Genomic DNA, 57,671 nt, shown 5'->3' with positions numbered 1-57,671 from the left:
GGTTCATAATACCACCCTACACCAGAGCCTCCAAGTGTCCATCCATTTGCATTACCTGTAAAAGTTGAATTAGTAACCACATTACACGTCTGACCATAACTCATTTGAAACATTAAAAAAGCAAAAAAAAGCCATTTAACATTATTGCTAAAGACGTTAACTGCTATAAATTTTCGAGTATTCTGATTTTGTTTCGAAAAAAACAAATCAATAAGAGTACGTAATTTTTTAATCATGTTTGGGGTCGGATTAAATTTAAAAATAAACTTATTTCTATTAAAATTGATGTTCTTTTGACGAATCTTATCAAATAACAATTTTATAGTAACCCAAACTTAATTAGTATTAAATCTGCAAACAGAATGATGTTCTGATAATCAAAACATAAGAATTAAAAAACAAAATACTAAATTATTTGGGGCTAATTTATAGAACAAAAATAACAGTTCTGAATGGTTTTTTTAATCAAATTTTAAATTATTCGATAAAAATCAGAAAAAATCGACAAAAAGAACATTTTATTAAACAAATCAAATATTTAAACCTAAAATATTACTAATAACGAAATTTACTTAGTCGCCTATTTATTTTACACATAAAGTCTCAGATCTTTGATTAAGATAAATTATGTCTATAATCCCCAAAATTATTCCATAAAAAAATCCGACAGAATCAGTATCGGATTTTTATCAAAAAAATTACCATTAAATATAATTTCTCTTGTTTGTTATCTATCGTTTTCCAAAAAAAATTTATAAAAAACCCTATTTTATTGTATTTAACGGGGTAATTAAAATTGATTGCAGATCATTTATACAATTAGGTCAGTCTGTACTCAAGATATATTGGATGAGCAGATAAGACTCCGCCTGTATGATGTGTTCCTTTAGTAAAATTACCGGCAATTTTTAGTTTATGCCCAGCAGTACAATATCGGTATTTTCAAAAAACAATGTCCTACCCTGAATAACAAGCTTTTTATCATTAGGATGCTATAAAAATCAACATCCGGATGTTCGTATTTTCTAAGTCCGTCAAACTGATTTTCATGATGATTAGTTGCTCACTAACTGTAGTCTTTCAAGGTTTGTGACAGCGTCTTTTAAAGAGTCGTACCGTTTCTTTCATTTAAACAATACTTTTTTAGTAATCGAGTTTCCATTTTCTAATAACACTTTCACTAATAAAATTTCCCTTGAAGCAGGTAAACTATCGATTATTGACTTTGTATCCTGGATATTCTCCCGATTTAATAATTGCTGTCCCGAAATGTTAAAAACCGAAATTTTATCTATATATTGAAAATTTGAGTTTATCGAAATTATCTTATTCTTAACTACAATTGAAACCACATCATTTACAGCTTCGAAATCATCTGTTCCTAATGATTTATTTGCATATCTTAATACAAATCTGTCGTTAAAAACCCCTACATCTGTACAAAAGGTATAGCCACTAAGCCTTAAATTATGAAGGACATTAGTGAGTTTATCCTGAATGTAAACGGACTGATTCGTAAGCATTCCATCAACCTGGTCTATTGAAATAGTAAATTCACCTCTTATAATAGTACGATATCCTAAAGGCACAATATCAGAATCAGTAAAAGGCAGCGCACGACCCTGAATCACCAGATTGCGATTTGAATTGATGCTGTAAAAATCTATGTATAAATTTTTATCCAAGGTTATTCCGTCAAAATCACTATCATATCCATTAGTAGCTCCTTCGATGTAACCAATTAACAATTGTTTAAAAGCTCCTCCTGTATTTGTCATATTTAACCAAATACGATGTTTTTCAAGCACACTGGGTTTTGATATTTGAGATGGCTTTAAAACTTGAATATTTTTTTCTGAGATTGTAGCATCAAATACATTTGTTGTTGATTGTCCAAACGAGCATACATTTACTAGTATACCTACCGCAATAAAAATCCTTCTCATCTCAATAAATTTTTAAATAAATAATTCAGTTTCTACAAAAAGAGAGCTCAAAATGTTCCTTTTTTCGCATTATCCAATAACCCATTCAAGGTAATAATTTTTCATCTAATTATCGTTAAAGTGCATAAAAAATCGATTAAATACACACACCTAATTTATTTAACAAAATACAGTCAAATAGTTAATTGAAAATCAACGCTATAAAATTCACAATTGAAATGACAAAAATTGAGTATTTTATTCACTTTAAAACAAATTCTAATATCAAGTATAAACTTTTGTCAGTTTTCCTTTCTTTTAGAAAAGTTCAAAAAGTCTTTTCAACTGCTATTTGAAAAACAATCAAAGAATTTAACCTATCCATTAGCCATTAGCTATTCCGAAGTATTTATCCCTTTTTTATGTAAGTATGTATGTAGCTACCTTACTATAAAATCCACGGCCACCATCAGCAAAAAGAAAAAGTCCCGTAGTGACTCCTCCTCCTCCACTTCCAATACCCCAACATTCTTCACTCAGTAAAGTACCCCTTGCAGGTACTTTAAAAGTGCCGGCAGTTGTCGTTGGTCGCGAAAAAGTGATTTGAGACCACGTAAAAGAGTAAACAAAAAATAATAAAAAAAGTAGTTTTAGTCTCATAACAATAGAGTTTAAAGATTAAAATTCTTCGAAATATTTAGGAGTGGTATTGAAAAAGCTTATACTTTCAGAACTTTGGGGTTTTGTCTGGTACAGCTACTTTTCCTCCAAAAAACATATTTAATAAACAACTGAATTTAAGTTACTTATAATGGGGCATTTCAAATGTATAAAAAAATAACTCAATATATTGAATTTTCCTATTTTATATTATCAAACAAAAGGTTTACCAAGATTCTATTAAATAACTTACTTTTGTTTTTAGTTAAATTATCTTCATCTTTTAGTATGACCATTAAAGAAGCATTACAAAAACTAGAACATTTTTGTGCCTATCAGGAACGTTGCCATGATGAAGTTGTAACTAAACTCTATTCATTAAAAATGTCTTCGGAGGAAATTGACATTATTATTGTCAAACTAATTGAAGATAATTTTTTAAACGAAACACGCTTCGCCTCCAGTTTTGCTCGTGGTAAACACCGTATTAAAAACTGGGGAAAAATGAGAATAGTAAATGAACTTAAACTCAGACATATTTCTACAGCAAACATTAATATTGCTTTAAAAGAAATTTCAGCTGAGGAATACGCAACAACTTTTGAACAGCTTTCTAAAAGATGTTGGGAAAGTCTGACTGAACGAAATGCCTTGAAAAAACGAAAGAAATTTTGTGATTATTTACTTCGAAGGGGTTATGAAAGCAATTTAATTTATGATAAGGTAAAAGAACTTGAACTCCTAAGTTGAATGAATTGTTTAATAATGAGAAAAAAAAATCCGATAACTTGCGCTATCGGATTTTTTTATTTGTGGTTTGTCGTTTTATTTAAAAATCACTTTTTTAGTGGTCTGGTAACCATTCTCCAACACTACTTTGACCAGTAAAATCTGCTGGGTAAAGGGCTGGTTCTGAAGAATTAACTGAAGATTGCTCACCTTATCTTTTCTATACAATTCTTTTCCGGAAACATCATAAATAAATACCTTTTCAATGTTTTCTGTTGTCGAATTTACTGTTATTGTTTTGTTTTGAACCATAACCCAAACTGCAGCATCTGTCGTTTCAAAATCTCCCGTTCCTAATGTTGTGTTTTTGTAACGAAGCACAAATCGATTGTTGAATGTACCTGCAGTGGTCGTAAAGGTATAGTTTTTCGACGTCAATTCGTTGATTGTTCCAGTCTGCTTATCTTCAAGATAAACTCTCTGAGTGGCAAGATTACCATCTGCCTCGTCTATTGCAATGGTAAAATCGCCCGCAATCGTCGAACGATAACCCAAAGGCACAACATCTGAATCACTGAAAGGCAAAGCACGGCCCTGGATAGTCAGCCTCGAAGTTTCATTGACACTGTAAAAATCAATATAACTGTTCCCATCATAAGTTATTCCGTCAAAGCTTGTATCATAGCTGTTGGTAGCACCATCAATGTATCCAATCAGGGTTTGTTTGAATGCACCTGACGTATTGGTCAGATTAAGCCAAAGGCGGTGTTTCTCTATCGATGCGGATTTGGTTGTTTTTCCAGGTTTGAAAAATTGGGAATTATTCGTGCCTCCATAACGCATGGAGTTGTTAAATTCAACATAACCTGAACCATCCTCTGCCTTGGTAAAAAATGACTGACCTGCTGCTATATAACCTGTTGGTTTTCTGCCTGTATCCAATGAAGGATTATCATTATATCCCGGATCACTTACCGCAGAAGTAGCAACACCGCCTGTCAAGTTATAACTCGCATAATCATCTGAAACATAAGCAAGCTTAGAATTGACCACCTTAATAGCTGTATTATGAGTCCAGAAATATATCGTGCCGCCTAAAATGTTTTTATTATTTACATTGCTGAACAAGAAATCATCTGCATGGATCGCAGAAGGATAAGGATTTCCAATCAGGTAGTATTTGCCTTTTTCCATATACTGGCTGCTGGTAATAGTACCGTTGTTTGGCTTTCCTATAAATTCTACTGGCTGCACATAACTGGACGCGTTTGGATCAGGCCACGCAAAAGGCTTTGGAACCCTAATGATATAACCAATTCCTGGCTGCATAACATTAGATGATGACTCGATTTTCCAGCCACTTCCTGTATAAGACTGATATTTGTCCCAAAGCGTATTAGGAGATAAATTGTATAAAGTCTGACCCTCTACTGGTGATGACCAATAGGTATAGTCAAAATTCTTCATCGGCTCTGAATTACGCTTGTAGATGATAGAACCAACGTTATTATTTACAGTCGTATTAACATCTTGCAGCAAGCTGGCATTATTTTCAAATGTTAAAGTACCTCCATTAACCGTTACTGCGTTCTTAATATATAATGTTTTACCGGCACTTATAATAATATTTCCCGAATTCACAGTACAGCTACAACCTGATAAATCATTTAATAACGTATAGTTACCTTCAAAAACGATTTTATCATCTGCTGTTGGCAATGTTGTATCTCCGGTTTTGGACCATTTTGTACCATCCCATGTATTGGCAACCTGACTCATAATTAGTGTTACAGAAGCATCAGAAGTACAGTTTCCCGCTGTAACAGTAAAATTATAATTCCCTGCTGGTAATCCGGTAACTGTATAACTAGTTGTGTTAGCAACAGTATTCGTATAAGTTGCCGATACAATCCCTGTTTGATTGATTGTCCAGTTTCCTGATGGCAAACCAGTCAAAACAATACTACCCGTTGCAAATGAACAAGTTGGATAAGTTGCTGTACCCAAAGTTGGAGCTGTTGGTTTTTGGTTTACTGTTATCGCTACAACATTACTATTGGTTCTGCCACAACTATTAGTGGCATAGTATCTAATGTTTTTACCATTATCAGCATAAGCTACTGTATAAGGAAGCGATAAAGCGGTATAAGTGCTACCGCCTGAAGTTGTCGAAATCTCCCAACCTGAAGCCGTAACTGCCGAACCATTGTTTGTAACCGTTGGTACAGAAGGATTCAATGAATCTCCCGGACATAATGCTGATGGTGAAGAAATTGCAGTTATTGCCGGAGCAGTAGTTGGAGTGATATTTCCTGTAGTTGAAGCAGAACTGGTACCACACGCATTTGTAGCCGTTACAGAAACTGTTCCTATCCCTGAACCGATTGTAATAGTTGCAGAAGTAGTTGTTCCGCCTGAAGTTACAGACCACCCTGTACCGGTTACTGACCAGGTATATGATGTAGCTCCGGTTACAGAAGCTATACTAAATACATTTCCGGTAGAACCTGCACATTTGTTGGTTGGCTGAGTAATTGTTCCTGGTGTAGCTGGTACTGCTGTCACTGTTATAGTCCCCGTAGCATTTTTTGTACCTACACAACTACCACCAGTTAATGGAATAGTATAAGTAAAAGTTCCAGAAACTGTAGGAGTTCCACTAATAGTTAATGTATTACCTGACAAAGATGGAGTTACCCCGGATGGCAAACCAGTAAAAGCTCCAATACCAGTAAAGCCAATCACAGTATGAGTTATTGGGGTTAATGTCGTATTAATACAAACTGTTGGAGTAGATGAAGCAGCTGAAATAGAATTATTAATAGTTATTAACACTGGTGTCGAATTAGACATACACCAAGAACCAAATTGATTTTGAACAACTGCTCTGAAATAAGTACTTGTGTTTAAAACACCTATTTTAGCAATAGACAAAACATTTGTTGTTTCAGAAATATCAGATACATTAGAAGTAAATCCTATATCACTTGCTTTTTGCCATTTTACTATTGCCGTGTTTGTGGTTGTATATCCACTTAATGTAAGATTGGATGTTGCAGAATTTCCTGCACAAATAGTTTGCGCCGGAGAAACCGAACCTCCAACAGGAGCTGTTGTCTGAAAACTTACAGTGTTAGAATTTGCTGTTGTTGTACAGCTGTTGTATGCTCTAACTCTATAATATAAAACACCTGCTGGAAGATTATATGCTGGACTACTACCATTATTTCCCGAAACAAAATAATTATTATATCCTGTAACAAAATTTGTAAATCCACTATCTGTAGCAATGTCTAAATAATATCCAGTTGCATTAGATACCGTATTCCATCTAGGCTCTGCATAATCACATTGTAAGTTACCACTTATTGAAGTTGCAACAGGAACAGAAGTAATTATTGGATTAATCGTAATCCAGGCTTCATTTCCTCCACCTGCACTACCACAGCCATTTGTTGTAGTGACTTTAAGATTACCTGAAGTTGCAGTCGAACTAAAAGAGATACTGGCAGAAAGCCCATTAGCAGCTGGAGTAATAGTTGCGCCAGATCCTCCATAAGACCATGTATAAGAAGATGCTCCGGAAACTGCAGTTGCAGTATAATTAGCTGTTGAAGATTGACATAAGGTTGTTGGGCCTGAGATAGCTGCATTAGCAGATGGACCATTAGCAACATACACATTTCTGGTAGCTACTGCACCTAATCGGGTATAATTTATTGTTGCAGTTCCTGCCCCTCTAGCTGTTACTTGACCTGAAGAATTTACTGTCGCAATTGAAGTGTTGCTGCTAGACCATGTACCACCTGAATATGTAGAACTAAAAGTTGTTGTTGTGGTTCCATAAGTACATATATACTGATTCCCTGACAAAATACCAGCCTGATTTATACCTCCATTTGCAATAACATCTGCAAAAGATGGTATACTCCCACTACCATTACAATTTGCTACAACAGCACCCCCAATATAAATTCTGTCAGAAGCACTACAACTGCCGCCACTATTAATATTTGAGCCACTTTGAAATATAACAGAAGAACCTGAAGCCAATTTTAAATCATAGTTACCTCCTGAAAAATCAAGAGTAGCATTATTTCTAACGACAAACTGAATTGCCCCTAAACATGTAAGATCTAAGTTGGCATTCATGTTCAAACTCATAGCGTTTGTACCGTTTCCAATATACAAAATCCCCCCGCATGCAGATAACGGTGCAGTGCCACAAGTAAGAGTAGATGTGTTGGTAGTTGTGGTGATGGAACATTGCGCATTTACACCAGTGTAAAAAACAGCAATAAGCAGAATAAGTAAAATTCTCTTCATAAAAAAAATTTTTAAATTCTTACAAGACAATAGTTTGACAACTAAATTTTATTGATTATTTCTTCTAACATTACTACCTGATTTCAGGTGCATTAAATATCGAATTCTATCAAATTTTATATTTTGTTATACTTACGTAAAAACCCGTAAGAATATTTGATTTTTGTAATCTATTTCAACTTAGATTATGAAACAAAATTAGCTTGTAAAATGACGATTTTTATGGATTTTTCAGTCTTTTAGATGAAAGACCTTATTAGTCGATGATTGACCTGTTTCGAATAAAAAAAAGTAATAATAACAAGTATTTACTTACTGTAAAATTGAGGCTATTCAGTGTTTTTTGTAAGTTTTTTACTAATTAAAAAAAATAAAAACATCTGATTTCCAATAATTCATCATTTTAACAAAAAAAAGCATATAAAAAAATTAATACTTGAAAGCATTTGAAACTGAGAAAAACTTTAAATCCGTTTTTAACTCTTAGGTACATTCATTTAAAAATACGTTTGTATCTTTGAGAAATTATACAATACTACCAATATGAAATACTCTATTCTCCCTAATTCAGATATATCAGTGAGCAAAATCTGTCTGGGTACAATGACATTTGGAGAACAAAACACTGAAAATGAAGGTCATCAGCAAATGGATTATGCATTCGAAAATGGCGTCAATTTTTTTGATACAGCCGAAATGTATTCAGTTCCGGCACGTGAAGAAACTTATGGAAGTACGGAGAAAATAGTGGGTACATGGTTTAAAAAAACCGGTAATCGCGATAAAGTAGTTCTGGCTTCAAAAATCGCTGGTCCAAATCCAAATTTTGGCTATATGCGTGAAAAATTGGATTTCTCCCCTGTAAGTATCAGATATGCTTTGGAAAACAGCTTAAAACGCCTGCAGACAGATTATATTGACTTGTACCAACTGCACTGGCCTGAACGCAAAACCAATTGTTTTGGACAACGGGGATTTAAAGTTCAGGATGAAGCGTGGGAAGATAATTTCAGGGAAGTTCTTGAAACTTTTGATGGTTTGATTAAAGAAGGTAAAATAAAACATATTGGTGTTTCAAACGAAAATGCCTGGGGAATGATGCGTTTTCTGGAGGAAAGCAAATACCAGAATTTACCAAGAATCAAAACGATTCAAAATCCGTATAACTTATTAAACCGCCTTTTTGAGGTTGGTTCAGCAGAAGTTTCCATTCATGAAAATGTAGGATTGTTAGCCTATTCACCATTAGCTTTTGGCGTTTTATCGGGTAAGTTTTTAACTGGAGAATCTCATCCAAATGCCAGAATCAATCTTTTTCCGCAATACAAACGTTACAACAGCGAAGAAAGCACAAAAGCGACACGCTTATATCAGGAAATAGCTCATAAACACGGATTGACTTTGACTGAACTGGCTTTAGGTTTTGTATTGCAGCAGCCTTTTTTAACGAGTGCTATTATTGGTGCGACAACATTGAATCAGTTAAAACAAAATATTGCAACTATTGATGTAACGCTTTCAAAAGAAATCTTAGACGAAATTGAAGAAGTTCAGACTATTATTCCGGATCCGGCTCCTTAAATACGAATCATTAAATACAAAATCCCGACAACCTTGCAGTTATCGGGATTTATTTTTAGGATTCATTTAATAATACATAACCAAAATGATTTTCTTTTTTGAATTATCAATGAGTTTTTCGATAATTCTAAAAAACTTTTCATTTACCATCGGGCATCCAAGACTGTTGCAGATAGGATAAGGCTGTTCTTCAAAAGGGACATCGTAATATTTATGAAGAACTATATTCCGGTCAAAAGCATTACTATTTGTTTCGTCTAAACCATATAATTTATAAGATTTACCAAATCTTCCAGTGTAAGAACCGCCAATTGCATATTTACCTAAGGAACTGGAGTTGGAATTTTTTACGTTGCTAAACTTTAGTTTTCCGGTAATACCCGTTTCTGACCCGGAACCATGCCCTACTAATCCTTTGCCGAGTAATTTGTCATGTTTTAAATCATAAATAAAAAACCGGTTTTTCCCTGATTCTATCTTCATGTCTAAAAAGAAGGCTACATCTGAATTATATTTCGGAGATTCCCCCAAAAATCTCCTTATAACAGCTACCTCTTTTTTTAGATTCTCTTCATAGGAATAAACCGGCTTTGCATTTATAGTTTTTAAATCCTTTTCCTTGTTATTTCTGCATGCAAAACTCACGCCAAAAATTACGATTAAAAGCAAGATTAAAATATTCTTTCTCATATTTACAAATTGGCTTTGTAAACTTTGCTATTTTTCAACTGTATACCCTTTCACCTTTGCAAAACCCAGTATTGATGTATTAATAGCATTCCCTAAATCATCCTGTTTTTTACTTTTCTTAGATTCGGCATCAATATATTCCTGACGCTTTTTAGCCAATACACTAATTTCTTTTTGAATTATTTCTCTTTCTTTTGATTTTTGAGCTACAAAAGTTTTGATCTCTTCTGCTGATTTATTTTGAAGCTCTGCCGGCAATTCTTCTTTCTTGATTTTAGAGATAGCTGCGGCATCATCTTTTACTTTATCAACCAGATCCCAGCTTTCGTTTTTATAAACCGCTTTTGATTTGCTCACAGCACGTTCTGTATAATTAGCTGCCGAAACTTTTTTTGCATTTTGATCCTGCATAGCCTGATTCACTTTTTTTTCATATCCTTTTGAACCATAATTGATATACGTTTTATTTATTTTTTCATCGCATTTTGAAATTTCATCATCATAAGGAGTAGCTATGTATTGCAAAGCCTGATTTGAATCAATATTAAAATACTTCCCTTTGCCATGATCGGCACCATCTTTCCAGAGAACACTTATACCTTCAGCTTTATCTCCGCAAAAAATAGTGTTCACGTAAATATCATTCTTCAAAGCATCACTGATTGCTTCCTTATAATTGATCCCGCCCTGATTAAAATCTTCATTTCCGGCAATATAAATGAGTTTCATATTGCTCTTTTCTCTAGCCCACTTTAATTGTTTTGTTGCATCCTGAATAACGGCTCCGCAATATTCGTTTCCTCCATTGGTTCTTAAAGTAAACAGCTTTTCCGAAATCAAATCCAAATCTGTCGAAAGCGGTGTTACTTGTCGGATATAATTGGATTGCTTCGATAATCCGTCATTTCCGTATTCATATAAAGCAATTTCGATATCAGGAGTTTTCCCATCATATTTCAAAGTTGTCAAAGTATTGACAATATTCCAGAGCCTAGATTTCGCCTGATCGATTAATCCGTCCATACTACTGGAGGTATCTAATAAAAGCGCTACCTGAATTTTTGCATTTTCTGTTGGTGCCTGTCTTTCAATTTCAATATTTTTTTTTGGATTTGCATTTGATGAATTGCAGCTTACAAAACTGATTACAGTTGCCAAAATTGCGGAGATAAATAAGTTTGATTTCATGGTTTTCTGACTTTAAAGGTTCGATTACAGATCAAACTTAGAAACTAAAAAGCCTCGTTTTTTGAAGAAATGGTGAAACCGTGTTTTGACTTGGTGAAACAAGTTGTAAAAGGAGTTTAAAATACTTTACTTTACAATATTAACTGAAACCTCTTTCCGGGTTTGTTGAAAAGCAAACAATGCGACGAATAATTAGTATCATCTTATACACATTACTGCTGATTCCTATTGGAGTAACCGCACAAGATTCCCTTGCTAAAAAGAAAGCGGTGCCCTCTAGCAAAATGAGCAAAATTACGAAGAGTCTGGAAAAATCGCTGGATGAAAATGATGAATCAAAAATTGCTCAGAATTATGAAAGACTGGCCAATGAATTTTTAAATAATGGTGATAATGCCAAAGCCGAGGAATATTTTAAAAAAGCTTTAAACAGTTATACCAAACTAAAACTAACAGAAGATAAAACCCGTGTAATGCGAAGTTTAGCCAAAACACAGGAAAACCAGAAGAACTTTAATTCGGCAATTAAAAATTATGAAGTCGCAGGTTCATTAGCAAAAGATGTTTCTGAAGAAAAAATCAATCTAAATGATGCCAATCGTTTACGTAATAGTGCAAATCCGGCCAGTCAGACCAATTATGTAGATTCGAATATTGAATTGCTGAAAAAGGAAAAGAAAAGCAAGGAAGTTACAGAAGCCTATGTTCAGAAAGCGCAGAATTCATTAGAGCTAAAAAATAAAAAGGTGGCCATAGAAAGCTATAAAAAGGCTCTTGTGTATGCCAAAGATAAACCTGAATCTGTAATTAAAATCAAAAACGAAATGGCAAAAGTGTACGCCTCAGACAATCAGTTTGAAAAAGCAATCGGCATCAACGAAAAGCTTTTGGCGGAAGCTGTAACCAAACAGGATTTTAATACGCAGATAAAACAATTACAATCGCTGGCTTCCCTTTATTTTAAGAAAGAAGAACCCCAAAAAGCTCTTACTTCGCTGAAAGAAGCTTATGATTTAGCCTCTAGTAAAGGAAATTCGGCGGAAGCAAAAAAAACGTTATCCGAATTAGTACAATATTATAAAGCTGAAGGAAATGAAAAAGAAAGTCTGACATTGTATGACCAATTTCTTAAAAACTTCGATCAGTTAATTCAGTCTGACACGACCTTAATTAATACTAAAAAGTTCCAGATTACGGAAGGTAAAATTCGTCAGCTCGAAAAAGAAAAATCACTTAAAGATGAATTGATTACGAAGAAAAACACCTTCAATTATTTTCTGATAGGATCTGTTATTTTGCTTTTGGTTCTTTTTCTTTTTATTGTAAAATCCCTCTATTCTATCAAAACAAAAAACAAAGAAATCGCTTTGCAGTCATTACGTCGTGAAATGAATCCGCATTTTATTTTCAACAGCTTAAACAGTGTCAATCAGTTTATTTCTGAAAATAAGGAACTGGAGGCCAATAAATACCTGACTTCCTACTCAACCCTGATGCGTGATATCATGGAAAACTCCAATAAGGATTTCATTATACTGGATAAGGAAGTCGAGCAGTTAAAAAAATATTTAGATTTAGAACATTTGCGTTTTCAGGATAAATTTGATTTTGAGATTACGGTGGATAAAAAGCTGGATACTGAAACTCTTTTTATACCCAATATGATTATTCAGCCACATCTGGAAAATGCAATTTGGCATGGCTTGCGTTACTTAGATAAAAAAGGATTTTTACATCTTCAATTTCAGTATTACAACGAAAAAGTAATTGTAGTTATTGAAGATAACGGAATTGGTTTAACCAAAAGCAAGGAACTCAAAACAAGCAATCAGAAAGTACATGAATCACGAGGGCTCAACAATACCAAAGAACGAATTGGTTTGCTGAATGAATTGTATAAAAAGAATATTTCTTTTGCAATCAAAGAAAAAGAATTGCCGGAATCCGGAACTATAGTTGAAATCATTTTTCCATTAATTGATACGATATGATGTCTTTTCAAAAGATAAAAAGTGTAATTGTCGAAGATGAACTGGCAGCACGGGAAGTGCTCAAAAATTATCTAAGCAAATATTGTCCGCAGGTAGAAGTGGTCGGAGAAGCACAGAATATAAAAGAAGCTGTACCCCTTTTACACGAAATACAGCCACAATTGGTTTTTCTGGATGTCGAAATGCCTTTTGGGAATGCTTTTGATGTTCTGGAAGCCTGTAAAGATTTACAATTCGAAACCATATTTGTAACCGCTTTTTCTGAATATTCCTTAAAAGCCTTAAACCAAAGTGCTGCTTATTATTTGCTAAAGCCCATTTCTATCGAAGAATTGATTATAGCGGTAAACAAGGTGCACCATCAAATCATGAATCATGAAATCTTTAATCGAAATAAAATTATTGTTGCCAATTTTCATGAATCAAAACCTGAAAAGCAACAGGTCATTCTGCCAACATTAGAAGGATTCGAAGTCGTTAAAATGGAAGAAATCGTTCGCCTTCGCGGAAACGGGAATTTCACCGATCTGTATTTGAACAACGGAAACAAAAAAATGGTCTGCCGGTTTTTAAAACATTTTTCAGAAATTTTGCCCTTGCCTTTTATGCGGGTTCACAAATCGCATATCATCAACATGAATTGTGTGAAATCGTATAACAAAGGTGGCATTATAACCCTTAATGACGGATCTGAAATTGAAATTTCTCCGACTTATAAAGAAGAATTTTTGAAAAATTTTAAGTGATTTTTAAAGCAAAACACAAAGTTATAAACCCAATATTGTCATTTCGAGCGGAGGGAGAAATCACACTAGAAACTCCATAAAGTGTGGTTCCAATCTTTGTCGAATCCCGAGTGTGATTTACTTCGTCTGTCGCTATCGCTCGAGTCTCCCAAAAAGGTCGAAATGACAAACTATATCATTGTCTCATTAAACTCTATAAATCAAACTCATCACTTATAGATAAAGAATCAACAGGAACTACAGTCGAATCAGGAGCTTTAATTCGCAATAACGAACGTGCATTCCCTGAAATGTACACCGGCAATTGCCCAAGCGTATCTTCCGGAATTAAAAGACCGCGGCGAAACATTAAGTTCTTTAAGAATTTTTGATTTTGCAATGCGTAGTCTTTCAAATTTCCCTGATCATTAAACTGATACATAAATTTTCGGGGCTTCGGAATAATCGTTGCCAAATACAAACATTCATCAACACTTAAATCAGAAGGGCTTTTCTGGAAATAAAACTGGCTTGCTTCTCCAATTCCGTAAACATTTGGCCCCCATTCGATAATGTTGAAATATACTTCCAGCATTCTTTCCTTGCTTACAATTCGGTTATTTTCTAAAATATAAACCAATAAAATTTCTTCCAGCTTTCGCGAAAGTGTCTTTTCACGCGTCAGGAATACATTTTTGATCAATTGCATGCTAATCGTACTGGCACCACGAGAGAATTTTTTGGTACGAATGTTTTTTAGAATTGACTGTTTAAATGCTTCATTGATGAATCCGCGATGCGAAAAGAAAGACGGATCTTCCGTAGTCAGCACACATTTTTGCAAATAAGGCGAAATCTGATCCAAAGGCGTGTAATTCGGATTTGCAGTCCCTACTAAAACAGGACGCTGCAAAACATTTTGAATAATAGCACGATAAACAAACTCTCCATTTAGTTTGTTCAGGTTTGCTTCTCCGTACTTAGTAATCCTCAGGTTTTCTTTATTGAGTTTACTATCAAAAACTAAAGTATTGGGTTTGTTTTTATTGAATTTAAAATCAAGCTTGTAATAGAAATTACCGGTTGCTTCCATTCCCTGAAAATGAGTGAACAATCCGTCAGGCAAGGATACTATAAAGTCCTGTGCTTTCATTTTGGGAATATCCACTTTTAAAGTATAAACCGTATCCGATTCCGTATTATACGAAACATACGGTTTTACTTTTATTTTATTCAGTTGCATGGTTGAAGTGCTGTCAATCGAAATAAAATCGGAACCTAATAAAAAACGATAATCGAATCTTGCATTTTTTATTACAACATCTTTGCTGGCAATTTTGGGATGGTTAATTTTTAAATTGGCAATAGAAGTATATCCGTCAATATGCAATTCGCTTCCGTCTTTATCAATATTGGCAACGTTTAAACGGATCGAATCAAAGCTTGCCTTCAAATTATAGCGTTCGTCTAAATAAGGAACTCTGATAGCTCCGGTATCCAGATTAAAAAACCGAATATCAGCCTTTTTATTTCTTGGATCAGCAAATCCTTTAATATTCCATCGCTGGTCAAAATTTTTGCTTTGAACATGTAGATTTGTGGTAAGTTGTTTGTTCTGCAAAACCAGTTTATTAATAGCAATACTTGCTTTTTTACCATTGTCATCAATTTTGAAATCCAGGTTTTCCAGTTTCATATCGGTTGGAACCAGATTCAGTAATTTTGTAATAATGCGATAAGCAACGTCAGCATATTTACGTTTTTCATCTGATGTTTCTTCTGTTTCATTTTTTTTCAAAAAGGCATCAAAATTTCTGATTTTCCCTTTTTTAACCAATTGAATGTAACCGTCATTAATTTTTAAAGTTCCAAGCTGCACATCACCAATCAGCAAATTGCTAAGGCTGATGGTAGTTTCTACTTTTTTAATATTGAAAAGAGTGTCAGCATTTTTTGGAACTAAAACAATATCAGTAAATTTAACTCCTGACAAACCATCAAAAGAAGCTTCCTTTATTGAAAAATCACTATTGTAATCAACCACCATTTTGTGCGTTACCTTTGCTATAACTTGTTTTAAAAGCGAATTACGAAAAGAGTATAATCCGATACAAAGCAAAATAAACACTACCAGAAGTATTTTAAGAGCTTTGACTATTTTTTGTTTTGGAAATCGCATAAAGAAATTTATAAAAATTTAACCAAACAGAATACTTGCCACATCTTCAATTTTAGCCACGAGTTCAATTTTAATACCCGTATTTTTCAGGGCAATTTTATTATATCTGGATACAAAGATAGTATTGAAACCTAATTTTTCAGCTTCCTGAATACGCTGATCTACACGATTTACAGGGCGAATTTCTCCTGAAAGACCAACTTCTCCTGCAAAACAAAAACCTTTTGTAACCGGAATATCCTCATTAGAGGATAAAATAGCGGCTACAACAGCCAGATCAATTGCAGGATCATCTACAGAAATTCCACCAGTGACGTTAAGAAAAACGTCTTTTGCACCAAGCCGGAATCCCGCTCTTTTTTCTAATACGGCCAGAATCATGTTGAGTCTCTTAGCATTGTAACCTGTTGTGCTTCGCTGTGGTGTTCCGTAAACGGCGGTACTTACGAGGGATTGAATCTCAATCATCAACGGACGCATACCCTCCATAGTTGTGGCAATTGCAGTTCCCGACATTTCTTCGTCTTTATGAGAAATCAGTATTTCAGACGGATTGCTTACTTCACGTAAACCGTTTCCTAACATTTCGTAAATTCCTAATTCGGCAGTTGATCCAAAACGGTTTTTTAGGGAACGTAAAATTCGGTAAACATGATTCCTGTCTCCTTCAAACTGCAGAACGGTATCTACCATATGCTCAAGAATTTTTGGCCCGGCAATATTTCCATCCTTGGTAATATGCCCTATCAAAATAACCGGAATACTGGTTTCTTTTGCAAATTTTATAAGTTCCGCCGTAGTTTCCCTAATTTGAGAAATACTTCCCGCAGTAGATTCGATATAATCAGTATGTAGTGTCTGAATTGAATCAATAATGACAATTTCAGGCTGAATCGCTTCAATCTGTTTGAAAATATTTTGTGTTTTGGTTTCCGTCAGAATATAACAATTATCACTGTCTGGTGTAATTCTTTCGGCACGCATTTTTATTTGTTTCTGGCTTTCTTCTCCGGAAACATACAAGGTTTTATAAGGCAATTTCAGTGAAATCTGCAGCAAAAGGGTACTTTTACCAATTCCTGGCTCCCCACCTAAAAGTGTTAAAGAACCTGGAACGATTCCACCTCCAAGCACACGGTTCAATTCACCGTCAGTAGTATCCATTCGGATTTCCTGAGCCGAATCGATCTCATTAATCTTTAATGGACGTGGTGCTTTACCTGTTGGAGTTGGTTCACTTTTCCAGGCTACTTTTTCCTGCTTCTGAATAATTTCTTCGGCAATAGTATTCCATTCTTTACAGGCATTGCACTGCCCCTGCCATTTGGCATATTGTGTACCACAGTTTTGGCAAAAGAAGGAAGTTTTAACTTTAGACATTATTTTGATTTTTTGGCAAGTGTATTCATTTCATCGATTTTCTCGTACATCATATCTCTAGTAAGCTCACCGATGGGCTGCATTTGTGAAGCATTTTGATATCTTTTTGAAGCTCTTTTAGGATCACCCCTTTTTTCATACATCAAGCCTAATTCATATTCCCCCAGCATTGCTAATGGGTAATCAACATTGGCAATTTCAGCCATTTTCTCTAGCTCTTCGTAGGCATTTTTTTTCAAAATAAGGTTTTCGATAACTTTAAAATCGTTTATCCTGACAGGAATATCGACTCCCAAAACTTCTGACATTGTATTGTATTTATTTTCTAAATAATTAGCATAGCCTGATTGGAGTACAGCGATCTTATCTTTAAACTCAACCGAATTAATAGGTTTGTAAACCTCAAAAATATGATACAAAGCATTGGGAATCGAATATAAAACCTCTGAATAGTGTGTTGCATTTTTAAACACATCGTATTTGAAGTTTACTAATGGATTATTAGCAATTTTAATATTGCCGGCTAACTTTTCTATAGGTTCTTTTATTTTAGTAATATCCCCATCACCTGCAGACAAATAATAAAAAAATGGTTCTTTTACTTTAGCGAATTTTTCCGGGATACGTATTTCCATTTTGGGTGCAAGCTCAGGACTTAAACATATGTAGCCATTAAAAAGTGGAATTTCTTTATACAAAAAGAAGTTAGTAAAACTGGCTGTTATATCATGTCCTGCAATAATCTTGAAAGGAGCCGTACGATATTGTTTTTCAATGTAAGGAACTAATTCAGCTCCGATAAATTCGAAAAACTCTGCCCCTTTTTCAAACGGCACACCCTGATTTTGATCGATTGTAGAATCATCATATCTTTCTCCGTCGTGATTCTGATGAATTCCGATAATAATCATTTCAGGTAAATCATCCCAGTAAACACCATAGCTTAGAGCTCCTGAAAAAGCATCAAACAGATAATCTCCATCCAGCAAATACAAAACAGGATATTTTTTAGACGGATTAGTTTCATATGAGGCAGGCAGCCCTATAGTTATTCTTCTGTCAGTACCCAGTTTTTCAGATTTAACGGTATCAAATTTCTTTTGTGAAAAAACTAACGCAGAGATCAATAAAACAAAAAACAAATAAACTTTTTTCATGATTGGGGAAAATTAAAAAGTATTAGAATATGGTGGCAATATAATACTTTATTTGCTTTTTTGTTAAAGAGGCCTTTTAAAAAGAAAAGAAATTTAAGACAAAAGAAATCTGCTCTGTGCAAAATACTTTTGACAAATAAAAAAAGACTGAAAAGAAAGAGTAATTAAGTTAGGGAATTATCATTTTCATTAGGAAAAACAATCCATGGCTTGAAGGTCTTAGCTTCTTCAAAGTCGAGGGTTGCATAAGATATAATAATGATAATATCGTCTTTTTGAACTTTTCTGGCTGCAGGTCCATTCAGCGTAATTTCACCTGAGTTTCTCTCACCTTTTATAGCGTAAGTTTCAAAACGTTCTCCATTATTGATATTTACAATAGATACTTTTTCTCCTTCAATAATATTTGAGGCATCCAGTAAAGTTTCATCGATAGTGATACTGCCGATATAATTTAAATCAGCTCCGGTTACTTTAACACGATGAATTTTTGATTTTATAACTTGAATTTGCATGTTGCAAAGGTAAATTAATTTAATGAAATGGTATCAATCAGCCTTATAGAATTAACAAATACCGCTATAAATGCACGGTATTTTTTGTCATTAATTTTGTGCTCTATTGGTAATAATGTAGATTCGTCAGCAATTACAAAATATTCGAGGTCAAATCTTCGATTGTCCTTAAAGGAGTTTTCTACAAATTCTATAGTTTCTTGCGGGCTTTTAGTGCTGAATACTTCTTTAGCCTCAGTCAGTGTTTTATAAATAATGGCGGCTTCTTTTCGTTCCTCAGGCGTTAAACGTTCGTTTCGCGAACTCATTGCCAATTGATTTTCTTCCCTAAAAATAGGACAACCTATTATTTTAACCGGTAAATTGTTTTTTTCAACCAGTTTTTTCACAATCTGCAATTGCTGAAAATCTTTCTCTCCAAAATACGCATTTGTAGGTGAAACTATTTCAAACAAACGCTTCACAATAGTTCCGACACCGTTAAAATGGCCTGGCCTGAACTTCCCCTCCATCTGATTTTCTAAACCATCAAAATCAAACGATTGTGACATAGTATTTCCTTCATAAATATCATCCACAGATGGAGCATAGAGAATAATTTTATCACTTAACCCCCTCATTTTCCTAACATCTTCTTCAAGTGTACGTGGATACTTTTCGAGATCTTCAGCATTATTGAATTGTGTGGGATTTACAAAAATACTCACAACAGTATCATCATTTTCTTTAAGTGATCGCTGCATTAAAGCCAGATGTCCCTGGTGTAAAGCGCCCATTGTTGGGACAAATCCTATAGTTGAATTTGCTGTTTTGATAGTTTTCAAATAAGCTATCAGGGCTACTTTGCCGTAGAAAATATGCATGGCGGTATCATTAAAATTTAGTGCAAACATAATATATTAGTTATAAACTGCATAAATTTTTGTAATTTTGCAACGTTTTTATTACCAAAATTTAAGTAAAATACTATTATGAAAGAGAAGAGGATATTATATGTATCATCTGAAGTCGTGCCTTATTTGGCGGAAAATGAGGTTTCATTAATGTCTTATGATGTGCCTAAAATGATAAATGATCAGGGCGGCCAGATAAGAATTTTCATGCCTAGATATGGAAACATTAATGAAAGAAGACATCAATTACACGAAGTAATCAGACTTTCAGGGATGAATTTGGTAGTGAACGACTTAGATATGCCATTGATTATCAAAGTAGCCTCTATTCCTAAAGAACGTATTCAGGTTTACTTTATAGATAATGATGAATATTTTAAAAGAAAAGCAACCTTTGCTGACGAAGAAGGTGTCTTATATCCTGATAATGATGAAAGAGCTATCTTTTTTGCAAAGGGAGTAGTTGAAACTGTAAAAAAACTAAACTGGGTTCCGGATATTATTCATGTTCATGGATGGCTTGCTGCTATGCTCCCAATTTACATGAAACATTATTATAAAAACGAAGCTTTATTTTCTGAAACCAAGATTGTGACCTCAGTTTATGGTCAGTCTTTTGATGAAAATCTGGATTTAGAAATGATCAATAAAGTAAAATTTGATGGCGTTCCACATGAAAGCGTAGCTGACTTGGAAACTCCTAACTATGAAAATATCCTAAAAGCAAGCATTTTACATTCTGATGCCGTGATAATTGCTTCAGAAAATGTATCTCCAAGTTTAACAAAATTTATAGAATCTTCAGGAAAACCTTTTTTACCTTTCGCCACGAAAGATGCATTCGCTGAAGCGTATACAAATTTCTATAAAACTATGGGGCTTTAAATTTTAACATTATTATTAAACATGTATAATACTTCTTTTTTTAAGAAAATTCTTTTAATAGCAACAGTTGCTGTATTTTATTCCTGTGACAAAGATTTTAATACAATTGGTGAAGATTTAATTGGGAACAATGATAATTTTGATATTGAAGCAAAAGACTATAGTGTTACCGCTTATAATCAAAAAGTGACTCCGGTTGCCGCAAATAATTTACCGATTAACGCATTAGGTATTTATGAAAGTCCTGTTTTCGGTACAACAATCGCAAATTTTAATACTCAGCTGACATTATCTTCTTATTCTCCTGCATTGGGATTTGAAGCTGTAATTGATAGTGTAACGTTAAATATTCCTTATTTTAGCACTGCTAAATCTATTGATGAAAAAGGAGTAACTACTTATAGATTGGATTCTATTTACGGCCCTGAAACCGGGAGAATCAAGTTAAGTGTTTACGAATCCGGTATTTTTCTAAATAATTATAATGCTAACAATTACGATTTAAGCAAATTTTACAATACAGACAGAAACGAGAATTTTCAGACACAGGCAGAAGCATTGGGACTAAGATTAAATAACTCGGAAAATTCTGCTGAAAACAATGAATTCTTTTTTAACTCAAAAGAAATAAAAGAAACAACTCCTGCAGTAGGAACTACGCCTGAATCAAATAAAAGAATCAAACCCGAAATGCGCCTGCATTTAAACAAAGACTTTTTTAAAACCAAAATATTCGATGCTCCAGCAAGCAAATTAGCAGCAGATGATGTTTTTAAAAATTATTTTAAAGGACTATACTTTAAAGTAGAGAAATCGACTGCAAATACAACAAGAATGGCTGAGATGGATTTCACAAAGGGAACTATAACTATTTTTTATAAGGCAAAAACAAATAAAGACGATAAAGATGCTGTAAACAAAACATTCGTTATCAATTTAACCGGTAATTCGGTAAATCTTTTAGAAGAAAGCACAACTGATTATACAAACGGTACTGCAGAAGACGACACACCAGACGACAGATTATATCTAAAAGGAGGTCAGGGATCTATGGCGGTAATCGAACTTTTTGATAAAACCGACTTGGGTAGATATGATGACAAAGGATTATGGGTAACTACTCCAAACGATGTGTCAGATGAATTAGACGAAATCAGAAATAATATTACGTCTAAGAAATTACTTGTCAATGAAGCTAATTTAGTATTTACTGTTGATTCTCAAAAAATGGGTACCGCTCAGCAACCGGGTAGAATCTATCTGTATGATTTAAAGAACAACACAGTATTAACTGATTACACTGCAGATCGTACATCAAGTCTTAATGGTGATCCTAAAAAAAACAGAACGGTTTTTAATGGCATGATTAGTATAGACCCAACAACCAACATAGCTACCTACAAAATAAGAATCACAAATCATATCCGAAATATGATTAAAAATGCTGATGTTGATAATGTACAATTAGGTTTAGTAGTTACCGAAGACATAAACACAGTCACATCAAAGAAATTAGATAAAACCAAAATCAATTTTAAAAGTCTATTAACTGAGGTTCCAACTGCATCAGTAATGAATCCTTTGGGTACAGTACTGTTTGGAGGCAATATTCCCGAAAGCGATCAGGATAATTATGCTAAAAGAGTAAAACTTCAAATTTACTACACAAAACTGAAATCAAATTAAAAAAATAACATATGTGTGGAATTGTTGGATATATAGGCCACAGAGAGGCTTATCCTATAGTCATAAAAGGATTAAAGCGCCTCGAATACAGAGGATATGATAGTGCCGGCGTAATGTTATACGACCAGGAAAACATCAAACTTTGCAAAACAAAAGGAAAAGTTTCGGATCTTGAAGAAAAGGCTCAAACAGATTTCACACGAAACGGAACTATAGGAATTGGTCACACACGCTGGGCAACCCATGGAGTTCCTAATGATGTAAACTCTCACCCGCACTTTTCAAATTCCGGAGAATTAGTTATTATCCATAATGGAATTATTGAAAACTATGCTCCACTTAAAGAAGAATTAATCAAGAGAGGTTATAGCTTTAAATCGGATACAGATACTGAAGTTTTAGTAAATCTTATTGAAGAAGTTCAGAAAAATGAAAATATAAAACTTGGAAAAGCAGTGCAAATTGCTTTAAATCAGGTAATAGGCGCCTACGCTATTGCCGTTTTTGACAAAAAAAATCCTAATGAAATTGTGGCTGCACGATTAGGAAGTCCGCTAGCAATAGGTGTTGGAGAAAATGAATTTTTCATTGCTTCGGATGCTTCCCCATTTATCGAATACACCTCAAATGCGGTATATCTCGAAGATGGCGAAATGGCAAACATCAGATTACACAAACCTCTTAAAATCAGAAAAATAAAAGATGATTCGTTAGTTGATCCTTACATACAGGAACTTCAGATGAATCTGGAACAAATTGAAAAAGGCGGCTACGATCATTTCATGCTAAAAGAGATTTATGAGCAGCCAAATGTTATCAAAGACACTTACAGAGGAAGACTTCATGCCAATGAAGGAATCGTACAGATGGCAGGTGTCGAAGATAATATTGAAAAATTTTTGAACGCCCAAAGAATTCTAATTGTAGCATGTGGAACTTCATGGCATGCAGGATTAGTTGCAGAGTATATTTTTGAGGAATTCACACGTATTCCTGTTGAAGTCGAATATGCTTCTGAATTTAGATACAGAAACCCAATCATTAATAAAAATGACGTAGTTATCGCTATTTCTCAATCGGGAGAAACTGCCGATACTATGGCTGCTATTAAATTAGCAAAAGAAAACGGTGCTTTTGTATTTGGAGTTTGTAATGTTGTTGGATCGTCCATTTCAAGAGAAAGTCATGCAGGTGCTTACACACATGCAGGTCCTGAAATTGGAGTTGCCTCTACCAAAGCTTTTACTACACAGATTACAGTTTTGACAATGATTGCCTTAAGATTAGGAAAAGCTAAGGGAACTTTATCTAATACTGATTTCCATACTTTTTTACAAGAACTGGAAATAATTCCTGAAAAAGTGGCTGAAGCATTAGAAACAAACGAAAAAGCCAAAGAAATTGCAACAGCTTTTAAAGATGCGCCAAACTGTTTGTACTTAGGACGCGGTTATAATTTCCCTGTAGCTTTAGAAGGCGCATTAAAATTAAAAGAGATATCTTACATCCATGCTGAAGGATATCCTGCAGCAGAAATGAAACACGGCCCGATTGCCCTCATTGATGAACAAATGCCCGTTATCATTATTGCTCCAAAGCAGGGACATTACGATAAAATTGTAAGTAACATTCAGGAAATTAAATCCAGAAGTGGGAAAATTATTGCTGTAGTTACCAAAGGTGACACTCAGGTTCGTGAATTAGCAGATTATGTCATAGAAATTCCAGAAACTTCTGACGCACTTTCTCCATTAATTACTACCATTCCTTTACAGCTTTTATCTTATCATATTGCTGTAATGAGAGGCTGTAATGTAGACCAGCCGCGTAATCTGGCGAAATCAGTTACTGTAGAGTAATTTTTATACCTATTAAAAAATTAAAGCGAGATTTATGTCTCGCTTTTTTTATTGTCAGATTTTTTTTCTTATTGGTTTAATTTTTAAGATTAATGCAGTTTTTTTCTTAAAATTATTATGTATGCATACTATCCCCTCTTGTTAGTATTTGTTTGTTGCTTTTAATTTAATAAAAGGGTGTATTGAATACCTAAAACAAACCATATATTTATGATAAATATTAATTTTTTTTAACGTTTTTTTATTAATATCAAAATTATTCGTATTTTGGCTACATGAACTAACAAAAAACTACCAATGAGAGCATATTTACTAATTATGTTGTTTATCAGTGGATTATCTTTTTCACAAAGTACCATTACCGGAACTGTCACAGACAGCAAGAAACAATCAATTCCAGGAGCCAATATTAACGTTGTAGGAAGTTCAACCGGAGCGTCTACTGACTTTGATGGCACGTTTAAATTAAACACCTCATCAAAACCTCCTTTTACCATTAAAGTATCTGCTATAGGTTTTGAAACCAAAACTATTAATATTACATCTGCAAATCAAAATGTAAATATAGTTTTGAATGAGGAAGAAACTAAACTTGACGAAATAGTTGTTTCGGCCTCCCGAACTCCGGAAAGAGTCATCGAATCTCCTGTTACTATTGAAAGAATGGGGATACAAGAAATCAAAAACACAACCGCTGCGACCTTTTATGATGGTTTAGAAAACTTAAAAGAAGTGAATTTTAACACAAGCAGTATTTCTTTTAAGTCTGTAAACACAAGAGGTTTTGCAACTGTTGCAAATACCCGTTTTATGCAATTGGTAGATGGAATGGATAATTCTTCACCCGCTTTAAATTTTGTATTAGGAAATTTAATTGGTATTTCTGATATCGATGTGGCGAATGTTGAACTTTTGCCAGGCGCATCATCTGCACTTTATGGAGCAAACGCCTTTAACGGAATCATGTTTATGAATAGTAAAAGTCCATTTACAAATGAAGGAATTAGTGTTTACTATAAATACGGACAGACTAGTCAGAAAGCCGCAGGAACAAACGATTATAATGATTTTGGGATAAGAGCAGCGAAAGCATTTACCAAACATTTTGCAATGAAAGCAAACTTGACGTATATGGAAGCATCAGAATGGATTGCAGCCGATACCAGAAGCATGACAGGTGGCTCAATAGGACATGCAATGAATCAAAATTATGATGGTTTAAATATTTATGGAGATGAAGTTACCACTTCTATTCCGAATGTTGGACAAGTAAGCAGAACTGGATATCGTGAACAAGACTTAACTGACAATAAGGTTAAAAGTATGAAAGCAGATTTCGGCATGCATTTTAAACCTTGGGCAGACGATACTGAAATTATATTGCAATATAAGATAGGCACAGGAAACACTATTTACCAAGGTGCGAATAGATATGCTTTGAAAAATTTCCTAATGCAGCAAGGGAAATTTGAGGTAAAAGGTAAAAACTTTTTTGCAAGAGTCTATTTTACGAGTGAAGATGCCGGAGACTCATACGACATGAGATTTGCTGGCTGGAATATAAACAGAATGGCTAAATCAGATAAAAACTGGTTTACAGATTACGGAACAGCTTTTCAGTTATCTTCTGCAGCACTTGGTCTAAATGCCAATGAAGCTGCTGTTTATGCAAGAAATTTTGCTGATTATAACGTTTCCCCTGGTTTGCCATTAGTCCCAAATACTGATCCGGCGAATCCAAGTGCTCCAAGATCTGCAAGATTTGAACCCGGATCTACACAATTCTTCAATGCACTTACAACAGTAATCAGCAATCCAGATCTTACTCAAGGTGCTAAATTTATTGATCATTCAAAATTATATCATTCAGATGTGAATTATAATTTCAAAGATTTAATCAAATTTGCCGAAATTCAGGTCGGTGGTTCCTGGAGAAAATATGTTATGGATTCTGAAGGAACAATCTTCACAGATTATGATGGCCCAATTGGATATAAAGAATATGGCGCTTACGCACAATTACAAAAAAAATGGTTAGACGACAGGTTAAAGTTTACAGGGTCTTTGCGTTATGATAAAAGTCAAAACTTTGACGGCAATATTTCTCCAAGAATATCATTTGTATATTCTGCCGGTGAATCTAAAAGACATAATTTTAGAGTTTCGTATCAAACAGGTTTCCGTAATCCTACTACACAAGATCAATATATTGGCTTAGATTTAGGACCATTTGCATTAATAGGTTCCGCAGCCGAAAACTTAGATCGTTTTCAGGAAACAGTAAATGTAAGTGCTTCAGGCCAAGCTGTTGCCGGGCAGCCAGCATCTCTTCCAATGTCTGGTCGTAATGCATATGAAAATGCGTATACATTAGCATCTGTTCAGGCGTTTGCTGCTTCAGGAAATGTAACAGATCTTAAAGTAGCCAATGTTCAATTAGTAAAACCGGAACAAGTACAGGCTATCGAAGCCGGATACCGCACAGTTGTTCAAAATGATTTATCAATAGATATTAATGGATACTATAATATTTATAATGATTTCATGAATACTTCCAGAGTAATTTCACCTTATTACGGAACAGCAGGAACAGGTACGACACCTGCAGTTCTATTAAGTTATCAGGCATTAGCATTTGGAGACAGAAGAGTGTACCAGGTTTATACAAATACTACAGCACAAATTACATCTTTAGGTTTTGGAGTTGGTTTATCCAAAAAAGTCTATAAAGATTTTGAATTAGGAGTCAATTATAATTATGCTCAGTTTGATTTTGACCAATCAGAAGATCCAAGTTTTGTAGCTGGATTTAATACGCCAAAACACAGGATTAAAGGTTCGTTTGGAAATGCAAAAGTGACTAAAAATTTAGGCTTTAATCTTAATGTAAGATGGAATACTGAATATCTGTGGCAGTCATCTTTTGGAGACGGTATGATTCCGGAAAACACAGTGTTTGATGCTCAAATTAATTATGGTGTCCCAAAATTAAAATCTGTTATCAAGCTTGGAGCAACAAACCTTTTTGGAAAAGATTATCTTCAGGTAGTTGGTGCTGGTATGATTGGAAAGATGGTGTTTGCTTCCTGGACAATTAATCCTTAATTAGAAATAATTATTTGATCAACTATTTGTCTTCTCTCAGTTGTTTTTTAAAAAAGAACAAAGAGCTAATAATTTTAAAAGTTATAACATGAAAAAAAATATAAAATGGCTGTTGTTGGTTTCTTTAACCATGATGGCGTGTAATAATGACGACAATAATAATACTCCCGAAGAAGTTCCTGTAAAACCGGGATCAGCAGTATTTACAAAATATGTCGCACTTGGCGATTCTTTTGCTGCGGGATATAGCGATGGTGCATTGTTTGCAAAAGGCCAGAGTAATTCATATACGAATATATTATCTCAGCAATTTTCGGCAGCTGGAGGAGGCGATTTTACGACTCCTTTTATGCTGGATAATATTGGGGGATTCTCTTCTGGAGGAGTTCAGGTAGCTAAATTCCCAACCAGATTTATCTTCGATCCTGTTACAAGAAGTCCTGTAAATGTCCCGGGCGTATCCAGTACATCGATAACCGCACGTTTAACAGGATCTTTTAGCAATTTAGGAATTCCGGGGGCAAAAAGTTTTCATTTACTAGCTCCAGGATATGGTAATCTTGCAGGTGTTTTTGCAACTCCGGCTACAGCAAATCCATATTTTGCTCGTTTTTCTTCTTCGCCTACTACAACTATTCTTGCTGACGCTATGGCTCAGTCACCTACATTCTTTTCTTTATTTATAGGTGGCAATGATGTTTTGGGTTATGCAACAAATGGAGGCGTACCAACTTCTCAGGATGCTGCCTTAGGAGATGATATAACTCCAACAGCAACATTTAATTTTGCATACAATACACTTGTTAATACCCTGACTGCTAATGGGGCAAAAGGTGTGGTTGCAAATTTACCATACATTACAACGTTGCCTCATTTTACAACTGTCCCTTATAATCCCCTTACTGCAAAATCAATTGGAAAAGATAATGAAGCAGTTGGTTTGGCAACTATCAAATTGCTTAATACACAATTATATGGACCGCTTAAACAAGCTTTAACAGCTCTTGGCGCGGGAGACAGAATTAATTTGTTATCAGAAACATCTACTAGCCCTGTATTAATGAAAGACGAAACATTACCTAATCTGGCTGCTCAACTAGCCACTATATTTACTCCAACACTAGGAGCACAGACTGCGGCTTTTTATGGCGCAGTTTTTGGTCAGGCCAGACAAGCTAAAGCTACAGATTTATTACTGTTAACGACAAGGGCTGCTATTGGTGCTGCACCAAATGCTGTAGATTCTGGTATTGGAATTGCCCCTGCCTATCCGTTAAATGCATTTGGAATATCATTCCCGCTACAGGACAAACATGTATTGATTCCGACTGAAATTGAAGAAATTAGAACGGCCACGGATGCCTACAACACAATAATAGCCGCCGCTGCAGAGTCAAAAGGATTAGCTTTTGTAGATACTAAAGATGTAATGACTAAACTATCTAGTGGAGGTATCCGTTTTGGAAATTTCACAATAACTTCAGCTTATGCAACAGGAGGTGCTTTTTCACTTGATGGTGTACATCCAAGTCCAAGAGGTTACGCACTCATTGCAAACATATTTATAGATGCAATTAATGTAAAATACGGTTCAACATTGCGCCATGTTGATTTGAGTACTTATCCAATTCAATATCCGGCATCATTATAGCAAAGCCATTTTTTTTTAATAGAAAGCCGCTCGTTTATAACGTAGTGGTTTTTTTATGAATACCAAATTTTATATTATTAGATATTTGAGTTCTCCATTTTAATAGTATAACAAAAAACTAAGTATTTTTATAAAAAAAAAATTGATTTTATATTTTAAAAAATTATCTTTGCGCTCTGAAAAAAGAGGTATTTTCGATAAACCTAAATAGCTATTTAATAAACACATAAGTAATGTCAAAAGTAATAGGAAAAGTTGCTCAAATCATTGGACCAGTAGTTGACGTAGTTTTCAACGGTAAGGATGTTGAACTTCCAAAAATTTATGATTCGTTAGAAGTCACTAAAAAAGATGGAACGTTATTAGTTCTAGAAGTACAATCTCACATTGGAGAAAACACTGTTCGTACAATCTCTATGGACTCAACTGACGGTTTGTCAAGAGGATATGAAGTAGTTGGAACAGGAAGCCCAATCCAAATGCCAATCGGTCCGGATGTATACGGAAGATTATTTAATGTTGTTGGAGATGCCATCGATGGTTTAGGCGAATTGCCTAAAAGTGGGGAAAACGGTCTGCCAATTCACAGACCAGCACCAAAATTTGAAGATTTATCAACTTCGTCTGAAGTTTTATTTACAGGTATCAAAGTAATCGATTTGATCGAGCCTTACGCAAAAGGAGGTAAAATTGGATTGTTCGGTGGTGCTGGTGTTGGTAAAACAGTATTGATTCAGGAATTGATCAATAATATTGCAAAAGGTCACGGTGGACTTTCAGTATTCGCTGGAGTAGGTGAAAGAACACGTGAAGGAAATGACTTGCTTCGTGAGATGTTAGAGTCAGGAATTATTAAATACGGCGATGATTTCATGCACTCTATGGAAAATGGAGGATGGGATTTATCTAAAGTAGATATGCCAGGAATGAGAGAGTCTAAAGCTACTTTCGTTTTCGGACAAATGAATGAGCCACCTGGAGCTCGTGCACGTGTGGCACTTTCAGGATTATCTATCGCTGAATATTTCCGTGATGGAGCAGGTTCTGATCAAGGAAAAGATGTATTATTCTTCGTTGATAACATCTTCCGTTTTACACAAGCAGGTTCCGAGGTATCAGCACTTTTAGGACGTATGCCATCTGCGGTAGGTTACCAACCAACTCTAGCAACAGAGATGGGCGCTATGCAAGAGCGTATTACATCTACAAACAAAGGATCGATTACATCTGTACAAGCGGTTTACGTTCCTGCGGATGACTTAACTGACCCGGCGCCGGCTACAACTTTTGCGCACTTAGATGCTACAACTGTATTGTCACGTAAAATTGCTGAGTTAGGTATCTATCCTGCGGTTGACCCGTTAGATTCTACTTCAAGAATTTTAACTCCACACATCTTAGGAGATGAGCATTACAACTGTGCACAAAGAGTAAAAGAAATTCTTCAAAAATATAAACAACTTCAGGACATCATCGCGATCTTAGGTATGGAAGAGTTATCTGAAGAAGATAAATTAGCTGTATCTAGAGCACGTCGTGTACAACGTTTCTTATCTCAGCCATTCCACGTGGCAGAGCAGTTTACGGGTATCCCAGGTGTATTAGTTGATATTAAAGATACTATCAAAGGCTTCAACATGATTATCGATGGGGAGTTAGATCACCTTCCGGAAGCAGCTTTCAACCTGAAAGGTTCTATCCAGGATGCAATCGAAGCTGGAGAAAAAATGTTAGCTGAAGCATAATTGGTTGTTAGTTGTTAGTTGTTAGTTGTTAGAAAACAACCACCAACCATCAACGACCAACTATTAACTAAAAAAATATGATTTTAGAAATAGTATCACCAGAAGCAAAATTATTTTCGGGAGAAGTTACTTCGGTTACTTTGCCTGGAGTTGATGGAAGCTTTCAAATATTGAATCATCACGCTCCTATTGTTTCTATTCTAGAAAAAGGAACTATTAAAATTGTGGCGCCAAGTTTCAGTTTTTCTAAAGAAGTTGCGGGTAAATTCACGAAAGTAAATGACCAGACTTATACGTTAAATATTGTGTCAGGTACTATCGAAATGAAAGACAATAAAATAATTGTTTTAGCAGATTAAGACAATTTGAGAATAAGTAAAAAAAGCCAAACAGTTTTGTTTGGTTTTTTTTATTTTTGTAATTATGAACAACCTAAAATCAGAACAGTTAGTTTAAATTTCAAAAAGACCTCTTTGGCATTTTTTACTAGCAGCCCCTCTTTACTTCTTTACAATAGCTACAACTTTAAAAATGGTAAAACTTTTTTATTCGGGAGAAATAATAAATGCTTTGAAATTTACTACCGCTGTTCTTTTTATGTTTATATGTGCTGCTGGATTGACTTTTACTAAAAAAGTATATACAGACAGCATTACAAAAACCATTCGTTTCAACTTCACATTATTACAAACCCCACTTTGCAGAAGTATTATTTTTAAGGATATTCAGTACGTTTCTGTATATAAAAATCATTCTGACAGGGATTTCGAAGTACAACTTTGGCTTACAGAAACAAAGAAAAAGTCTATTTCTGTTCACTTCAACTTTGAAACTGCACTAGACTATGCATTAAGAATAGCAAATGCCCTTGATGTTAATTTACTTGATGCTACGGAAAAAGGCAATTTTAGATGGGTTGAAAAACAAAAACTGCAATAATTATAGCCAAATCTATAGCTCGTTTTTATATCTTTGAATTATTAAAATCTCTTTATAAAATATTGATTATTATAAAAGCACAGTAAGCTTTTATTTTTTCGCTTTATCACAATGATAAAGTGCAATTATTTATGTCAAATTTTATAAAAAGTATCATGAAAAATATAAACAAAGTTGCCGTATTAGGCGGAGGCGGCAGAACTGGAAAATATCTTGTAAACCAGTTGTTAGAAAAAGAAATTAATGTAAAAGTTCTTTTAAGAAACCCGGAAACCTTTACAATTCAAAAGTCAAAAGTCGAAATTATTGAGGGTGATGCCATCAACGAAAGCAATATAAGATCTTTACTTGAGGATTGCGATGCTGTAGTTAGCACTATCGGACAACGACCGGGTGAAGCCATGGTTGCAAGTAATGCAACTAAAAATATTCTAAAGATAATGACTGATTTTGATATTCAGCGATATGTTTTGCTGGCAGGTATCAATATCGATACACCTTTTGATAAAAAGGGAGAAAAAACTATAGCTGCAACTGACTGGATGAAAACCAATTATCCTGAAATTCAGCAAGACCGTCAAGTTACATACGATTTATTAACTAAAAGTAATGTTAAATGGACATTAGTTCGTGTTCCGTTTATTGATTTTACAGATACCAGCTCGAAAATTATTGTAAATCTTGAGGACTGTCCGGGAGATAAAATAAGTTCTTTTGACATTGCTCATTTTATGGTTCAGGAAATGATTGAGGAAAAATTCGTTAGAAAATCACCTTTTATAACGAATATGTAAAAACCTAATTTAGTAAATAGCGGGCGATTAATCCCGCTGTTTGTTTAATCTAAGTTCAATTTCATAACTTTGCTTTTATGAAATTACCTGAAAATCTTATTCAAAAGCTTGAAACCCGAAAACACAACAACGCGTTAAGACAATTACCTAGTTTTAATAACCGTGTTGATTTTTCTTCAAATGATTATATCGGATTTTCAAAGTCTGAAACTATTTTCAAACAGGCGCACCATTATTTAATTGAAAATGATATAATTCAGAATGGAGCTACAGGTTCGCGACTACTTTCGGGGAATCATTATCTATATCAAATTACAGAGACATTTATAAAAGAATTTCATGGAGCAGAATCAGCTTTAATTTTTAATTCGGGCTATGATGCCAACGTTGGCTTTTTTAGCGCTGTACCGCAGCGAAATGATGTTATTTTGTATGATGAATTAAGTCATGCTTCAATTCGCGATGGGATTTCTATGTCAAATGCTAAATCTTATAAATTCAGCCATAATGATTTTGAAGATTTAGAGCGGTTAATTTTAAAATTTCCTGAGACAAATATTTATATTGTTACTGAAACTGTTTTTTCAATGGATGGTGACTGTCCAAACCTGGAAGAGTTAGCAGAACTTACAGAAAAACACAATTGTCATCTGATAGTTGATGAAGCACACTCTCTTGGCGTTTTTGGAGAAAAAGGGGAAGGTTTAACACAATCCCTAAATTTACACAACAGAATTTTTGCCCGAATTATGACTTTCGGAAAAGGTTTGGGGTGTCACGGTGCTGTTATTTTAGGAAGCCTTGAGTTAAAAGAATATCTTGTCAACTTCGCCAGAAGTTTTATTTATACAACAGGATTGTCTCCTCATTCTGTTGCTACAATTTTAATCGCATACCAGCAATTAGAAATTGAAAAACAAACGATTGAAAAACTACGTCAGAATATTGTTTTTTTTAATCAGCAAAAGAACTTACTCGCATTAAAACCCATGTTTGTTCGCAGTAAATCGGCTATTCAATCGGCTATTATTCCTGGTAATGAAAATGTGAAACACATAGCCCTGCAGTTACAGGACAAAGGATTTGATGTTAAAGCTATTTTATCTCCAACTGTACCGGAAGGGCAGGAACGTTTGCGCTTTTGTATTCACAGCTTTAATACTCAAAAAGAAATCAGTGAGGTTTTAGAATTTCTGAGAGATTGGGTCTTTTAATATTCCTAAAAGATTCTCAAAAAATTTCATAAAGGATCATAAAAAAAACTTCGCAAAACTTTGTGCATTTTCTTTGTGTATCTCTGTGAAATTATATTTTATTTCCTCTCTAAGCCACTGAATTTACTCAGTTTTTGAAAAAAGTTTAATTTTTTTTGTAACGTTTTGAATGTTTGGTCACTTACGATCCGTAACCAAATAAATCAAAACTAGTATGAAATCGCAATCTTCTTTGTCGAAACAAAATATTTACAAATGTATCTTAGCCGCATTAGCAGGATTTTTATTCGCTTTGCTATTCAAGATCTTATTAAAACTTATTAGCGTCGCTTTTTTAGTTATTATGGGATGTTTGGTATTTGGAACTATAGCTTCGTGGCAACGGAACAAATACAGCAAATAATCAAAAGAGTTTCAATCATCAAATCAATCAAAAATCATCATCAAATCAATTATCAATTTTAAATCAACCAAAACATGAAAAATGTAATCAAATCAACAATAGCAGTAGTATTATTTATTTTTAGCGGAACAATTCATGCCCAAAAAAAAGCCCCTAAATTAGAAAACTCCCTATTATGGGAAGTTTCAGGAAATGGATTATCAAAACCTTCTTATCTGTACGGAACCATCCATATGATTTGCGGATCTGATTATTTTCTTTCAGATAAAACAAAAAAAGCATTTGAAGCTTCAGAGAAATTAGTTTTAGAAATTGACATGTCTGATCCAAAAGAAATGACTGATATGCAGCAAATGGCGATGGGAAAAGCACCTCTTAGCAAAACACTGAACCCAGAGAATTTATCTAAACTAGACCATATCCTAAAAAACAACGGATTGACGATTCAACAGGTAGATAACTTTAAATTATTTACGATTATGAGCCTTGTTTCTATGAAATCTTTTGGATGCAATGATTTGAAATTCTATGAAATGAATTTTATAGCAACTGCAAAGCAACAAAAACTTCCAATTACTGGACTAGAAACAGTAAAATTACAAATGGAAGCATTCGGAAAAAGTTATACAGATACTGAAATGATTGATTCTCTAAAAGAATCCGGCAAAGAGGAAACCGCTAAACTTGTATCACAATATAAACAGGAAAATATCACTGCTATATACGATGCATTTAGCGAAAATAAGTATATGAGTAAAAAAACAAAAGAAATTATTCTTGACAACAGAAATGAAAACTGGATAAAACAACTACCTGGTTTAATGGAAAAAGAAAGTTTATTTATCGCAGTAGGATCGGCACATTTAGCAGGAGAATCGGGAGTTATCAATTTATTAAAAAAAGCGGGATATAAAATAAGACCAGTAATGAACTAATATTATTTTGAAAGAGAAAGAACAAGCATTTTTAAAACGGATAGAAAGTCATAAAGGAATACTGTACAAAGTCTCCAAAATGTACATGGACAACCACGCCGATCAGCAAGACTTGTTTCAGGAGATTGTCTGCCAACTTTGGAAATCGTACGATACTTTTCGGAATGAAAGTCAGTTTTCAACCTGGATGTATCGTGTAGCGGTCAATACAGCTATCGTTTTCTTAAGAAAAGAAAAACGGAAAGTGGATAAATATGAAATCGCCTCTGAGAACATCAAAGATGACGAAGGCGATACCCATATCAAAGAAAGCCAGCTTGAGCACTTTTATAAGGCAGTCCAAAAACTCGAGAAGATTGATAAAGCGATTATTTTTTATCAACTGGAGGGTTTCTCACATAAAGAAATTGGAGAGAATCTGGGAATTTCTGAGGGAAATGCCCGAGTAAAATTAAACAGAGCAAAAGAAAAATTAAAAGAAATTATAAAAAATCAGGGATATGGATTTTAACGATATACAAAACGCATGGAATAACGAAAAGATAAAAAACATCGTTCTTCCCGATAATTTAGAAAAAATACAATCGGCAAATACGCCTTTGGATAAGATTCGCAAAAATCTTAAACATGAACTTATTATGCAGTCAGTAGTTGTCATATTACTTGGATTTACACCTTATGCATCTCATTTCCCAGAAAAATGGATTATGCCTTTTTACTTATTCTTCAGCATATTTGTTGCAGTTTGTGTTTACTACCTGATTAAATTATATGTTTTTTACAAAAGACTAAACAAGATCACTCTAAAAACAAAAGACAGTCTTTATGAAACGTATTTTGACATAAGACTTAATATGGAATTGTACAAAACATTCGGGTTTGCGCTGACACCTTTTATTGTTTTGTTTTTGATTGGTTTTTTATACAATGATTTTTCAAAAAAGGCTGGTTTTCAAACAACTGATTTCAGCAACACACAACTGGTTAGTGTTTTTATTTCAGTTATATTTTCAATCTTATTCATGGGATTGTCTTTAGAATGGTGGGTGCAATATTTTTACGGTAAACATGCCAAAGAGATTAAAAAAGTAATCGACGAATTAAAAGAAGAATAAATAACAAGCCTATCGTAACTGATGGGCTTGTTATTTTTATTGGTATTTTTGTAGAGAATTTTACACCGAGATTCACAAAGAAAAACCAAAAATTCACGAAATTTTTATTCTTTGCGCTACTTTGTGCATCCTTTGCGAATCTCTGCGAAACAACAAAAGTCATGAAAATATTTATTACAGGAATTTCAACCGACGTAGGTAAAACAATAACTTCTGCGATTGTGGTAGAAGCTTTAGAAGCAGATTACTGGAAACCAATTCAGGCAGGTGATCTTGATAATTCAGATACCCTTAAAGTAAAGTCAAGAATTTCAAATTCTAAATCTCAATTCCATTCAAACTCTTATCAATTAAATACCCCGGCGAGTCCGCATTGGGCTGCTGAAATTGATGGAATTACAATTGATCTAAAAGAAATTCAGGAACCAAAAACTGAAAACCACCTGGTAGTTGAAGGTGCAGGAGGAATTTTTGTTCCGCTAAACGAAAAAGATACAATTGCTGATTTGATCCAACCGGATTATAAAGTGATCATCGTTTCAAGACATTATCTGGGAAGCATTAATCATACGTTATTGACTATTGAAGCAATTCAAAACAGAGGATTTCAAGTTCATGGAATTATCTTTAGCGGAAGCGAAAATAAATCGACTGAAAGCCTGATTCTAAATAAAACCGGAATTAAATGCATTGGAAGAATTGAGGAAGAACCTTATTTTGACCAAAATGTAATTAAAGAATATGCCGATTTGTTTCGGGAAAATCTTTTAAAACTGTAAAATGTATTTTGTAAAAAGTAAAATGCATCTATCTCACATCTGACAAAAAACATTTCACAATTATGACTTTACAAGAAAAAGACAGTCAATATCTCTGGCATCCTTATACACAGCACAAAACTTCGCAAACTCCAATTGCTATTACCAAAGGAGAAGGCGCCTTACTTTGGGATGAAAACGACAAGGAATATATTGACGCGATTGCTTCCTGGTGGGTAAATCCGTTTGGACACAGTAACAAATTTATTGCCGATGCTATTTACAAACAGCTCACGACCTTGGAACATGTTCTTTTTGGAGGTTTTACACATGAACCTGCCATAAAAGTGTCCGAAAAATTAATGGAAATTCTGCCAAAGAATCAGCAAAAAATTTTCTTTTCAGACAATGGTTCAACCTCAGTTGAAGTTGCCATCAAAGTTGCATTACAGTATTTTTTCAATAAAGGAGAAAAACGAACCACCATAATTGCTTTTGAAAATGCGTTTCACGGTGATACTTTTGCGGCGATGGCAGCAAGTGGGATCTCTTTCTATACACAGGCTTTTCAGGGAATGTTTATAGATGTTGTCCGGATTCCGGTACCTGTGAAAGGTCAGGAACAGGTGAGTTTTGAGGCGCTGGAAAATGTAATTCAGCATCATAATTGTGCCGGATTTATTTTCGAACCTTTGGTACAGGGAGCAGCCGGAATGGTAATGTATGAACCGGAATCTCTGGCAAAACTGATTGCAATTTGCAAGGAAAATAAAGTTCTAACCATTGCGGATGAAGTGATGACAGGCTTTGGCAAAACCGGAAAAACCTTTGCGATGGATTATGTCGATGAAGATCCGGACATGATTTGTTTATCTAAAGCTTTAACAGGAGGAACAATTCCGATGGCGATTACGACTTTTACGCAGGAGGTTTTTGATGCTTTTTATGATGACGACATCAATAAAGCCTTATTTCACGGACATACTTTTACTGCCAATCCAACAGGGTGTGCAGCAGCATTGGCGAGTATCGATTTACTTCAAACCGGAGAAATGCAGGTTAATATTAACAGAATCAATAAAAGTCATTTAGAATTTCAGAAGAAAATCGAAAGCAACCCAAAAGTAATTACAGCCAGAACATTAGGCGTTATTTTCGCAGTTGAAATAAAATCAGATTCTGAGGAAAGTTATTATGGCTCTATGCGCACCAAATTGTATAATTTCTTTATTGACAAAGGAGTTATTTTGCGCCCTGTGGGAAACATCGTTTATATCTTACCCCCTTACATCATGACAGACGAACAGCTTCAAAAGGTATATGCTACAATTGAAGAAGCTATTGAAATGGTGTAGCTTTTCACCATATAAGTTTTATAAGAAAATATAAGCAGCCTGCTTAAATGAACTTATATCACTTATATGTTTTAATTTATTTTAAACCCTGCGAACTTTGCCAAAACTTTTGCGAACTTTGCGGTTAAATAAAAAACTTTGAATACTAAAATCTCCATAACAGCGTTTTCATCTATTTCTCCATTAGGAAATAATGCTGAAGAAGTCTGGAAAAAATACCTTAACGATCAGCATTGCTTTTCGCAGCAATTCTTAGATCAGCAGGAAACTTCTGTAGCAGCACTTGAAGCTGACTCCAAACAAATTATAGCTGAAGTACGGGAATCAGATCCTAAATATAAATTTTTGGATGATTCTGTTTTGTTTGCTGTAGCAGCTTCGCGAAAGGCGATTGAGCAGGCAGGCTGGAATAAAAATGATGTATTTGGAATCAACATAGGTTCTTCCCGCGGGGCAACCGATTTATTCGAAAAACATTATAAAGAATATGTCGAAACCGGAAAAGCGCAGACTCTCGCCTCGCCTACCACCACTTTAGGAAATATATCTTCCTGGATTGCTCATGATTTACAAAGTACCGGCCCTGAAATTTCGCATTCTATTACTTGTTCTACTGCGCTTCATTCGATTTTAAATGGGGTTGCATGGCTCAAATCAGGAATGGCAGATAAGTTTTTAGTCGGAGGAAGTGAAGCTCCTCTTACCGATTTTACGATTGCTCAAATGCGCGCTTTAAAAATATATTCACGTATTGACCAGACAAAAGACTCGTGGCCCAATCTGGCTTTTGATTTTGAGAAAACGCAAAACACCATGATTTTAGGTGAAGCTGCAGGAGTTTGTTGTCTTGAAGCTGGCGATACACCAAATGCAATAGCCTACATAACGGGTGTTGGTTATGCAACTGAAATTTTAGAACACAACATTTCGATTTCTGCAGAAGCGGACTGCTTTCAGAAATCGATGAAAATGGCTTTAAAAGAAACTGATTTAAAAGATATAGACGTAATTGTCATGCATGCTCCCGGAACCATAAAAGGCGATTTAACGGAACTGCGTGCAATCGAAAAAGTCTTTGGAGAAAATGTTCCATTGCTGACTACCAACAAATGGAAAATCGGTCACACTTTTGGCGCTTCAGGAATTTTAAGTTTAGAACTGGCTCTTTTGATAATACAACATGACAAGTTTATCAATGTCCCGTTTGCAAAAGCTCAAAATCAGACCAAATCCATAAAAAAGGTGCTAATCAATGCCGTTGGTTTTGGAGGAAATGCCGTCACTATTTTGATTGAAAAAGCATAAACTTATAAAATCATATCAATAAAAAAGGCTCAAAGTTAAAACTCTGAGCCTTTTGAACATTATAGAATTCAGCTTAGTTGATGCTGTTTAGCATATCAGCAATTTCATCTAATCTTGGTGTTAAGATGATTTCGATTCGACGGTTTTTAGCTTTTCCTTCAGGAGTAGCATTACTTGCTAAAGGAGAAAATTCGCTACGCCCTGCAGCTGTTAATTTTTGTTTGTTGATTTTAGCATTTTCACTTAAAATAGCTACAATAGCAGTCGCTCTTTTAGTAGATAAATCCCAGTTGTTTGCGATTGGTCCTGAACCTGCATAAGGATCATCATCAGTATGTCCTTCAATCAAAACAGAAAGATCAGGATTGTCGCCCAATACTTTTCCTAACTCTACAACCGCTTTTCTACCTTCAGAACCCACTGCCCAGCTTCCTGAATTGAAAAGTAATTTGTTTTCCATAGAAACATATACTTTTCCGTTTTTCTGTTCTACGGTAAGTCCTTTCCCTTCGAAACCATTTAAAGCTTTAGACAATGTTTCTTTAAGCTTTCTCATTGCCTCTTCTTTAGCTGCAATCATAGCTTCAAGTTCATTGAGACGGCTTGCGGTTTTATCTAAACGCGCCTGCTCTTCAGCTAATTTTTTTGATTTTGCTTCTAATTCAGCCAGCAAATCGCGGTTTTTATTCATGTTTTTCTCTAACGCATCGTTGCTGTTTTTCTCCAATGCATTATAAGAATCCTGCAAAACTTTGAATTTATTCTGTGCAGCGGCAAGATCAGCTTTTTGTTTGGCTAAATCATCTTTTGCACTTGCTAAATCCTTTGTTAATTTATCACGGTCTAATTCTAACTGACTTTTTGCTTTTTTTAATTCGCTATTCTCATCAGCAATAGATCGGTTTTCTTTTTTTAAGTCTGAATATTTTGTTTCAAGGTCATTGTAGATTTTTTTGGAAACACAAGACGTTGAAAGTGCCAGAACAAGCAATCCAAGTGAGGCTTTTTTAATCATTTTTATGGTATTTATAAATAGGTTATTATTCTTTTAATATTTTTTAAACGTGATGCCCTAGCCCTGATTGAAACGGAAATCCTTTGTGGTTTTTCTTTAAAACCACAAAGATTGCAGTGGAAAGCAGGAATTAGCTCCTTAAACTTTACTAACCAAATTATACTTAGAACCCGCCTTTACGTAACAATAACAATACCAGAATTACTCGATTTCGACTAAAATCGGGCAATGGTCAGAATGCATGGCATCCGGAAGGATAACGGCACGCTTTAGTCTGTGTTCTAAAGGCTGGCTTACCAGATTGTAATCGATACGCCAGCCTTTATTATTTCCTCTGGCTCCTGCGCGGTAACTCCACCAGGTGTAATGGTGAGGATCTTTATTAAAATGGCGAAAACTGTCGACAAAACCAGACTTCATAAACGCATCTAACCAGGCACGCTCAGCCGGCAAAAATCCTGAGACAGTTTTGTTTCGAACCGGATCGTGAATATCAATTGCTTCGTGGCAAATATTGTAGTCCCCACAAATTATGATATTTGGAATGGTTAATTTTAACTCATTTATATAATTTTGAAAATCATCCATATACATAAATTTATGGTCTAATCTTTCGATATTGGTTCCTGACGGCAGATACAGGCTCATTACAGAAACATCGTCAAAATCGGCGCGCAGATTACGACCTTCAAAGTCCATATGATGAATTCCGGTTCCGTAAACCACTTGCTGTGGTTCAATTTTAGACAAAATGGCTACGCCGCTATATCCTTTTTTAGTTGCCGGATAGTAATATTGATACGGATACCCTGCATCGGTAATCTCTTCTGTTGGAATTTGCTCCTTTGTGGCCTTAATTTCCTGAAGACAAATTACATCAGGATTGGCTTGCTGAAGCCATTTAATAAAGCCTTTTGAAATAGCAGCGCGTATTCCGTTTACGTTATAAGAAATAATTTTCATTGGATTTTTTTAGAATTTCAAAAGTAATAAAAATGCGGAAAGTTTACATAACAAACACTAAAAGTAGAGTTTTTTGTTATCTTTGTTCGCTGTTCAAATAAATTAAAAATAGTAGATGGGTTTAGTTACCGCGAAAGAAGTTGCAAAGGCAATAAATGTTGATAAGTACGGAGTTTTCGGTACTTTTTCAGGCTGGATTCTCATGAAGGTTCTTAAAATATCCACCCTTAATAAAATTTACGATCACAATAAACATTTAGAAGATGTTGCTTTTTTAAACGGTATTCTGGATGAGATGGAGATCAAATTCGAAATTCCTGAAGAAGATTTAAAACGTTTACCAAAAGAGGGACCTTATATTACGATTTCAAATCATCCGCTTGGAGGAATCGATGGTATTTTACTATTGAAATTAATGCTCGAAAGAGAACCAAATTTCAAGATTATTGCCAATTTTTTATTGCACAGAATAGTTCCAATGAAAAAATACATTATGCCGGTTAATCCTTTTGAAAATCATAAGGATGCGAAATCGAGTGTAATAGGCATTAAAGAAACTTTACGCCATCTGAGTGACGGAAAACCATTGGGGATTTTCCCTGCAGGGGAGGTTTCTACTTACAAAGACGGAAAATTAGTTGTAGATAAACCATGGGAAGAAGGTGCTTTGAAACTGATCAGAAAAGCAAAAGTTCCGGTTGTCCCAATTTACTTTCATGCTAAAAACAGTAAATTATTCTATTGGCTTTCTAAAATAGACGATACTTTACGTACAGCAAAATTACCATCAGAGCTGCTTACACAAAAAGACCGTGTCATTAAAGTTCGTATTGGAAAACCAATTTCGGTAAATGAACAAAATGAAATCGAATCGTTCGAAGAATACTCAGAGTTTTTAAGAAAGAAAACTTATATGCTGGCCAATCCTTTCGAAAGGGAGCATAAATTGCTTGATACATCTAATTTAAAAATTCCGAAAGCACCTAAAAAGATTGTTACTGCAGCAAACGAAGCAGAAATGATTGATGAAGTTCAGACTTTAAGAAACAGTGACTGTCGTTTATTGCAAAGCAAAAATTATGAGGTCTTTTTTGCAAGGGCAAAATCAATTCCGAATATTTTACATGAAATTGGGCGTTTACGTGAAATTACTTTCCGTGAGGTAGGTGAAGGTACAAACGAATCTATTGACTTAGACCAATTTGACCAATATTACCATCACATGTTTTTATGGGATGAGGATACTAAAAAAATTGCCGGTGCTTACCGAATGGGATTAGGTTCTGAAATTTATCCAAAATATGGAATCGAAGGCTTTTATCTGAATGACCTTTTCAGATTTGAACCTGAATTGCACGATATGATGCACAAATCAATTGAAATGGGACGTGCATTCATCATAAAAGAATACCAGCAAAAACCAATGCCGCTTTTCCTGTTATGGAAAGGGATTATTCACACCACTTTACGTTATCCTGAACATAAATATTTGCTGGGTGGAGTAAGTATCAGTAACCAGTTCTCTGACTTCTCTAAATCGTTAATGATTGAGTTTATGAAGTCTAACTACTATGATCCGTATGTTGCACAGTATATCCACCCTAAAAAGGCTTACAAAGTAAAACTGAAAGACGCAGACAAAGACTTTATTTTTGATGAAGCCGAATCAGATTTGAATAAATTTGATAAAATCATTGACGAACTGGAACCTGGAAATTTACGCCTGCCGGTTTTGATTAAAAAATACATTAAGCAAAATGCCCGTGTAGTAGCATTTAATGTAGATCCTCTGTTCAATAACGCTGTAGACGGCTTAATGTACATCAGGATTGCAGATATTCCTGAGAGCACTATGAAACCGGTTATTGAAGAGTTTCAGATTGAACTGGAGCGTAAATTATCTGAGAAAGAAGATATCAGTTAAGAAAATTGATAAAAAAAGAAAACCCATTTCACAAATGAAATGGGTTTTTTTATGTTTTAGAACCAGCCTTTTTTACCAACCTGATACGTTTGATAAAACTCTTCGTCAGTTTTCACAAGATAGATAATTCCTTCTATGAGTGCTATTAAACTACCTAGTCCGCAGAAAAGATTAAGAAGTATCTGAATTATTCCTTCTTTGGTGTAACCCAAATAGAATTTATGAACTCCTAAAGCTCCAACTAAAATCCCTAAAATTCCAGCAACAACTTTTTTGTTTTCTTCTCTTCGAACTGGAGGATTATTCCAGTCTTCTTTTGGTCTTGTAGTTTCCATTATTTGTAATTATTGTAGTTCAGCTTTTCCAATTTCATTAATTTCTTCTATTTCATTTTTTGGATCTGGTCCATATTCATTTGATCCATGATTGCCTTCAGTACATAATAAAATAAGTAACCAAATACCACCAATAAATGGAATTAAGGCAACAAAATAATACCATCCACTTTTTCCAGTATCGTGTAATCTTCGAACAACTACTCCTATTCCTGGAACAATCGTTGCCAAGGTATATAATCCAAAAAGAGCATATCCAATAATTCCTCCAGTAATTGCATCTCCAAAAATTCCTCCAACTATTGCTCCAATCACTATTAAAAGAATTGAAATTAACCCATTAGCAAGTACAAAGTACCAATATTCGCTTCTTCTGGCACGACCATTAAAATTTGCATAGTTTTCAAACACCACTTTTTTGTACCATTCAATCATAATCAATAAATTTAGTTAGTTAAACCCTACTCTTTTTTAGGATTTTCGGCTTACTCCTTTTAAAATTTTGTTAAAATTAGCAACAATATTAAAAAAAAATAACTTCAAAAACTAATTGTGAGACTTATTTTTCAGAAAAAACCTGTTATTAAAACCTAAAGATAAACAAATCATTATTTTGAGTACAAGGCCTTTATTTTATCAACAATTACCTGAGCCAAACGTTCATGGCTTTCAAATGTCCAGCCCGCAATATGAGGGGTAAGGATTACCTTTTTGCCATCCAAAAGGTATTGAAAAGCTTCGGGCGTATTTTTTTCCTGGAAAAGAGTTTCAAAAGAAAGTTTCTCATATTCCAAAACATCCAGACCTGCTCCCAAAACTTTTCCAGACTTCATAGCTTCAACTAAATCTGCCGTAACGATGTTTTTACCGCGAGAAGTGTTGATAATCCAAAATGGCTTAGCAAATGCGTTAATGAAATTCACATCAATCATTTTGTCTGTTTCAGGCGTCCATGGAATATGCAAACTCAATACATCCGTTTTTTGCTGTAATTCCTGCAATGAAACCTGTTTTGCGTTTTCATCTCCCATGTTATCTTTAATATCATAACACAAGACTTCAACATCAAAACCACGGAGTTTTTTAGCAAAAGCTTTTCCCATGTTTCCGTATCCGATGATGCCAACCGTTTTTCCATCAAGCTCATGACCCCGGTTGCTTTCCCTGTTCCATGCTCCTAAACGGATTTCGCTATCTGCCTGGTTTAGCTTATTAAAAAGAGACAAAATCATTCCCAAAGTATGTTCTGCAACAGCGTTGCAATTACCTTCTGGAGCGGCAATCAGATGGACATCTTTATCCAATGCGTAATCACAGTGGATGCTCTCAAGACCCGCACCAACTCTGGCAATAAACTGCAAATTGACAGCTTTATCAATGAACTGTTTATCGATTTTAAAACGGCTTCTGATTACAATGCCGTTATAATCTTGGATCTTAGCTTCAATTTCTTCCTTTGAAGAAGTAAAATCGGCATGATTTTCAAAACCTGCTTCTTCTAATTGCTGCCAAAGAATAGGATGATTGCTGTCGATATGTAGAATTTTTATACTCATTTTTTTAAAATTTTAGATAAACAAAAATACAGTTTATTCTTTATTCCTGAATCAACAATTAATCAGGAAGCTTAGAGGTTTTTATTGGCTGCATTTTTTTAACCCCTGAGATATCACGCTGAAAATCAAAATAACCCGCTTTCATAAGCATAAATTCGCTCAAATTAAATTGATCAAAACATTCAAAGTCTTTCTGGAAAACAAAAAATCAGGCGGCCTTTTATTGCTTTTTTACCATATCATCATTTACTCTTACCAACAAAACCAAAATGGCTCCACATATTGATGCCAGAATGCTTGGCGGAATTGGTTTTACAATGTCCATTTTCATTACGATTTTAGCCTTTAAAGATCCTGAAATCATTGTTTTTTCAAAAATAGCCATTCTGATTGCATCTCTGCTTTCAGAAATTTTCGGATTCATCTATTTAAAATATATTTTGGAGAAGAAGAAAGTTTAAATCCCAAGAAATAAAAATTCCAAATTCCAACTAGAAAATTGGAATTTGGAATTTCAGGAATTTGATGTTTTTATTTTAAGAGTCCTTTGATTTGTTTCAAAGAAGTTTTAATTCCTTTGATCAAAGACGAACTGAAACCATTGTGTTCCATTTCGTTCAGGCCTACGATTGTACATCCCTGAGGCGTAGTAACACGGTCGATTAATTGTTCCGGATGAACTTTTTCCTCTAATAACATTTTTGCGGCTCCTTTTGCAGTTTGTGCCGCAATGGCCAAAGCCGTCTGAGAATCAAATCCAATTTCGATTCCGGCCTGCATTGAAGCACGGATATATCTTAAAGCATAAGCTGTTCCGCAGGCGCCTAAAACAGTTGCGGCATCCATTAGTTTTTCATCAATAACCGGAGCAGTTCCTAAGTCCTGAAACAAATCTACGATTGGCAAAGCTTTTTCTTTATCTTTTTCAGGAAATGAAATACAAGTAGCTGATTCACCAAATTGTGCTGCTATATTCGGCATGATTCTCACAACCGGAAATTCATTATTCGTTTTTGACTGAAGCATTTCCAAAGACAAACCACTTACTGCTGATGCTATGGTCTTTCCGGAGATTACCGGTAAAATCTCTGCCAGAACAGTATCTACCTGATACGGTTTTACAGTCAGAATAACTACATCGGCTTCCTGAACATTATGTTTATTATCTGATGAAACTGTAATTCCTAATTCTTTTAAATACTGAATACTTGCAGTATTTCTTCTGGTAACAGTAATCTGATTGTTTTTAGAAAATTTTGCAATCCCAACGGCAATAGAAACCCCAAGATTTCCTCCTCCAATAATATGTACTTTCATGCTTATTTATTGCTGATTAATAGCGTGTTTTTTTAGCCACAAATTACACAGATTTTTAAGATCTTAAATCACTGCAAGGAGTTAATTTGTTTGAAAAAATTAAAACCCAAGAATCAATTTGGCTACTCCAAAATACAGCATAATTCCAAAGACATCGTTGGTTGTGGTGATAAATGGTCCTGTTGCTATAGCAGGGTCTATTTTATTTTTGTGTAAAAAAAGCGGTACCAGAGTTCCTAATGTTGCAGCAAATAATATCACTACAATCATCGAAATTGAAATAGCCAGCCCTACTAAATACTGTTGGTACATGATCGAATGATACCCCAATAAAAGTAATGAAATAATACTTCCGGATATCATAGAAACTGAGATTTCTTTACTAAAATATCCTCTGCTAAAATCCTTAAGGGTACCATTTGCCAAACCCTGAACCACGATTGCCGAGGCCTGAACACCGATATTTCCAGCGGTTGCAGAAAGCAAAGGCACGAAAATGATTAAAGTTGAATATTTTTGGAATGTCTGTTCATTTCCTTTTAAAACAAAAGAAGCTACGATTTCAATTACCATTCCAATTAAAAGCCATGGCAAACGGGCTTTTGTCAATTCTAAAACACTGTCATTTGATTCTACGTCCTGCGTAATACCCGCAGCCAGCTGGTAATCTTTATCCGCTTCATCTTTTATTACGTCTACGATATCATCGATTGTAATTCTTCCCACTAAACGTCCAAGCTCATCCACAACCGGAATCGCTTCCAAGTCGTATTTTTGCATGATACGGGCTACTTCAACATCTTCTGTGTCTACATTTACAAAATTCAATTTTCGGATATACACATCTCCAATTTGGGTTTTGGTCGAAGAAGTCAGTAAATCTTTCAGAGACAATCTTCCTTTTAAGCGGTTTTCATCATCAACCACATAAATAGAATGTACTCTGGATACGTTTTCTGCCTGAATTCGCATTTCTTTCACACAGGTCAGCACGTTCCAGTTCTCGTTTACTTTTACGAGCTCTTTACCCATTAGACCACCTGCAGAATTTTCGTCGTAACGCAACAAATCGACAATGTCTTTTGCGTGTTCAACGTCTATTAATTCTGAGATTACCTCAGCTTTAATTTCCTGCGAAAGTTCGGCAATAATATCTGCCGCATCATTTGTTTCAAGCTCATCAAGCTCTTCGGCAATTTCTTTTGGTGAAAGTCGGCTTAAGATATTCTCTCGCAGGTCATCTTCTAATTCAAGAAGAATTTCAGCGGTTTTATCACTATCTAAAACCTTAAAAATATAGGTTGCATCGTCAAAATCCAGTTCGTCCAGGATTTCTGCGATATCAGCATGGTGCAAATCGTTGAGTAAAACTTCAAGTTCTTTGTCGTTTTTCTGAACAATATGTTCTTCTAATTGCTGGATTAATTCTTTGCTAACTTTGAACTCCATCGGCTTCTATTTTTTGAGTCAAAACAATAAACTCATCAACGCTAAGTTGCTCTGGTCGAAGATCAAAGATAGTATCTTCCCGCAAATTATCTGATAAATTTAATGTTTTCAAACTGTTACGTAATGTTTTTCGTCTTTGCTGAAAAGCCGTTTTCACTACCGTAAAGAACAACTTTTCACCACAAGGAAGGCTGTAATCTTCCTTTCGGGTCATTTTCATCACACCCGATTTCACCTTGGGCGGAGGAATAAAAACATTTTCGTCTACAGTAAACAAATACTCTGTATCATAGAAAGCCTGTGCCAGAACGGACAGTATCCCGTAAGTTTTTGATCCTTTTTTTTCGCAGATTCGCTCTGCAACTTCTTTTTGAAACATTCCGGAAAATTCCGGAATCTGATCTCTGAATTCTAATGTTCTAAAAACAATCTGAGATGAAATATTATAAGGGAAGTTACCAATAATAGCAAACTGCTTGTTTTCGTAAACCTGATTTATGTTATATTTCAGAAAGTCTTCTGAAATAATTTTATCTTTTAATTTTGGATAATTCGCATCCAGATACGCAACTGATTCAGTATCGATCTCAATTACTCGTGTTGTTATCTTCTTATCAAGTAAATATTTCGTAAGCACACCCATCCCCGGCCCTATTTCTAAAACCTCATCATATCCCTTTAAGCTTAAGGTATCGGCAATTGCTTTTGCGATGCTTTCGTCTTTAAGGAAGTGCTGTCCTAAATGCTTTTTGGCTTTTACTTTTTCCATTTTCGTTCTTGTTTTGCCACGAGGGCGCAAAAGTATTCTTTTTACAGCGAAGACTAAAGACTCAAAGCTTTATTTTTTGTTTATTTCTCGAAGTTGTTGAACATCCAGCAAGTCTTTTGCCCGATTTGCTTTTATTTTACTTGTAATGAGATCTTCTAGAGACAAAACATTCCATTTTAAAAACGTTTTATCATTTACGGTAATTTCTTCACTATCATTATAAGCTTCCTCAAAACTTTTATTTACTGAAAATTTTGTTATCAGTTCCAAATCTAAATCAATTGGTGAAAATTTTACCGCTCCACCACCAACCATAAGCATTCGAACATTATGCTTACCCGATAATGCAATGAACTCATCAATGTTTTGATCCCAGAGCTTTGACATTCTAATTGGATTTTATAATTATTACAAAATTGTCTTTATTCTTATCCACTCTGTTTTTTACAGGAAATCGGCTTATACGCTCACTCATACGAAGAAAACTATATATCCTTTCCACTTTAGACAACTTTAAAAAATCTTCTTGCTGCTGTTTATTGCTTTCTTCTTTTGTTTGAAATCTGATTTCCATACTATTTCTTTTTAAATGAAAACCGAAATTGAAAAAACTTAGTTTCAATGTTCTGAAATAACCTCCAATTCTGTTCTAAAAGAAAGCATTTTATCTGCAAACAGTTCTAAGGCTTCTCTATCAAACTTTGGCTGATCCTCAAGATAATATTTCTCTAAAGTATCCTTGCTATCGGTTGTATATTGTACAGAATAGGTAATTCCGCCCATTTCTTCTTCAACCAAAACTTTCACAATTCGTGCTGAAGAAAATTTATTGGTAGCCAGAATCTCCGGAATATGTTTTTCCTGCATCCATTTTAACCATTGGTCATGAACGGTTTCGTGTATATTTGTGGTGATGTTGTAAATAATCATTTTTTTTAGATTGATTAGATTGTTAGACGTCTTAGATTGTTAGACTTCTAATAATCTAACTTTCTAATAATCCAAAAATCTATTTTATAAATTTTTGTCTCCCCTCAACTGTCGGTATTTTTTTCTCGCATCAACAAAGTAAATACTGTCCTGATGATTAAAAATTACCTTTTCATACAAAGGTTTTGCCTTTTCTATATCTTTTAATTCGTCGTTGTAAATTTCTGCGGAGAAAAACAATGCTTCGTCTACATAAATGCCGTCGCTATGATGGTCAATTACTTGCTGGTATTGGCTTAAAGCCGAATTATAATCTTTGAGACTTTCATAGATTTGACCTAAACGCAACATTGTTACAGCTTCGATTTCCTGCCCTTTAAACGATTTCAGAATATTCTGAAATTGCGCAACTGCTTCCTGTTTCTTATTCTGATAAAGCAGAAAATCCCCTTTTGCAAACTGCTTCAAAGCAGTCTGTGTCGAATCGGCAACTGTGTTGTCATTGATCAGTAAAAAATATTCCAGAGCATCATTTGCGATTAATTGCGTATTAGCCGACTTTAGTTCTTTGAATTGTTTTAAAGCCCATTCAAAATCAGTTTTAAAATAGCTTGTTTTGGCTGCTTTTAAACTTGCTTCGTGTGACATGATATCATTCTTTAGATCCAACTGGATTTGCGAATAATAAATCAAGGCCTGATTGAATTTTTCTTCCAAAAGCAAAATATCACCTAGCTCCATTTTAGCATCTGCTTTCTGATACTCGTTTAAATTGAGCTCTAAAGCTTTTTTTATAATGGTCTTTCCTTCTTCTGTCTTTTTCAGATTGAAAGCCAGGAAATGCGCCTGAATTATTTGCAAAGATAAGGTAAAAGGACTTACTCCATAAGTTGCAAGCAAATGTTCTAACTCAGTATTAATTGCAGGGTAATCTATTTCTGATGCTTTATCAATTTTAATCTGCATCAGACTCGCATTTGTCCGAATCAGTAAATCCTGATCTTTTGTATTCTGCAGAATAAAATTCAATATTTCAGCAGCCGTTTCGGTATCATCTTCATTTAGTGCAAACTGACTTAAATTAACTATACTAATTAATGATTCAGGTTCACGCTTATAAATTGCTTTTTCCTGAATAAAAGCTTTCCCAAATTCTTTTTGCTGCACATAAAACCAGCTCAGATAGTGATTCCAGAACACATCCTGATTTTGTTGGGTTTTCAGAATTAAAGCTTTCCGCATCGCATCCTTAAAGGCTGTATTATCCGTTTCACCGTTCATGAACCGTGACAACTGAGTCTGAATCAGATTCGTATTTTGCGGATTTTTAAAAGATTCAGCCAATAAAAGATCAATCATCAGATCCGTTTTTCCTAGCTGTCCGTACAACATCCCGATCTGGAAATTAAAATTATAATTTGGCTGTACCTGCATTGCCGTTTGATAGGCTTTTAAAGCATACTCCAACAAAACTTTTTTCTCAAAAGAGTTTGCAATGCCGTAAACATCATTCGGACTCGTTTTGATTTTTTCAATCGCCTGCTCGTAGTAATTTTTGGCCTTTGATTCGTTTTTCTGCAATTGAAAATTATAGCCCAATTCTACTAAAAAAACACCTTGCTTGTAGCGATTGTACCGATCCTGAATCATCTTTTCAGCATTAGCAAATTGCTGTAATTGCTGACAACATTCAACCGTTCTTAAAAAATACTGCGTATTAGATGGAGAAGCATTTAAAAGCTGTTCATAACTGATTTTTGCTTTTTCGAAATCGCCTTTATCGTAATAATACTGAGCAAGCTGCTCATTTTGGGAAAATGTAAAGGAAGACCACAACAAAACGATATAGATAAAGATGTTTTTCATATTTCAGTTTTTAATGTGGGTTTTAACAATTAAGAAACCTAACAGATTTTGAAAACCTGTTAGGTTTAACTCTAAATTACTAAAATTAGTTTATAATATCAAATCCGCAGTATGGACGCAAAACTTCAGGGATTACGATTCCTTCTGGTGTTTGGTAATTCTCTAAAATTCCGGCTAAAACTCTTGGCAAAGCCAGTGAACTTCCATTAAGTGTGTGAGCCAGTTGGTTTTTTCCGTCTTTGTCTTTGAAACGTAATTTCAAGCGGTTTGCCTGAAATGTTTCGAAATTAGAAACAGAACTAATTTCTAACCAACGATCCTGAGCCGTTGAAAACACTTCAAAATCATACGTCAAAGCAGACGTGAAACCCATATCGCCTCCGCAAAGACGCAGAATTCTGTATGGCAATTTCAATTCCTTCAAAATGTTTTTTACATGTTCTACCATTCCGTCAAGAGCCGCATAAGAATTATCAGGATGTTCTACACGTACAATTTCTACTTTATCAAATTGGTGCAAACGGTTTAATCCTCGAACGTGCGCTCCGTATGAACCTGCTTCACGACGGAAACATGGTGTATAAGCCGTGTGAAGAATCGGAAGATCACTTTCGTTTAAGATCACATCACGGAATAAATTCGTAACCGGAACCTCAGCAGTCGGAATCAAATATAAGTCGTCAACGGTTGCATGGTACATTTGCCCTTCTTTGTCCGGCAATTGTCCTGTTCCGTATCCTGATGCTTCGTTTACCAAATGCGGCACCTGAACCTCATTGTAACCCGCAGCTGTATTTTTATCTAAAAAATAATTAATTAAGGCACGCTGTAAACGGGCACCTTTCCCTTTATAAACCGGAAAACCTGCACCTGTGATTTTTACACCCAGTTCAAAATCGATGATATCGTATTTTTTTACCAGTTCCCAGTGCGGCTGAGCACCTTCGTGTAAAACCGGAATATCTCCTTCCTGAAAAACATTTAGATTGTCATCTGGTGTTTTTCCTTCAGGAACAATATCAGCCGGAAGATTTGGCAACGTGTATAATTTATTAGTCAGTTCATTTGCTAAAGCCTCTGCTTTTTCGCCTAGTTCTTTACTTTTCTCTTTTAATGAAACCGTTTTTTCTTTTAAGATTGCTGCTTTGGCTTTCTCACCAGCCTTCATTAACTCACCTATGTCTTTGGACAATTTATTAGATTCAGATAAAGTGTTGTCTAATTCTACCTGAGCTGCACGACGGTTTTCGTCTAATTGCACCACTTCTTCCACAACGCTTTTAGCATCGATATTTCGTTTTGCTAAAGCCTTGATTACTTTCTCCTGATTTTCTCTAATAAATGCGATTTGTAACATAGCTTGGTTTTTATAACTATTGTATTTTTATAACGGAAGCAAATTTAAGGAAATGTTTCCTAAGATTACGACAAAGTTTTACGGGAAAGAATGTATTTTAAAAGATGTTACGCAAAGTTGCACGAAGGTTATACCGAGATTCGGGAAGTTTTTTTGTTAAGAAATTCAAATCTAGAAATTCAAATCTTAATTATAATCCAGAAACCTGTATCGGTCATCTTTCTTAAACACGTAAATCTGACCGTTATATTTTAGTCTTTCGGATTCTTTTTTTACCCTGATAGTGGACTTTTCTGCAGAACCCGTTTCCTCATCTGCTTCTACTGAAACTTCATACAAAAAGTTTTTTGAAACTATTAAATCCAGGAAACCATTTGTTTCTTCATTAGAAACTATTAAACCTGTTTCTAAAGTTTCCAGTTCAAAAGAAGCTCTGCCGTTTGAATCTCCCTGCGTTTTTCTGATTGGATATTCGTATAAAAACTTTTTTATTTTACTATTTACTAATGCAAGAATCGTAAATTTTTGCTGGGAATATAAACTCACGCGACTGCCTGAAGCTTCTTCTGTATAAAAAGCAACTCCGGTTTTATGCTCGTTGAGCTGAATCAAATCTTTGAGAATATACGTTTTAGAAAACTTCGTCCCCTCATTTTCATTATAGCTCAGATTAAAATCTGTTTCCTGGGCAATAATTTTACCGTCTGCTTTATTGACAAAAAGGTATTTTCTTTCGAGATAATCTCCCAAATCATATTCATCTGCTTCCTGACTGTGTTCTTCCGTATTGACTACATAAGTGATGACAAAAAAGGTAATTTTATCATTATAACTAACAGAAGTTGTTTTGTTGATTCGTAAATCAGAATATCTGATATTGAGATTGTTAACTACTTTTTTTAAGAGGGTCAAATCCAGTTCTTCAGACAGTAATATGCTTTCATTATCTTTAAAAACAAGCTTTTCGACTGGTTTTGGCTTTACATTTTCAGACTGCACATCTGCTGCAAGTGTCGCCTTTTCGTCAATGGCTTGTTTTTTATTCTTCTCGCAGGAGCTTAAAAATAAAAAAGTGCCAATGAGAATCAGGTAGGTTGTAATTTTCATTGCTTTTGATTTATGGTTAGGGGCTTTCAAATATAAAATATTCTTACTAAGCTTTTTAAATAAAACCTGATGAATTCCTTATTTTTAAACTATTTATGTTCAGTCAGCAGATTTTTTAATTCTTTTGTTTTTAAAAAAGTCGCAAAACGTCCGGATAACAAGAGCATTTCTCTTTCTTCAGGGGTTATTTTTAGCTTGGTTTCAACGTGGGAGGCAAATTCATATAAGATCAAAATGTTTCCAGCTGTTAATTCATTAAACTTATTGCGGGTCAAGGTGGCTAGAATTATTTCGCCCTCCTTATCACGTGTAAAACTAAGTTCACCAAACTGATCTATTAAATCGTGTTTGAATTTTTGATAAAACTTCAGCCAATTACTAGAATCATCATCCGCATTTTTTAGTTCAGCCACAATTTTTTGATATGATTCGTCTTTTTTCATTTTCTGCAAATGGTCTCTGAGGGTTGTAAAACCAATTATCTCATAATTTGAAACAGGTATTTTATATCTCTCAAATGCATTTTCAATATCTATGTCAAAAGTCATATACCGAGTCTGAACCGTATACAAAGAAGTTGTTTCGAGCAATGAGATTAATTTGATTTTTTCGTCAGTTATGTAAGGCTCTTTTTTTCCCTGGCCAAAACAATCAATAAATAGTGCTTTTTTGTTTTTATTATCTACTTTAGCATCATCATGAAGAAGTTCTAATAAGGTTTTATATCCCATATTATCTGAAGCACCACCATCAATAATACATAAAATCTTATTCTGTCCTTTGATTCCGAATTTTGTTTTTGGAAGCACGCCCGGAAAAGCAGAACTCGCCGTTATTCCATAAGTAAGCGGAAACTCGTAACCATCGTTTACCTCATTTTCATCTAAACAAACCGTAGCTTTATTGGGAGCCAGGGACGAATTTATATTGAGCCCTCTGATAACATGAGGCATAAATGCAATCCGCTCTCCATTATTATAGGCTGTTCCATTGGCAACCATCATCGGTAAATAAGGACGTAGCGTGCTTTCTTTCGGAATAAAAAAATCAGACAAAAGCATCTGGGTTTTGCACTTATCAGGATTGTCAGGATTCGTGCAGTCATATTGCAAGACCTCAAGATCCAGTTGCTGGCTCATGGATATTTTATCGCCTTTTTCGTTTTTGCTATTATTGAGAAGGGATAAAATACTAGCCGATTTATTGACATAATCCTTGTAAGCATCGGCTTTGGAAAAGTAAAAATCATTAAAAGACTGGTGACCCTGATACAGTTTATTTTTCAGGATAGTTACATAATACCCAGCCGAATAACAGCCTCCGGAAACCGTTGAGAAATAATCAATTTCGTTTAAAAAATTGCGATGAGAATTGTCTTCTGTGATTTCTTCTAAACCTAAAAGCACACCCATACTAAAAAACTGCGCTCTTGAACCTCCGCCCGAAATAGCCACTCCTAAAGCAATGTTGGGGTTTTGAAACTTTTTATCACGCTCCTGAACCGATTTATACTCATTTAAAGAAACCGGCGGAATCGAATTATAATTAATCTCTGAAAAAAGACTGATTTTATTTTGAGAAAATCCTGAACGAAAGCTAAAAAAGCATACAATCAGGAAAATCGTAGAATACGTATATTTCATTTTGACTTTACTAACTAATTCACTGAAAGCGAAATTACAAGAAAGTTAAATAGAATGAAAATAACACTAATCGAAATATATAATTAAGAACGCTTAATCTCATGACCGGTAAATTCTTCCAGCGCAGCAAAAATATCGTCTACAGGAAGCACTTCAAAGTCCGGATGGCTTTTTAAGAAATTTGCATTGAGTTCAGTAAGGTTTTCATCCAACTCAAAAAATGCATTGTTATTCAATAAATCCCTTGTTGGATTAACCCCTTCAAATTTGCCGTTTAAGAATTTACCAATTTTCACACTGCTCAGTAATTTAACCCTTTTTGCCTGAGCCTGAAATAATTCTAAATGCTTTTCGGCTCCAATAAGGGCAAGACCTTCTTCGATAAGTTCATTCAGTTCTTTATTCCAGCGGGAATCATACACAAATTTCGCAAAATTTCCTTCTGTATATTTTGAAGTGTAATAATCGAGATAATAACTCAATAACGCATCTTCATGAATAAATTGGTCATCAACGCCTTCTTCCCGCATTAAATTGATTACCGAAATATTTGAATTAATTACATCCTGCGAATTACCACTGTTCATTGCCGTTTCTGAAACTAGTATGCTACCGAATTCTTCCATTTTGTCTTTTTTGAGATTATTTATATGAGCGTATCGCCATTATTCTTTTTTTCATTCATTTTGGCGACCAATGCTTTCAAACGCAAGGCGCGTTCTTTCTTCTCATCCTGAAGTTTAGCCTTTTTGCGGTTTAGCAGTTTAGTATGCAGCGCCTTGTTTTTAGTGTTTTTTTTCAGGTCCTTTAGCCATGATACAAATGATTTTGCAAATTTCGGGTAAATAATGATACGATTGGTAATATATTTTGGGCGTTTCCCTCCGGGCCGGGCTTTCGGCTTTATCTTTTGCCTTGCTTCGCCTGCAAAAGGATACCGCCTCTATCCCTAACGCAATCTCGTTTTTATAAGAAAAATAATAATGGCAAAGATTTTGTTTCGCTCATTCAAAATTCTCACCATTACACTAAACCAAAAACATGAAAGAAACCTTATTCAAAAGTTTAATATTTTCTCTTTTAATTACTAATAGTTGGGCTGTAATAATATTTTTTATCTATTTTTTTGAAAGTCCGGGATGGTTTCAGGGTTTTACTACTCTCATGATTTTTATGTATAGCTGTTGGATTATTGCAGCTTTAGGAATTTTGGCAATAATAATCTCTTTAATTAAAAAATGGTTTTCTGCTCAATTAAAAATCTTCTTACTTGTTTTAGTTGCCTGGCTTAATTTATTTTTCTCAATACTGCTTTTAATAGTGGCACTTCTGGAAATAGTTCGTTTTGAAGCTATTTTTGAACTTTATCTTTTTTCAAACCTAATTGTTTCAATTGCAGCATTATTAATTATAAAGAAAAATTTCAAAAACCATGTAAATCTAAAATAATATCCAACTACAAAATTTCATTAAAAAACTCATTATTTACAAATCAACCCTTTACAGATTAATTCGTAGTTTTGTTAATGCAGATTATACTTTTTGCAGGTAATACAACCTTATACAGACTTTAAACAAGGAAAACCAATGAATCCTAAAGTTGATTTTTATTTTAGTAAAAACGAAAAATGGCAGAAAGAAAACGAAAAATTAACAACAATTGTTCTGGACTGCCAGCTATTCGAAGAATTAAAATGGGGTGTTCCCTGTTATACTTTTCAGAAAAACAACATCGTTTTAATTCATGATTTT

Annotated in this window: 52 protein-coding genes (3 of these 52 cut by a window edge); 25 read left to right on the top strand and 27 right to left on the bottom strand. The window is 34.6% G+C overall.

Translation table 11 applies throughout. The features are described 5' to 3' along the window. The 3 genes from ACNC7R_RS00920 to ACNC7R_RS00910 all read right to left on the bottom strand — a co-directional run. Positions 1-236 carry the start of a T9SS sorting signal type C domain-containing protein gene (locus ACNC7R_RS00920; RefSeq protein WP_417939117.1) on the bottom strand. It extends 6,064 nt beyond the left edge of the window, so 236 of the gene's 6,300 nt are visible here — the first part of the coding sequence; its start codon is at positions 234-236; the stop codon falls past the left edge of the window. 888 nt (positions 237-1,124) lie between these two features. After that, a complete protein-coding gene (locus ACNC7R_RS00915) occupies positions 1,125-1,946 on the bottom strand; it encodes a T9SS sorting signal type C domain-containing protein (RefSeq protein WP_417939116.1) in 822 nt (273 codons plus the stop codon). A 399-nt stretch (positions 1,947-2,345) separates the two neighbouring features. After that, positions 2,346-2,585, bottom strand: coding sequence for a hypothetical protein (locus tag ACNC7R_RS00910; protein WP_417939115.1), 240 nt, complete (start codon positions 2,583-2,585; stop codon positions 2,346-2,348). Positions 2,586-2,873: 288 nt separating this feature from the next. Between ACNC7R_RS00910 and ACNC7R_RS00905 the strand changes: the two genes are divergently transcribed. Further along, complete coding sequence (locus ACNC7R_RS00905; RefSeq protein ID WP_417943117.1) at positions 2,874-3,335, top strand: regulatory protein RecX; 462 nt, start codon at positions 2,874-2,876, stop codon at positions 3,333-3,335. A 75-nt stretch (positions 3,336-3,410) separates the two neighbouring features. On the opposite strand, the gene ACNC7R_RS00900 is transcribed toward ACNC7R_RS00905, so the two are convergent. Continuing rightward, entirely contained in the window at positions 3,411-7,640 is a 4,230-nt protein-coding gene (locus ACNC7R_RS00900; RefSeq protein WP_417939114.1) for a T9SS sorting signal type C domain-containing protein, read from the bottom strand. A 543-nt stretch (positions 7,641-8,183) separates the two neighbouring features. Between ACNC7R_RS00900 and ACNC7R_RS00895 the strand changes: the two genes are divergently transcribed. Beyond that, positions 8,184-9,221: an NADP(H)-dependent aldo-keto reductase gene (locus tag ACNC7R_RS00895; RefSeq protein WP_417939113.1), complete on the top strand. Its 1,038-nt coding sequence runs from the start codon at positions 8,184-8,186 to the stop codon at positions 9,219-9,221. 66 nt (positions 9,222-9,287) lie between these two features. Here the strand turns inward: ACNC7R_RS00895 and ACNC7R_RS00890 are convergent, their stop codons facing one another. Next, the gene (locus ACNC7R_RS00890) at positions 9,288-9,911 is read right to left on the bottom strand and encodes a murein L,D-transpeptidase catalytic domain-containing protein (RefSeq protein ID WP_417939112.1); all 624 of its coding nucleotides are present in this window, start codon (positions 9,909-9,911) and stop codon (positions 9,288-9,290) included. Positions 9,912-9,938: 27 nt separating this feature from the next. Then, positions 9,939-11,099, bottom strand: coding sequence for a vWA domain-containing protein (locus ACNC7R_RS00885; RefSeq protein WP_417939111.1), 1,161 nt, complete (start codon positions 11,097-11,099; stop codon positions 9,939-9,941). 179 nt (positions 11,100-11,278) lie between these two features. Here ACNC7R_RS00885 and ACNC7R_RS00880 point away from each other — a divergent pair, with 179 nt between their 5' ends. Together ACNC7R_RS00880 and ACNC7R_RS00875 are read left to right on the top strand one after the other, a co-directional pair. Continuing rightward, positions 11,279-13,090: a histidine kinase gene (locus ACNC7R_RS00880; RefSeq protein WP_417939110.1), complete on the top strand. Its 1,812-nt coding sequence runs from the start codon at positions 11,279-11,281 to the stop codon at positions 13,088-13,090. Beyond that, complete coding sequence (locus ACNC7R_RS00875; protein ID WP_417939109.1) at positions 13,087-13,836, top strand: LytR/AlgR family response regulator transcription factor; 750 nt, start codon at positions 13,087-13,089, stop codon at positions 13,834-13,836. Before ACNC7R_RS00880 ends, ACNC7R_RS00875 begins: the two co-directional genes overlap by 4 nt. A 193-nt stretch (positions 13,837-14,029) precedes the next feature. On the opposite strand, the gene ACNC7R_RS00870 is transcribed toward ACNC7R_RS00875, so the two are convergent. From ACNC7R_RS00870 to panC, 5 genes are all read right to left on the bottom strand, one after another. Continuing rightward, complete coding sequence (locus ACNC7R_RS00870; protein WP_417939108.1) at positions 14,030-15,994, bottom strand: transglycosylase domain-containing protein; 1,965 nt, start codon at positions 15,992-15,994, stop codon at positions 14,030-14,032. An 18-nt stretch (positions 15,995-16,012) separates the two neighbouring features. Continuing rightward, positions 16,013-17,374, bottom strand: a complete 1,362-nt coding sequence (gene radA / locus ACNC7R_RS00865) for a DNA repair protein RadA (protein ID WP_417939107.1) — start codon at positions 17,372-17,374, stop codon at positions 16,013-16,015. Next, complete coding sequence (locus tag ACNC7R_RS00860) at positions 17,374-18,531, bottom strand: alpha/beta hydrolase (RefSeq protein ID WP_417939106.1); 1,158 nt, start codon at positions 18,529-18,531, stop codon at positions 17,374-17,376. Before ACNC7R_RS00860 ends, radA begins: the two co-directional genes overlap by 1 nt. A 164-nt stretch (positions 18,532-18,695) precedes the next feature. Beyond that, positions 18,696-19,046: an aspartate 1-decarboxylase gene (panD, locus tag ACNC7R_RS00855; protein WP_417939105.1), complete on the bottom strand. Its 351-nt coding sequence runs from the start codon at positions 19,044-19,046 to the stop codon at positions 18,696-18,698. A gap of 14 nt (positions 19,047-19,060) precedes the next feature. After that, the gene (panC, locus tag ACNC7R_RS00850) at positions 19,061-19,939 is read right to left on the bottom strand and encodes a pantoate--beta-alanine ligase (RefSeq protein ID WP_417939104.1); all 879 of its coding nucleotides are present in this window, start codon (positions 19,937-19,939) and stop codon (positions 19,061-19,063) included. 78 nt (positions 19,940-20,017) lie between these two features. Here panC and ACNC7R_RS00845 point away from each other — a divergent pair, with 78 nt between their 5' ends. From ACNC7R_RS00845 to ACNC7R_RS00770, 16 genes are all read left to right on the top strand, one after another. Beyond that, entirely contained in the window at positions 20,018-20,824 is an 807-nt protein-coding gene (locus ACNC7R_RS00845) for a glycogen/starch synthase (protein ID WP_163396347.1), read from the top strand. Positions 20,825-20,845: 21 nt separating this feature from the next. Further along, a complete protein-coding gene (locus tag ACNC7R_RS00840; RefSeq protein WP_417939103.1) occupies positions 20,846-22,510 on the top strand; it encodes a DUF4270 domain-containing protein in 1,665 nt (554 codons plus the stop codon). 11 nt (positions 22,511-22,521) lie between these two features. Next, the gene (gene glmS, locus ACNC7R_RS00835; protein WP_417939102.1) at positions 22,522-24,369 is read left to right on the top strand and encodes a glutamine--fructose-6-phosphate transaminase (isomerizing); all 1,848 of its coding nucleotides are present in this window, start codon (positions 22,522-22,524) and stop codon (positions 24,367-24,369) included. 297 nt (positions 24,370-24,666) lie between these two features. Continuing rightward, entirely contained in the window at positions 24,667-27,474 is a 2,808-nt protein-coding gene (locus tag ACNC7R_RS00830) for a carboxypeptidase-like regulatory domain-containing protein (protein ID WP_417939101.1), read from the top strand. 88 nt (positions 27,475-27,562) lie between these two features. Beyond that, complete coding sequence (locus tag ACNC7R_RS00825) at positions 27,563-29,125, top strand: SGNH/GDSL hydrolase family protein (RefSeq protein WP_417939100.1); 1,563 nt, start codon at positions 27,563-27,565, stop codon at positions 29,123-29,125. 233 nt (positions 29,126-29,358) lie between these two features. After that, a complete protein-coding gene (atpD, locus tag ACNC7R_RS00820) occupies positions 29,359-30,870 on the top strand; it encodes a F0F1 ATP synthase subunit beta (RefSeq protein ID WP_223682066.1) in 1,512 nt (503 codons plus the stop codon). A 77-nt stretch (positions 30,871-30,947) separates the two neighbouring features. Further along, complete coding sequence (locus ACNC7R_RS00815) at positions 30,948-31,229, top strand: FoF1 ATP synthase subunit delta/epsilon (RefSeq protein ID WP_417939099.1); 282 nt, start codon at positions 30,948-30,950, stop codon at positions 31,227-31,229. Positions 31,230-31,401: 172 nt separating this feature from the next. Beyond that, entirely contained in the window at positions 31,402-31,809 is a 408-nt protein-coding gene (locus ACNC7R_RS00810) for a hypothetical protein (protein ID WP_417939098.1), read from the top strand. Between the two features lie 155 nt (positions 31,810-31,964). Beyond that, positions 31,965-32,603 (top strand): NAD(P)-dependent oxidoreductase, encoded by a 639-nt coding sequence (locus tag ACNC7R_RS00805; RefSeq protein WP_417939097.1) that lies wholly within the window; start codon positions 31,965-31,967, stop codon positions 32,601-32,603. Positions 32,604-32,680: 77 nt separating this feature from the next. Further along, positions 32,681-33,817, top strand: a complete 1,137-nt coding sequence (locus ACNC7R_RS00800) for an aminotransferase class I/II-fold pyridoxal phosphate-dependent enzyme (protein WP_417939096.1) — start codon at positions 32,681-32,683, stop codon at positions 33,815-33,817. Between the two features lie 477 nt (positions 33,818-34,294). Then, on the top strand, positions 34,295-35,155 hold the full coding sequence (locus ACNC7R_RS00795; protein ID WP_417939095.1) for a TraB/GumN family protein: 861 nt from the start codon (positions 34,295-34,297) through the stop codon (positions 35,153-35,155). Positions 35,156-35,234: 79 nt separating this feature from the next. Then, a complete protein-coding gene (locus ACNC7R_RS00790) occupies positions 35,235-35,666 on the top strand; it encodes an RNA polymerase sigma factor (RefSeq protein ID WP_417939094.1) in 432 nt (143 codons plus the stop codon). Next, on the top strand, positions 35,656-36,270 hold the full coding sequence (locus ACNC7R_RS00785) for a hypothetical protein (RefSeq protein WP_417939093.1): 615 nt from the start codon (positions 35,656-35,658) through the stop codon (positions 36,268-36,270). Before ACNC7R_RS00790 ends, ACNC7R_RS00785 begins: the two co-directional genes overlap by 11 nt. 161 nt (positions 36,271-36,431) lie before the next feature. Further along, entirely contained in the window at positions 36,432-37,049 is a 618-nt protein-coding gene (bioD, locus tag ACNC7R_RS00780; RefSeq protein WP_417939092.1) for a dethiobiotin synthase, read from the top strand. A gap of 62 nt (positions 37,050-37,111) precedes the next feature. Continuing rightward, on the top strand, positions 37,112-38,383 hold the full coding sequence (bioA, locus tag ACNC7R_RS00775; RefSeq protein WP_417939091.1) for an adenosylmethionine--8-amino-7-oxononanoate transaminase: 1,272 nt from the start codon (positions 37,112-37,114) through the stop codon (positions 38,381-38,383). 138 nt (positions 38,384-38,521) lie between these two features. Next, a complete protein-coding gene (locus tag ACNC7R_RS00770) occupies positions 38,522-39,688 on the top strand; it encodes a beta-ketoacyl synthase N-terminal-like domain-containing protein (protein ID WP_417939090.1) in 1,167 nt (388 codons plus the stop codon). A 73-nt stretch (positions 39,689-39,761) separates the two neighbouring features. Here ACNC7R_RS00770 and ACNC7R_RS00765 read toward each other — a convergent pair whose 3' ends face one another. Continuing rightward, positions 39,762-40,703 carry an OmpA family protein gene (locus ACNC7R_RS00765; protein WP_223682777.1) on the bottom strand — a complete coding sequence of 314 codons (942 nt, stop codon included), beginning with the start codon at positions 40,701-40,703 and terminating at the stop codon, positions 39,762-39,764. Between the two features lie 201 nt (positions 40,704-40,904). Beyond that, the gene (locus ACNC7R_RS00760; RefSeq protein WP_417939089.1) at positions 40,905-41,666 is read right to left on the bottom strand and encodes an exodeoxyribonuclease III; all 762 of its coding nucleotides are present in this window, start codon (positions 41,664-41,666) and stop codon (positions 40,905-40,907) included. A gap of 115 nt (positions 41,667-41,781) precedes the next feature. Between ACNC7R_RS00760 and ACNC7R_RS00755 the strand changes: the two genes are divergently transcribed. Beyond that, a complete protein-coding gene (locus ACNC7R_RS00755) occupies positions 41,782-43,590 on the top strand; it encodes a GNAT family N-acyltransferase (RefSeq protein ID WP_417939088.1) in 1,809 nt (602 codons plus the stop codon). 56 nt (positions 43,591-43,646) lie between these two features. Here ACNC7R_RS00755 and ACNC7R_RS00750 read toward each other — a convergent pair whose 3' ends face one another. The 3 genes from ACNC7R_RS00750 to ACNC7R_RS00740 all read right to left on the bottom strand — a co-directional run bounded on the left by ACNC7R_RS00750 (position 43,647) and on the right by ACNC7R_RS00740 (position 45,481). After that, a complete protein-coding gene (locus ACNC7R_RS00750) occupies positions 43,647-43,925 on the bottom strand; it encodes a TM2 domain-containing protein (protein WP_417939087.1) in 279 nt (92 codons plus the stop codon). A gap of 9 nt (positions 43,926-43,934) precedes the next feature. After that, positions 43,935-44,360 carry a DUF805 domain-containing protein gene (locus ACNC7R_RS00745; RefSeq protein ID WP_417939086.1) on the bottom strand — a complete coding sequence of 142 codons (426 nt, stop codon included), beginning with the start codon at positions 44,358-44,360 and terminating at the stop codon, positions 43,935-43,937. 173 nt (positions 44,361-44,533) lie between these two features. After that, positions 44,534-45,481, bottom strand: coding sequence for a 2-hydroxyacid dehydrogenase (locus ACNC7R_RS00740; RefSeq protein WP_417939085.1), 948 nt, complete (start codon positions 45,479-45,481; stop codon positions 44,534-44,536). 269 nt (positions 45,482-45,750) lie between these two features. Between ACNC7R_RS00740 and ACNC7R_RS00735 the strand changes: the two genes are divergently transcribed. Beyond that, a complete protein-coding gene (locus ACNC7R_RS00735; protein ID WP_417939084.1) occupies positions 45,751-45,942 on the top strand; it encodes a Na+/H+ antiporter NhaA in 192 nt (63 codons plus the stop codon). A gap of 70 nt (positions 45,943-46,012) precedes the next feature. Here ACNC7R_RS00735 and proC read toward each other — a convergent pair whose 3' ends face one another. The 11 genes from proC to ACNC7R_RS00680 form a co-directional block, all read right to left on the bottom strand. After that, entirely contained in the window at positions 46,013-46,798 is a 786-nt protein-coding gene (gene proC / locus ACNC7R_RS00730; protein WP_417939083.1) for a pyrroline-5-carboxylate reductase, read from the bottom strand. Positions 46,799-46,897: 99 nt separating this feature from the next. Further along, the gene (gene mgtE, locus ACNC7R_RS00725) at positions 46,898-48,247 is read right to left on the bottom strand and encodes a magnesium transporter (protein ID WP_417939082.1); all 1,350 of its coding nucleotides are present in this window, start codon (positions 48,245-48,247) and stop codon (positions 46,898-46,900) included. Then, positions 48,231-49,016 (bottom strand): 16S rRNA (adenine(1518)-N(6)/adenine(1519)-N(6))-dimethyltransferase RsmA, encoded by a 786-nt coding sequence (gene rsmA / locus ACNC7R_RS00720; RefSeq protein ID WP_417939081.1) that lies wholly within the window; start codon positions 49,014-49,016, stop codon positions 48,231-48,233. Before rsmA ends, mgtE begins: the two co-directional genes overlap by 17 nt. Before the next feature lie 69 nt (positions 49,017-49,085). Next, positions 49,086-49,403, bottom strand: coding sequence for a hypothetical protein (locus ACNC7R_RS00715; RefSeq protein ID WP_417939080.1), 318 nt, complete (start codon positions 49,401-49,403; stop codon positions 49,086-49,088). A 1-nt stretch (position 49,404) separates the two neighbouring features. After that, positions 49,405-49,590, bottom strand: coding sequence for a hypothetical protein (locus tag ACNC7R_RS00710; RefSeq protein WP_417939079.1), 186 nt, complete (start codon positions 49,588-49,590; stop codon positions 49,405-49,407). 44 nt (positions 49,591-49,634) lie between these two features. Further along, a complete protein-coding gene (locus ACNC7R_RS00705) occupies positions 49,635-49,946 on the bottom strand; it encodes a DUF4286 family protein (RefSeq protein ID WP_417939078.1) in 312 nt (103 codons plus the stop codon). 84 nt (positions 49,947-50,030) lie between these two features. Then, the gene (locus ACNC7R_RS00700) at positions 50,031-51,812 is read right to left on the bottom strand and encodes a tetratricopeptide repeat protein (RefSeq protein WP_417939077.1); all 1,782 of its coding nucleotides are present in this window, start codon (positions 51,810-51,812) and stop codon (positions 50,031-50,033) included. A gap of 85 nt (positions 51,813-51,897) precedes the next feature. Beyond that, the gene (gene serS, locus ACNC7R_RS00695) at positions 51,898-53,169 is read right to left on the bottom strand and encodes a serine--tRNA ligase (RefSeq protein WP_417939076.1); all 1,272 of its coding nucleotides are present in this window, start codon (positions 53,167-53,169) and stop codon (positions 51,898-51,900) included. 186 nt (positions 53,170-53,355) lie between these two features. Next, on the bottom strand, positions 53,356-54,276 hold the full coding sequence (locus ACNC7R_RS00690) for a hypothetical protein (protein WP_417939075.1): 921 nt from the start codon (positions 54,274-54,276) through the stop codon (positions 53,356-53,358). 89 nt (positions 54,277-54,365) lie between these two features. Next, positions 54,366-55,919, bottom strand: coding sequence for a hypothetical protein (locus tag ACNC7R_RS00685; RefSeq protein WP_417939074.1), 1,554 nt, complete (start codon positions 55,917-55,919; stop codon positions 54,366-54,368). A gap of 83 nt (positions 55,920-56,002) precedes the next feature. Continuing rightward, positions 56,003-56,545 carry a hypothetical protein gene (locus tag ACNC7R_RS00680; protein ID WP_417939073.1) on the bottom strand — a complete coding sequence of 181 codons (543 nt, stop codon included), beginning with the start codon at positions 56,543-56,545 and terminating at the stop codon, positions 56,003-56,005. A gap of 415 nt (positions 56,546-56,960) precedes the next feature. Between ACNC7R_RS00680 and ACNC7R_RS00675 the strand changes: the two genes are divergently transcribed. Continuing rightward, on the top strand, positions 56,961-57,368 hold the full coding sequence (locus ACNC7R_RS00675) for a hypothetical protein (protein WP_417939072.1): 408 nt from the start codon (positions 56,961-56,963) through the stop codon (positions 57,366-57,368). A gap of 138 nt (positions 57,369-57,506) precedes the next feature. After that, positions 57,507-57,671 carry the 5' portion of a hypothetical protein gene (locus ACNC7R_RS00670; protein WP_417939071.1) on the top strand. 12 nt of this gene lie beyond the right edge of the window, so only the first 165 of its 177 coding nucleotides appear in the window; it begins with the start codon at positions 57,507-57,509; the stop codon falls past the right edge of the window. Further along, positions 57,664-57,671, top strand: partial view of a YdeI/OmpD-associated family protein gene (locus ACNC7R_RS00665; protein WP_417939070.1) — the start only. Its footprint extends 415 nt past the window's final position; 8 of the gene's 423 nt are visible here — the first part of the coding sequence; the start codon lies at positions 57,664-57,666; the stop codon falls past the right edge of the window. Before ACNC7R_RS00670 ends, ACNC7R_RS00665 begins: the two co-directional genes overlap by 20 nt.

Source organism: Flavobacterium adiutor, from assembly GCF_048282555.1.
Taxonomy (GTDB): Bacteria; Bacteroidota; Bacteroidia; order Flavobacteriales; family Flavobacteriaceae; genus Flavobacterium.
The sequence above is the reverse complement of the archived record's forward strand: the minus strand, read 5'-3'. Positions and strand labels throughout refer to the sequence as shown.

Excerpts from the sequence above, each read along its gene's own strand:
- ACNC7R_RS00915 (WP_417939116.1), bottom strand. The coding sequence starts at position 1,946 with ATGAGAAGGATTTTTATTGCGGTAGGTATACTAGTAAATGTATGCTCG.
- ACNC7R_RS00910 (WP_417939115.1), bottom strand. The coding sequence starts at position 2,585 with ATGAGACTAAAACTACTTTTTTTATTATTTTTTGTTTACTCTTTTACG.
- ACNC7R_RS00905 (WP_417943117.1), top strand. The coding sequence starts at position 2,874 with ATGACCATTAAAGAAGCATTACAAAAACTAGAACATTTTTGTGCCTAT.
- ACNC7R_RS00900 (WP_417939114.1), bottom strand. The coding sequence starts at position 7,640 with ATGAAGAGAATTTTACTTATTCTGCTTATTGCTGTTTTTTACACTGGT.
- ACNC7R_RS00895 (WP_417939113.1), top strand. The coding sequence starts at position 8,184 with ATGAAATACTCTATTCTCCCTAATTCAGATATATCAGTGAGCAAAATC.
- ACNC7R_RS00890 (WP_417939112.1), bottom strand. The coding sequence starts at position 9,911 with ATGAGAAAGAATATTTTAATCTTGCTTTTAATCGTAATTTTTGGCGTG.
- ACNC7R_RS00885 (WP_417939111.1), bottom strand. The coding sequence starts at position 11,099 with ATGAAATCAAACTTATTTATCTCCGCAATTTTGGCAACTGTAATCAGT.
- ACNC7R_RS00880 (WP_417939110.1), top strand. The coding sequence starts at position 11,279 with ATGCGACGAATAATTAGTATCATCTTATACACATTACTGCTGATTCCT.
- ACNC7R_RS00875 (WP_417939109.1), top strand. The coding sequence starts at position 13,087 with ATGATGTCTTTTCAAAAGATAAAAAGTGTAATTGTCGAAGATGAACTG.
- ACNC7R_RS00870 (WP_417939108.1), bottom strand. The coding sequence starts at position 15,994 with ATGCGATTTCCAAAACAAAAAATAGTCAAAGCTCTTAAAATACTTCTG.
- radA (WP_417939107.1), bottom strand. The coding sequence starts at position 17,374 with ATGTCTAAAGTTAAAACTTCCTTCTTTTGCCAAAACTGTGGTACACAA.
- ACNC7R_RS00860 (WP_417939106.1), bottom strand. The coding sequence starts at position 18,531 with ATGAAAAAAGTTTATTTGTTTTTTGTTTTATTGATCTCTGCGTTAGTT.
- panD (WP_417939105.1), bottom strand. The coding sequence starts at position 19,046 with ATGCAAATTCAAGTTATAAAATCAAAAATTCATCGTGTTAAAGTAACC.
- panC (WP_417939104.1), bottom strand. The coding sequence starts at position 19,939 with ATGTTTGCACTAAATTTTAATGATACCGCCATGCATATTTTCTACGGC.
- ACNC7R_RS00845 (WP_163396347.1), top strand. The coding sequence starts at position 20,018 with ATGAAAGAGAAGAGGATATTATATGTATCATCTGAAGTCGTGCCTTAT.
- ACNC7R_RS00840 (WP_417939103.1), top strand. The coding sequence starts at position 20,846 with ATGTATAATACTTCTTTTTTTAAGAAAATTCTTTTAATAGCAACAGTT.
- glmS (WP_417939102.1), top strand. The coding sequence starts at position 22,522 with ATGTGTGGAATTGTTGGATATATAGGCCACAGAGAGGCTTATCCTATA.
- ACNC7R_RS00830 (WP_417939101.1), top strand. The coding sequence starts at position 24,667 with ATGAGAGCATATTTACTAATTATGTTGTTTATCAGTGGATTATCTTTT.
- ACNC7R_RS00825 (WP_417939100.1), top strand. The coding sequence starts at position 27,563 with ATGAAAAAAAATATAAAATGGCTGTTGTTGGTTTCTTTAACCATGATG.
- atpD (WP_223682066.1), top strand. The coding sequence starts at position 29,359 with ATGTCAAAAGTAATAGGAAAAGTTGCTCAAATCATTGGACCAGTAGTT.
- ACNC7R_RS00815 (WP_417939099.1), top strand. The coding sequence starts at position 30,948 with ATGATTTTAGAAATAGTATCACCAGAAGCAAAATTATTTTCGGGAGAA.
- ACNC7R_RS00810 (WP_417939098.1), top strand. The coding sequence starts at position 31,402 with ATGGTAAAACTTTTTTATTCGGGAGAAATAATAAATGCTTTGAAATTT.
- ACNC7R_RS00805 (WP_417939097.1), top strand. The coding sequence starts at position 31,965 with ATGAAAAATATAAACAAAGTTGCCGTATTAGGCGGAGGCGGCAGAACT.
- ACNC7R_RS00800 (WP_417939096.1), top strand. The coding sequence starts at position 32,681 with ATGAAATTACCTGAAAATCTTATTCAAAAGCTTGAAACCCGAAAACAC.
- ACNC7R_RS00795 (WP_417939095.1), top strand. The coding sequence starts at position 34,295 with ATGAAAAATGTAATCAAATCAACAATAGCAGTAGTATTATTTATTTTT.
- ACNC7R_RS00790 (WP_417939094.1), top strand. The coding sequence starts at position 35,235 with ATGTACATGGACAACCACGCCGATCAGCAAGACTTGTTTCAGGAGATT.
- ACNC7R_RS00785 (WP_417939093.1), top strand. The coding sequence starts at position 35,656 with ATGGATTTTAACGATATACAAAACGCATGGAATAACGAAAAGATAAAA.
- bioD (WP_417939092.1), top strand. The coding sequence starts at position 36,432 with ATGAAAATATTTATTACAGGAATTTCAACCGACGTAGGTAAAACAATA.
- bioA (WP_417939091.1), top strand. The coding sequence starts at position 37,112 with ATGACTTTACAAGAAAAAGACAGTCAATATCTCTGGCATCCTTATACA.
- ACNC7R_RS00765 (WP_223682777.1), bottom strand. The coding sequence starts at position 40,703 with ATGATTAAAAAAGCCTCACTTGGATTGCTTGTTCTGGCACTTTCAACG.
- ACNC7R_RS00760 (WP_417939089.1), bottom strand. The coding sequence starts at position 41,666 with ATGAAAATTATTTCTTATAACGTAAACGGAATACGCGCTGCTATTTCA.
- ACNC7R_RS00755 (WP_417939088.1), top strand. The coding sequence starts at position 41,782 with ATGGGTTTAGTTACCGCGAAAGAAGTTGCAAAGGCAATAAATGTTGAT.
- ACNC7R_RS00750 (WP_417939087.1), bottom strand. The coding sequence starts at position 43,925 with ATGGAAACTACAAGACCAAAAGAAGACTGGAATAATCCTCCAGTTCGA.
- ACNC7R_RS00745 (WP_417939086.1), bottom strand. The coding sequence starts at position 44,360 with ATGATTGAATGGTACAAAAAAGTGGTGTTTGAAAACTATGCAAATTTT.
- ACNC7R_RS00740 (WP_417939085.1), bottom strand. The coding sequence starts at position 45,481 with ATGAGTATAAAAATTCTACATATCGACAGCAATCATCCTATTCTTTGG.
- ACNC7R_RS00735 (WP_417939084.1), top strand. The coding sequence starts at position 45,751 with ATGGCTCCACATATTGATGCCAGAATGCTTGGCGGAATTGGTTTTACA.
- proC (WP_417939083.1), bottom strand. The coding sequence starts at position 46,798 with ATGAAAGTACATATTATTGGAGGAGGAAATCTTGGGGTTTCTATTGCC.
- mgtE (WP_417939082.1), bottom strand. The coding sequence starts at position 48,247 with ATGGAGTTCAAAGTTAGCAAAGAATTAATCCAGCAATTAGAAGAACAT.
- rsmA (WP_417939081.1), bottom strand. The coding sequence starts at position 49,016 with ATGGAAAAAGTAAAAGCCAAAAAGCATTTAGGACAGCACTTCCTTAAA.
- ACNC7R_RS00715 (WP_417939080.1), bottom strand. The coding sequence starts at position 49,403 with ATGTCAAAGCTCTGGGATCAAAACATTGATGAGTTCATTGCATTATCG.
- ACNC7R_RS00710 (WP_417939079.1), bottom strand. The coding sequence starts at position 49,590 with ATGGAAATCAGATTTCAAACAAAAGAAGAAAGCAATAAACAGCAGCAA.
- ACNC7R_RS00705 (WP_417939078.1), bottom strand. The coding sequence starts at position 49,946 with ATGATTATTTACAACATCACCACAAATATACACGAAACCGTTCATGAC.
- ACNC7R_RS00700 (WP_417939077.1), bottom strand. The coding sequence starts at position 51,812 with ATGAAAAACATCTTTATCTATATCGTTTTGTTGTGGTCTTCCTTTACA.
- serS (WP_417939076.1), bottom strand. The coding sequence starts at position 53,169 with ATGTTACAAATCGCATTTATTAGAGAAAATCAGGAGAAAGTAATCAAG.
- ACNC7R_RS00690 (WP_417939075.1), bottom strand. The coding sequence starts at position 54,276 with ATGAAAATTACAACCTACCTGATTCTCATTGGCACTTTTTTATTTTTA.
- ACNC7R_RS00685 (WP_417939074.1), bottom strand. The coding sequence starts at position 55,919 with ATGAAATATACGTATTCTACGATTTTCCTGATTGTATGCTTTTTTAGC.
- ACNC7R_RS00680 (WP_417939073.1), bottom strand. The coding sequence starts at position 56,545 with ATGGAAGAATTCGGTAGCATACTAGTTTCAGAAACGGCAATGAACAGT.
- ACNC7R_RS00675 (WP_417939072.1), top strand. The coding sequence starts at position 56,961 with ATGAAAGAAACCTTATTCAAAAGTTTAATATTTTCTCTTTTAATTACT.